We start from the raw sequence: 56588 nt of genomic DNA, 5'->3' as shown, positions 1-56588 counted from the left end.
CCGCGCGCAACTCCGCGACCGCGGGGTCGAGGACGCCCGGATCGCCGACGAGGGAATCTCCACGGTCCGGTCCGGCAACACCGCGACCGTCTGGCGACTGACCGGCGAGTACGCGCTCGACGGTGCGGTTCCGCTCCCCGACGGCTCGACCGCGAACGTGGACGGGCGCGTCGACACGGGGGCTCGGCTCGGCGTCTGGCACGACGGCACCGACGCCCTCGTCGCGGGCGGCGCGTACCCGACCGAGCCGCTCATCGAGGTCTTCGACGAAGCGCTGCCCGACGCGGTCGACGCCGAGACCGCCGTGACGGAACTCGCCGACGGCGAGACCGCGGCGGCGCTCGCGACCGACCCCGCGACCTTCGACGAGGACGTCTCGCAGCTGCTCATCTCGGTGGCGTGAGCGCGAACGGACTCGTCCGCCGCCCGGGTCGGGCCGCCCCCTCCGAACCGACCCGTTTAATCGGCGGCCGCGACTGTGTGCGGGTATGAGCGGCTTCCCCGAGTTCGAGGTGATCCCCGCCGTCGACGTCCAGGACGGCGAGGTCGTCCAGCTGGTCGGCGGCGAGCGCGGCACGGGCAAACGCTACGGCGATCCGGTCGCGGCCGCCGAGCGCTGGATCGAGGCCGGCGCCGCGACGCTCCACCTCGTCGACCTCGACGGCGCCTTCGAGGGCGAGCGCGTCAACGCCGACGCGATCGAGGCGGTCGTCCGGAGCGTCCCGGACGGGGTCGGCCTCCAACTCGGCGGGGGCATCCGAACCGCCGACGGCGCGCGAGACCTCCTCGATCTGGGCCTCGACCGCGTGATACTGGGGACCGCGGCGGTCGAGACGCCGGAGATCGTCGCCGAGATCGACGAGACGCACCCCGGTAGCGTCGTCGTCAGCCTCGACGCGAAAGACGGCGAAGTCGTCGTGAGCGGCTGGACGGAGGGGACCGGCCTCGACCCCGCCGAGGCGGCCGCCCGCTACGAGGAACTGGGCGCCGGCGCGATCCTGTTCACGAACGTCGACGTGGAGGGGCAGCTGGCGGGCGTCGACCGCGAGGCGGTCGCGAGCGTGGTCGACGCGGTCGACGTCCCCGTGATCGCCTCCGGCGGCGTGGCGACCGTCGACGACGTGGTCGCGCTGAAGGAGGCGGGCGCGGCCGCGGTCGTGGCGGGGACCGCGCTCTACGAGGGCGAGTTCACGCTCCGAGAGGCGCAGGTCGCGGCCGACGAGGCCTGAGCCGCGACCACCGGGAACCCGACCGGCCGCGCCGCGCGAGCCGACGCGACGGTCACTCCTCCGACTCCTCGTCGCCGTCCGGACGCTCCCGCTGGACGACGAGCACCGGGCCGAGGAACCGCTCCGCGACCTGTTCCGACGGCATTCCGAAGACGAACGTGGTGACCGAGGGGTCCGTCTCCCCCATGACGACCGCGTCGTGGGTCTCGCCGAGCTCCGCGATCGCGTCGATCGCCGTCTGTTCGGACGGGGTCTCGACCCGCACGTCGATCGCGTCCGGATCCATCCCGCGCTCGACGAGTTCGCTCCGCGCCCCGTTCAACAGCGTCTCTGCGTCGTCCTCGAGCTCGTCTTCGCCGAGGATGTGGTACAGCGTGACATCGATGTCGGTGCCGGCGAACAGCCCGGCGACGAGCCGCGTGTTCCGGCCGATGCCGACGGTCCCGCGCACGGCGACGAGGACGGAATCGAGGCTCTCGACGCTGTTCGGCACCAGCACCGCGAGCGAGTCGTACTCGTAGATGAGGCGGTCGATCGTGGTCTGTTTGTCGTGGGTGAAGACGAGCCGCGTCTCGACGGTCGCGCCCGCCTCTGTGAGCGTCTCGGCGAAGCCGCTGATCTTCGACATCGCCTTCTCGCCGAACTGCTCGCGGGCCTGTTCGGTCGCCGTCTGATCGGGAAGCACGTGGTAGCCGAGCAGCACGACGTGCGCGTTCGCGAGGAGCTCCGGGACGCCCGCCGGGAGCGAGTCGCCCTCCAGCACTTCCAGCGGAACGAGGACCGTCGGGCGTTCGGGGGACCGCTCCGAGTCGCCCCGCGCCGAGGTCCCGTCCTCGTCCGTGGGCCGTCCGCCGTCAGTCGTCGGCTGTTCGTCCGTCGTCGGTGTGCGTGTCGGTGTCATCTCAGAATTTCCCCTTGAGGGCGACGTCGGTCGCGTAGTAGCGGTACCACGCGTAGCTCACGATCATCACCACGACTCCGATCGCGATCGATGCCGGCTGCATGAACGCGATGAGCGCGAAGCTCGCGAGGCCGCCGACCCCGGCGACGGCGAACCCGGCCGGACAGCGGAACGTCGGGGTGTACCAGTCGGGCTGCTCGCGGCGGAGCCGGATCAACGCGACGCAGATCAGGCCGTACATCACGAGGTGGAGGAAGGAGGCGACCTCCGCGAGCAGCTCCACCTGCCCCGTCGCGGAGAGGACGACGATCGGACCGCCCGCGAGCCCCAGGGCGACGTGCGGCGTGCCGTACTTGAGGTTGATCCGGCTCGCCGCCTCGGGGATGAGGTCGTCGCGACTCACCGCGTACACCGCCCGCGACGCGCTGAGAATCGACGCGTTCGCGCTGGAGAAGGTCGCCAACAGCCCCGCGATGACGATGGCGAGCGCGCCGGGTAACCCGATGAACTCCCGGGCGACCTCGACCATCGCCGTCTCGCCGAACTCCCCGAGGCGGGCGCTCCCGAACGCGCTCGTCGCGACGAAGATGGTGACGACGTAGAAGACCCCGACCAGGAGGACGGAGCCGACCATCGCCAGCGGGAGGTTCCGCGACGGCTCCTTGATGTCGCCCGCGACCGTCGCGACCTGTGCGAAGCCGAGGTACGAGGTGAACACGAGCGCGGCGGTCTGGAGAACGGGGAGCGCCCCGCCCGGCGGGAAGAAGCGCTCCGGGACGCTCTCGGCCCCGAACACGCCGAGCGCGTCGAGGCTCCCGTAGCTCAAAAAGAGCGTGAGGATGACGAGGAGCACCATGACGATGCCGTTCTGAAGCGACGCCGTGTTCTCGGTCCCGAAGAGGCTGAGCACGGTGAGGCCGATTCCGAACGCGACGCCGAGCGGGACCGCCGGGTCGACCGGGAGAGCGAGCCCGGCCTCGAGGAACACCTGTCCGGCGTAGCTGCCGAGTCCGACGAGGTAGAACGCGGACGCGAACACGAGCCCGAGCCAGAGCCCGAGTCCGACGATCGCTCCGGGACCGGCGCCGAGCCCGCGCGAGATGAAGAAGTAGCCGCCGCCGCTGCGCGGCATCGCGGTGGCGAGCTCGGAGGTCGGCAGCGCGACCAACAGCGCGATCACCGCGCCGATGGCGAACGACAGCGAGGCCGCCGGGCCGGCGTTCTCCGCGGCGAGGCCCGGGAACACGAAGATCCCTGCGCCGATCATCGTCCCGATACCGATCGCGAGGCCCCCGGCGAGTCCGATCGTCCGTTCGAGCTCCCCTTCGCCTTGGTCGGTGTCGTGTTCGACCGTCGGGTCGGGTGCGTCGGAAGGCGATACCGCGGGATCGGTCGCTCCCGCCGAGGAGTCCCCCGGTGGTCCGCCGTCGGGTGCCATGCGAATGTGTCACGCCGGGCAGGTGAAATAGGCACCGCCCGCAATTCCCTTAACAGTCCCCGACGACCGGACCGTATGAGCGAGCACGACCGGACCGCGGCCGTCACCCGCGAGACGAGCGAGACGACGATCGAACTCACTCTCGCGGTCGACGGCGACGGCGACGGCGAGGTCTCGACGGGGATCGGCTTCTACGACCACATGCTCGAGTCGTTCGCGAAGCACGGCCTCTTCGACCTGACCGTGCGCTGTGACGGCGACCTCGACATCGACGACCACCACACGGTCGAGGACGTGGCGATCTGTCTCGGCGAGGCGTTCGACGAGGCGCTCGGCGACAAGCGCGGCATCCGGCGGTACGCCGACCGGCGCGTCCCCCTCGACGAGGCGGTCGCGAGCGTCGTCGTCGACGTGGCCGGCCGCCCCTACTACGAGTTCTCCGGCGAGTTCTCACAGGAGTCGGTCGGGGAGTTCACGAGCGTCATGGCCGACCACTTCGCGCTCTCTCTCGCGCACAACGCCGGCCTCACGCTCCACGCGGCGGTCGAACGCGGCGATAACGCGCACCACGAGGTCGAGGCGCTGTTCAAGGCGCTGGCGCGCGCGCTCGACGACGCCACCCGCCTCGACGAGCGCCGCAGCGACACGCCCAGCACGAAGGGCGAACTCTGAGGCTCCGGCCGCGGATCGCTTATGACCGTGGGAGCCGTTCGCACGGTCGCATGGACCTCCGCTGTGAGGGGTGTGCCGGCTGTTGCGTCGACTGGCGCCCGCTCGATCCCGCCGCCGCGGGCTCCGACCGCACCGGCCCCCGCCCCCCGCTCGACGACGCCTACGACCTCGTTCCGCTCACCCGCGACGAAGTGGCCGGCTTCGTCGAGGACGGCCTCGGCGACGCCCTCGTCCCGCGGCTGTTCGAACCGTCCGAGCGCGACGACAGCGTCCGGGTCGACGGCGTCGACCTCGCCGCCGCGACCGGGCGCCCCGTCTTCGTCGTCGGGCTCCGGAAACCCCCGAAACCGGTCGCGCCGATCGGGACGGACGACCCGCGCTGGCTCGACACGTGCGCCTTCCTCGACCCGACGACGCTCCAGTGCCGGATACACGACTCGGACCGATATCCCGACACCTGCGCGAGCTACCCCGGACACAACCTCGAACTCGGCGCCGAGACGGAGTGCGAGCGCGTCGAGGCCGCCGGCGGCGGCGACCGCCTCCTCGACGACGAACCGCCCGACGACCTCCCGGCGCCGGCGTTCGGCCCGCAGGCGCTCGGCGCGACCGTGTTCGCCTACCCCGACCCCGACGCCCTCGACGGGGTCGTCGCCCGGCTCCGCGACGGCGAGGCGACCGCCGACGACCGCGCCCGCTTCGCCGGCGCCGCCGTCGGCTCTCGCCCCGGGTCGCTGTCGGTCGACCGCGACCGGATGACCGAGGCCAGAGCCCGGGCCCGCGCCGCCGACTCGTGGGTCGGGGCAGCGATCCGCGAGTGGACCGAGCGCGCGACCGTCTCCGGCGACCCGGTCGACGCGACCGCCGAGCCCCTGGCCGAACTGGTCCGCGACGTGGAGGACGGCGCCGGCGCGCCCGGCACGCCGGGTTGGGACTGACGCGGCCGCGCAGTCAGTGGATCGGAGGGATCCGGGATTCCGCTCGCGTGCGCGCACACGCGCGTGGGACTTACCCGTGTGCGGACCCTACCGTACGGTATGAGTGAACGGCAACCGATCGACGACGAACCGGTCGAGTACGACCGCGAGGACGTCTCCGTCCTCGTCGTCGGCGCCGGTGCGGCGGGCGCACGCGCCGCGATCGAGCTCGCCCAACGGGGCGTCGACGACGTCTTAGTGCTCGGGAAGCGCGGCCACGGCGACGCGCACACGACCTGGGCCCGCGGCGGGATCAACGGCGCGCTCGGGACGCACGACCCCGAAGACTCGCCGGCGATCCACGCGGCCGACACCCTCAACGAGGGCCACTTCGTCAACGACCCGGCGAAGGTCGAGACCGTGACCGAACAGATGCCCGAGCGCCTCCGCGAGCTCGACGAGTGGGGAATGGAGTACTCGCGCACGGACGAGGGCGAAATCGACCAACGCTTCTTCGGCGCCCAGTCGTTCCGGCGGACGGCCTTCGCCGGCGACCACACCGGCGAGTCGATGCTGAACGCGCTCGTCGACCGGGCACAGGAACTGTCCGTCCCGTACCGCGAGAACGTGATGATCACGAAGCTCGTCTCGGACGGCGACGCGGTCTACGGCGCCGTCGGCTACGACATGGACGCGGGCGAGTTCGTCCTGTTCAACGCCGGCACCGTCGTCCTCGCCGCCGGCGGCCACGCGGCGATATACAACCGCCACACCTCTCGCGACGACGAGAACAACGGCGACGGCGCGGCCCTGGCGTACGACGCCGGGGCGTCGCTGATGGACATGGAGTTCATGCAGTTCCACCCCACCGGGATGGCCGTCGACGAGAGCGACTCCGAGTGGGCCCCTTGGAGCGGTCGCCTCGTGACCGAGGCCGTCCGCGGAGAGGGCGGTCGCCTGTTCAACGTTGACGGCGAGCGCTTCATGGAGCGCTACTCGCCGGATCAGATGGAACTGGACGCCCGCGACGTGGTCGCTCGGGCCATCGCGCAAGAGGTCGCCGAGGGGCGCGGCACCGAGAACGGCGGCGTCTACCTCGACATCTCACACCGAGACGCGGCGTTCATCGAAGAGCGCCTCCCGCGGATGTACGAGCGGTTCCACGACCTCGGCGTCGACATGGCCGAGGAGGCCGTCGAGGTGGCGCCGACCTCCCACTACGGGATGGGCGGCGTCGCCGTCGACGACCACGGCGAGACCGACGTGGACGGGCTCTTCGCCATCGGCGAGACGATGGCGGGCGTCCACGGCGCGAACCGGCTCGGCGGGAACTCGCTGGCCGAGACCGTCGCGTACGGCGTCGTCGCCGGCGAGCGGATCGCCGACCGCGCGGACGGCCCCGGAACGGTCCCGGACGACCTCCGCGAGTCGTTCGTCGAGCCGCACCTCCGCGACCTGCGCGCGATGGCGAACCGCGACGGCGAGCACGACGTGGACGCGGTGCTCGCCGACCTGCGCGAGCTGATGTGGGACCACGCCGGCATCCTCCGCGACGAGGCGTCGCTCCGGGAGGGGCTCGACCGCCTCGCCGACGTGCGCGACCGCGTCGCCGACTTACGCGTCGGCCCGGTCACGAGCGAGTCGTTCGAGTTCGCGGTCGACCTCGGGTTCATGACCGTCGCCGCCGAGGCGGTGCTCCGCGGCGCGCTCGAACGCGAGGAGTCCCGCGGCGCCCACTACCGCACCGACTTCCCCGACGTCGACGCCGACTGGCGGCGCAACGTCTACTTCGAGGCCGCCGACGTGGGCGGCATGCGGCTCTGGACCGAATCGGTCGACGAGCCGAGCGAGGCGGTCCAGGCCGCCCTCGACGAGGGCCACGAACTCGACTACCACCAGTTGGAGTGACGGCGGGCTCGCTCCCGGTCGCCCGCCCGTCTCCGTTTTTCCTTACCCGCCCCGCTTCCGGTACCAGACGCGCTCGCCGACCGGCGACTCGTCGTCCGCGATCGCGAGCCGACTCACGAACAGGTCCCTGACGGCGAACGTGATCAGTAGCTCGACGGGGCTCTCATCACCGTCGACCTCGCCCCCGGAGCCTCCCGACTCAGCCCCTTCAGCCGACTCCCCGACCGGTCGGACCGTCACGACGCAGTGGCCGTCGCGTTCGCCGATCGACTCGATCACGCCGACCGACCAGCGGTCGACGTGATGCGAGGGCTCCCTCGCGTGGACGCGGTCGTGGTTCACGATCGCCTCCCGTCGCCGCGGTCGTCGGTCACGACCCGTCACCCCCGACGCGTCGGACCGCCAGCGCTCCCTCGCAGACGCACTCGCCAACGCACTTCGGACACTCGGCCGCGGACCGTTCGATCGGGTCGCGGTGGACCGTCTCGTAGCCGTGCCCGTCGAACAGCTTCTCCGGGGAGTCGTCGCCGCCGTGGAACCACGAGTCCGCGACGAACAGGTCGACGCCGCGCTCCGCGCCGACCGCGTGGAGCCGGGCGAGCAGTCGGCTCCCGATACCCCGCCCGGTCGCCTCGGGGCGGACGTACCCCATTTCGAGGTGGCCGTAGCGGTCGGCGGGCGGCAGCAGGTCGGGGTCGTCGAAGAAGTACATCTCCTCGGCGACGGCGGCCGCGTCCGAGAGCTCGCGGAGCGCCATCACGCCGAGGATCGCCTCGTCCGCGTCGCCTTCGCCCGTTTCGGCGGCCCCGCCGCTCTCGACCGCGACCAGCACGTGATACGTCGGGTCGTCGAGCCCGAGGTCGACGCTGTAGGTGCTCCCCTCGCTGAAGTGCGAGGTGATGAGTTCCTCCAGCGTCCCGGCCTCGTCGGGCCGCGGGTCGCGGATCGCGATCTCGTCCATCGACCGGACCGAGGGCGCGTCGAAAGAAGAGCCGTGCGGTGTCGGCGTCGGTTCTCGGCGAGTGTCTCCCGGCCGGCGCTTACCGGGTCGCGCCCGGCCGCCAGACGCCCTCTCGCCGATCGAGCCACGCGACGACGACGACGTGCGGGAGCGTCATCGCGGCGATGGCGACGAGCGAGACGGCGAGCAGGTCGCCCGGCGCCGCGACGCCCGCGGGCACCGTCGCGCCGACCGCGCCGACCACGAGGAACCCGCCGAGCGTGAGCGGCGCCGCGTCGCGGCCGAAGCGAGCGAGCGCCCCCACGGCGTCGCCGGCCGACGCCGCGGACGCGGCCCGCGGGTCGACGAGGACCAGCCGCCCGACGTGGCGGAGCGCGTGCCACAGCGCGAAGTACACCCCGATCGCGAACACCGGCGCGGCCAGCAGGAACCACGCCCACAGGACCGCCAGTTCGCCCACGTCGCGGCGCCAGCCGCCGCGTCTCTCCTCCCCGGCGCGGACCCGCCGGTAGCCGAGCCCGACCGACCCCAGCGTCGCGGCCGCCATCCCGACGCCGACCGCGGCGCGGATCTCGGGCGTGAACAGCGGGTCGACCGCGGCCGCGGCGGCGGTCGCGTCGACGACGAACAGCCCGACGATCCACTCGGCCACCAGCCGGTACTCCTCGGGGTGGGCGAGCAGGGGGACGCCCATCGGGAGGCCGCCGCGGACGACGAGCGCCAGCCACCGCTCGGCCGACGTGGGCAGGTGATCGACGCCAGCGATCGCGAGCGTCGCCACGTCGCCCTGCCCCCAGTGGAGCCACGTGAGCGCGATGAACCCGACGAACGCGGCCACGGGCGAGACGAAGAACGCGGCGACGACCGCCCCGCCGAGGACCGCGTAGACGACCGAGACGACCGCGATCGACCGGCGCAGCGACACGTTCGGCGCCGCGCGCAGCGGGACGAGGTGGTCGACCGCGCCGTGTGCCATTCCCACGACGAGCGTGCCGAGCGCGAACGTCGCCACGCCGAGTTCGACCGGAAACAGGGGGGTCACGGCGCCGACCGGCAACAGCGCGGCCAGCGCCAGCGCCGGGTTCCGCGCGAACCAGCGATCCACTCGGGCCGCCGCGGACTCCGGGGCCGTTCCGCCCCGCCCTGACGCAGCGGAGCGCGACTCGGCCGTCTCCGTCGCCGTCGCCTCAGTCATCGACGACGTCGGGATCGGGGTCCGCGGGCGGTTCCGGGCCGGGGACGTCGCGCTCGGCGCCTCCCGACGAGGCCGGCTCGGCGACGCCGCGCCGACGGTCGTTCCAGTCGAGCACCCACTCGAAGAGGACGAGCCCGTTGACGGTCATCACGCCGGCCGAGGCGAAGAAGAGCATCTCCTCTATCGGGAGGCCCAACACGGCGATTCCGGTCGTGTACTCCGTCGAGAGCATCCACGTACCCATCTCGATCGCGATCCGGTCGGCGATCCAGAAGTACGCGGCCGGGATCAGCGTCGCGGCGAGCCACATCCGCGGCGTGCGGAGGAGGTAGCCGCCGCCGACCGACCACTGGAGCGCGAAGACGGGGCCGACCCACGCGATCAGGCCGCCGAGGTAGAGGTACGAGGGATCGAGGGTGACGAGCCAGAGCCCCGCGACGACCATCGCGGCGCCCGCGACGACGCCGGCGACCCGGGGGCCGCGGTCGAAGTCGCCCTCGCGGAACGTCGGGTCGAACCCGATCAGGTGGAGCGCGAACGCGGTGACCACGGTCTGAATGGTGAAGAAGAGGTACTCGCCGAGGGGGATCGACAGCGCCCGGACGAGGACCGCGCCGTCGGCGTACGACCACGCGCCCCGCCGGATCATGTAGCTGATCCACGGGGTCGTGTACACGTAGGCGATGGCGACGAGGATCGCGATCCCGACCGCCGCGCGCCGCCGACGAACGGCGTCGTACCGCGGTGCGAGGTACCAGAGCAGCGCTAACACGGGGAGGCTGAAGACGAGGTGGAACTGGAGATACGTCAGCGTCGGTAGCATCCGATCACCCCGGCGAGGACGCTCATGGTCCAACGTTGGCGTCGTCGTTGATTAACCCTTGAGCCAAACATGGTCAGGTATCGGTGGGAGAACGCCCCGGTCCGGTCACTCCGCGTCGGGCAAGACGCCGTGGGCCGCTAACACCTTCCCGAGCCGGTACATGGAGGCGACGACGGCGTCACAGACCGGACGCACGGCGTCTTTCGGCACGAACCCGACCGCGAGCCCCGCGACCTCCAGCATCGGCAGGTCGTTCGCGCCGTCGCCGACGGCCACCGTCTCGTCCATCGGGACACCGACTTCGGCCGCCAGCTCCGCCAGGGCGTCGTCTTTCGTCCCCTCGATCAGCGGCCCCTCGGCCTCGCCGGTGAGTGCGCCGTCCGCGGTCGGCAGCCGGTTCGCGACGATCGTGTCGACCTCGACCCCCTCGCGGGCGAGCGCGGCCTCCACGCCCCGCTCGAAGCCCCCGGTGAGCACGGCGACGTGGTGGCCCTCCTCGCGCAGGCGCTCGGTGAGGCGCGCGGCGCCGGGGCGGATCCGGACCGCGTCGAAGGCGTCGGCGGTGTCCGCCGCCGAGAGCCCCTCCAGCAGCGCCGCTCGGCGGTAGAGGCTCTCGGCGTAGCTGAGTTCGTCGTTCATCGCCCGCTCGGTGATCTCGGCGACCTCGTCGGCGACGCCCGCGCGCTCGGCGAGCAGCACCGTCATCTCCGAGTCGGAGAGCGTCCCGTCGAAGTCGAACGCGATGAGACTCATGGCTCTCGTTCGTCGCGGCGGGGCCTTGAAGCGCGCGGTCGGCGGCGGTTCCTGCGGCCATCTTCGGCGTTCGCGAACGCTTCCGGCCCGACTCCGGTCACTCGCCGTCCGCGTCGGCGAGGAACTCCACGTCGCCGGCGATGACCGCGCTCGCGATGACCCCGACGCCCACGACGGTCGCGACGCCGAGCGTCGTCAGGGTCACCGAGAGCGCGGATCCGCCGACCGCGACGCCGACGAACGCCCCGACGGCACCGCCGACGCCGCCGGCGATCACCGCCAGCGTCTGCGCGTCACGCATAGGTGTCGATTCAATAACACGGGTTATAAGCGTTCCCGCCGGGTTCTCTCGGGTGATAACGCCGTCACAGGGCGCGAACTCGGCGCGCTTTCGTTCTCACCGCGGGTACTGTCTGTCGATGTCTACGCGGTCGGTTCTCGACTGCTCTTCGCCGTCCGCCCCTTCGCCGTCCGCCTCCTCCCCGCCCGGGCTCACGCTTCCCGTCCGGTAGCCGGCCATGTCGAGGGTGACGTACTCGAAGCCGAGGTCGGTGAGGTGTTCGTGGACCGCGTCGGCGAAGGCGGAGTCAAGCGCGCGTTCGAGCTCGTCGGGCGCGATCTCGACGCGCGCGAGCCCGTCGTGGTCGCGGACGCGGAACCCTTCGAACCCCCACTCGCGGAGCAGGCGCTCGGCCTTCTCGACGCGGCTCAACCGCTCCTCGGTGACTTCCAGTCCGGTCGGAATCCGGGAGGAGAGACACGCCATCGACGGCTTGTCGGCCACCGAGAGGTCGTAGGCCTCGGCGATAGCGCGGACCTCGTCTTTCCCGATATCGGCGTCGAGCAGCGGCGAGAACACGTCGAGCTCCTCGACGGCGCGGAGGCCGGGCCGGTGTCCCTCGCCGGGGTCGTCGGCGTTCGTCCCGTCGCAGACGGTGTCGATGCCGAGGTCCTTGGCGGTCTCGTACATCCGCCCGAGCCGCATCGTCCGGCAGTGGTAACACCGGTCGCCGTCGTTGGCGACGAAGTTCGGGTCGTCCAGCTCGGAGAACGTCACCGTCTCGTGGCGGACGCCGATCTCCCCGGCGACGCGCTTCGCGTCGTCGAGCTCCGCGGCCGGGAGCGTCTCGCTGCGGGCGGTACACGCCACGGCGTCGTCGCCCAGTGCGTCGCGAGCGAGGGCCGCGACCACCGCGGAGTCGACCCCGCCGGAGAACGCGACGAGGACGCCGTCGCGCTCGCCGAGCGCGTCGCGGGCGGCCGCCGCCTTCGCCGCCGTCTCGGGTGCGAGCGAGCCGTCGCCGACGGCCCGCGCCTGCTGACTCATGGCCGGAGTTGTCGGCGGGCGCGAAAAAGCTCGTCGCACCCGGGTCGAGGGCCCGCCCCGATCCGATCGCACCCCGATCCGACCCCGCACGCTTTAGCCCGTCGCCGCGGTAGCCGCGGGTAGATGGAGCTGGAGGCGATACCCGGCGTCGGCGCCAAGACCGCCGCGGCGCTGCGCGAGCTCGACGACCCGGTCGCGACCGTCGAGTCCGGCGACGTGGCCGCGATCGCCCGCGCACCGGGCGTTAACGAGGCCCGCGCGGCCCGGATCGCCCGCGGCGCGATCCGCCGCCGCCACGACGACGACGGGCGCGTGCTGGCGACCGACCGCGCCCGCGAGCTGTACCGGGAGGCGATCGACCTGCTGCGCGAGCGCACCGTCACCGACTACGCCGCGAAGCGGCTGGAGACGTTCTACCCGAGCGCGTCCGCCTCGCGGATCGCGGAGGCGCAGTCGTTCGCGGCCGACGCGATGGAGCGCGACGCCGACCCCGCCGTCCGCGAGGCGCTCGCCGACTGCGCCCCGCTGGTCGACCCCCCGACCGTCCGCGTCCGCGACCGCTGTCTCGCGACCGCCGACGCGGAGACGCTCGCGCGCGCCGAGGCGGCGGTCCCCGAGCTCTCGGCCGAGACGGTCGAGGACGCCCGCGACGTCTCCGAGCTGGCCCGGTCGTACGCCTCCGTGATCGTCTTAGACGAGTCGTTCGCCGGGCTCGACGTCGAGGGCGACGTGGTCGTCCGGCCGAACGCGTTGGAGAACCCGGCGGAGACGGTGCCGGAGCGGCTCCTCGCCTTCTTCGCCGAGAACCGCGAGCGCCTGGAGGCGGCCGCGGCGGTGCACGAGGCGGCGGACCGCTCGCCCCCGGTCGACGTCGACCGCCTCCGCGACGCGCTCTCGCGGCTCGACGACGACGGCACGATCGCCGGCGACGACGAGTTAGACCGGCTGACGGCCGCGGTCGACGACCTCGACGCCGCGGTGTCCACGGCGGCCTCGGTCGCCGACGACCGCCTGCGCGATGCGATCCGCGAGCGCGACGTGACCATCGAGGGCACCGACTTCCTCTCTTTAGTCGAGCAGGGGGCCCGCGTCGACTCGCTCCTCGACCGCGAGCTCGCCGACGAGTACGACGACGCGATCGACGCCGCCCGCGACCACCTCGCCGACGCGCTCCGGCTCGAACCCGAGGAGGCGGAGCTGGCCGAGCGCGTCTTCGGCGGTGACCCCTCCTTCCCGGTCGATCACGACGAGACGGCGGTCTCGCGGCTCGACACGGAGCTGTCAGCGGCCCGCGACCGCCGCGCGGCGCAGCTGAAGGCCGACCTCGCGAGCGACCTCGGCGACCTCCGCGAACCGGTCGAAGAGCTGGTCCGCGACGCCTTAGAACTCGACGTGGAGCTCGCGATCGCACGGTTCGCCGACGACTTCGACTGCGTGCTGCCGACGGTGACCGACCCCGACACCGACGGTGACGCCGGCTTCCGGATCGAGGGCGGGCGGTCCCCGCTCCTCGACGTCGACTTCGCGGCCGTCGAGCCCGTGGACTACGCCGTCTCGGGCGCGACGCTGCTCTCCGGCGTCAACTCCGGCGGGAAGACCTCCACCCTCGATCTGGTCGCCCTCGTCGTCGTCCTCGCGCAGATGGGGCTTCCCGTTCCCGCCGAGTCGGCCACGGTCGAGCGCTTCGAGGAGATCCACTACTACGCCAAGTCGCAGGGCACCCTCGACGCGGGGGCGTTCGAGGCGACGCTCCGGGACTTCGGCGACCTCGTCGACGGCGCGGACGGCCGGCTCGTCTTAGTCGACGAGCTGGAGTCGATCACGGAGCCCGGCGCCTCCGCGAAGATCATCGCCGGCATCCTCGAGGCGCTCGACGACCAGCACGCGACCGCGGTCTTCGTCTCGCACCTCGCCCGCGAGATCCGCGACGCCGCGGCCTTCGACATCGCCGTCGACGGGATCGAGGCCGACGGGCTCGTCGACGGCGAACTCCGGGTGAACCGTTCGCCGAAGAAGGGCCACCTCGCGCGGTCGACGCCGGAGCTCATCGTCGAGAAGCTCGCCGACGACCGCGGCGGCGAGTTCTACGGCGACCTGTTGGAGAAGTTCTGAGCCGCGGTCCGCCCGCGGTCGCCGCGGCTCAGAGCCAGACGAGCCGCCACTCGCCGGCGTCGGTCGCGACGAGCCACTCCACGTCGAACTCGTCGCCGTCGTCGTCGGCGACCGTCACCGAGACGACCGCGTTCTCCGCGGCGATCGCCTCGACCGCCTCGTCGTCTACCGCCCCCCTGAAGAAGTCCGAGACGCCGCGGACGCGCTCGGCGTCCACGTCCCGCGCGGCGACCGCCGCCTCGACGACCGCTTGGCGCCGCGCCCCGTCGAAGAGCCCCGGTACGTCTTCCGCCACCTCGCGCAGCGGCGAGGCGGGATGCGAGAGCTCCCGGACGTCGTCGGCGAACGCCGCCGCGCTCTCGGCCTCGTCCGCCCGCCGGTAGTACTCCCTGACGACCGTCACCGGCCCCTCGGGCTCGCCGGGCCACACGACCCGCCACTCGCCGTCGTCGGTCGCGACGAGCCACCGGATTTCGAACTCGCCGCCGTCGCCGCCGACGACGGTCGCCGAGACGATCGCGTTCTCGGCCGCGATCGACTCGACCTCGTCGTCGGTCAGCGAGGCCGAGAGGAACCCGGATATCGATCGGATCCGCTCGGCCGAGACGTCCTCGACGACGACCGCAGCGCCCGACAGCTCCTGTCTGACAGTGCTGTCGAACGCCATCGGCACGTCCTCGGCGAGCCGCGAGAGCGGGGACGCGCCGTGCGCGAGACCCGCGACCTCGTCCGCGAACGCCTCGGCGTCCTCGCTCGCGCTCGCCCGCCGGTAGTACTCCTCGACGACCGCCGCGGGGCCGCCCGGGTCGCCGGCGGTGGAGAAGCGTCCGGCCGCGAGCGCGAGGACCGTTGCGCCGCCTACGGAGAGGAACGACCGTCGTTCCATGGGCGTGTGGCAGGGGATAGCAAACAAAAATTCTTTTCCCAATTTCGCCCCGAAACGGCCCAAAAACGCCGCTCAGCCGTCTATTTCCGCGGTGACCGTGATCTCCACGTCGAGCGGCGCCGGCAGTCGGGACACCTCCACGCAGGTCCTCGCCGGATACGGCTCGGAGAGGAACGACCGGTACGCCTCGTTGACCGCGTCGTAGTCGTCCATGTCGGTGAGGTAGACGGTCGCCGACACGATCGCGTCCGGCGTCGTGCCGGCCGCCTCCAGGATCGCGGCGACGTTCTCGAGCGTCTGCGTCGTCTGTTCGGCGGCCGACTCCGGCGCCTCGCCGGTGTCGGGGTCCACGCCCGTCTTCCCCGAGACGCGGACCGTGTCGCCCGAGATTATCCCCTGTGAGTACGGCCCGAGCGCCTCCGGCACGTCGTCGGTCGTGATCTCTCGCATGACCGGGGCGACGGCGCGCCGCGGCATCAAGCTGCGGGTCGCGAACGGGGCCGGACGGTCGAGGCCGTCCCCGTCCGCCGAAGCCCGCCGAGACCGCTTAGACCAACACCGCCCCGGCGAGCCCGAGGAAGACGAAGAAGCCGAGCACGTCGGTCGCCGTCGTGATGAAGATGGTCGCCGACGTCGCCGGGTCGTAGCCGAGTTTGTCGAGTAGCAGGGGCGTGAGCGCCCCGAAGAAGCCGGCGATGACGAGGTTCGCCACCATCGACACGCCGATCACGGCACCGAGCAGGACCCCGAACTCGCCGTACGAGAAGGCGGTCGCGATGACCGCGACCAAGGCCCCGGTGATGAGCCCGTTGGCGGCGCCGGCGATCGCCTCGTTCGCGACGACGCGCCTCCCGGTCGACAGCGACACCTGTCCGAGCGAGATGCCGCGAACGGTGACCGCCATCGACTGGGTGCCCGCGTTCCCGCCCATCCCGGCGACGACCGGCATGTACGCGGCGAGGATCGCGACCGCGGCGATCGTCGACTCGAACAGGCCGACCACGGCCGCGGCGAGGAACGCGGTGGCGAGGTTCAATATCAGCCACTTGTACCGCCGCCGGACCTTCTCGACCGGCCCGTCGAGCACGCTCTCCGCCTCGGTGACGCCCGTGAACTCGTACAGCGTCTCCCCGACGCTCCCCTCGAGGACCGAGAGGAGGTCGCTCGCGTAGATCACGCCGAGGACGTCGCCGTCGTCGTCGAGCACCGCGACGGTCCGCTCGCTGTTCTGGCGGAACACCGCCAACACCTCCTCGTCGTCCCGGTCGTAGCGGATCGACGGGGCCTCCTTGAGGTGGTCCGCTATCTGGTCGGTCTCCGGGCCCGCCACCGAGAGCGCGGCGCCGGGCAGCTCGCCCAGGAGCGCCTCGCCGTCGGTGACGAGAATCGTCGGGACCCGCCCCGTCCGGTCCTCGAAGCGGCGGACGCGCTCGGCCACCTCGTCGAACCGCCGGCTCCGGTCGACGGTGACGTAGTCGAGGTTCATCAGCCCGGCCGCGCTCTCGGGATCGAACGACAGCAGGAAGTCGATCTTCTCGCGCCGCTCGGCGTTGAGGGTCGCGAGCACCGCCTCGCGGGTCCCCTCGTCGGCGTACCCGAGCACGTCGGTCACCTCGTCCGGGTCGAGCCTGTCGGTGAACGCCTCCAGCGCCGACCGGCTCATGTCCGCGACGAGCGCCTCTCTGGCGGTCTCCGGGAGCGAGAAGAACACGTCTCGCCGCTCGTCTCGCGGCAGCTCCGCGAACGGTACCGCCGGCTCGGACGACATGGAGATGGTCTCTCCAGCCTCTCTCCCCTGAGTGGCCATACGCGCCACGGACGGGGCGTCGGATGATTTATCTTCTCCCGTCTCAGTCGTCGTCGGCCACGGCCGGTTTCCGCCGATCGTCGCGGGGACCTTCGAGGTCGACGTCGGGGAGCATGTCGCGGAGGTAGCGCCCGGTGTGCGAGTCGTCCACACGAGCTATCTCCTCGGGGGTGCCGCTGGCGACCAGCTCGCCGCCGCCGTCGCCGCCCTCGGGGCCGAGGTCGATCACGTGGTCGGCGTTCTTCACGAGGTCGAGCTCGTGTTCGATGACGACGACGGTGTTGCCGCCGTCGACGAGCCGGTGAAGCACGTCGATCAGCTTGCGCTCGTCGGCCTTGTGGAGCCCCGTCGTCGGCTCGTCGAGCAGGTACAGGGTGTCGCCGGTCGCGCGCTTCCCGAGCTCCTCGGCGAGCTTCACGCGCTGCGCCTCGCCGCCCGAGAGGGTCGTCGACGGCTGGCCGAGCTCCATGTAGCCGAGCCCGACGTCTCGCAGCAGCTTCAGTCGGCGGTTGAGCCCGCGGTGGCTCTCGAAGAACTCGTGGGCCTCCGCGACGCTCATGTCGAGCACGTCGGCGATCGTCTTCCCCTTGTACTCCACGTCGAGCGTCTCGTCGTTGTAGCGCGCGCCGCCGCACTCCTCGCAGGGGACGTACACGTCCGAGAGGAAGTTCATCTCGATCTTGACGGTCCCCTGCCCGCCGCACTCCTCGCAGCGACCGCCCTTCACGTTGAACGAGAAGCGGCCCTTCTCGTAGCCGCGGCGCTTCGACAGCTTCGTCTCCGCGAACAGCTCGCGGACGTGGTCGAACACGTCCGTGTACGTGGCGGGGTTCGAGCGCGGCGTCCGACCGATCGGCGACTGGTCGATGAGCCGGACCGTCTCGATTCCCTCTAGGCCCTCTATCGCGTCGTGCTCGCCGGGGTCGACCGAGGTGTTGTCGTTCATCTCCCGCGCGAGCCCCTTATACAGGATGTCGTTGACGAGCGTCGACTTCCCGGAGCCGGAGACGCCCGTCACCGTCGTCAGCGTTCCCAGCGGGATCGGCACGTCGAGGTCGTCGAGGTTGTGCTGTCGAGCGCCTCGCACCACGAGCTCGCCCTCCGGGTCGCGGCGCTCGTCGGGCACCGGGATCGACTCACGGCCGGCGAGGTAGTCGGCCGTCACCGACTCCTCGGCGTCGACCACCTCGTCGAAGGTGCCCTGCGCGACGATCTCGCCGCCGCGCTTGCCCGGCCCCGGCCCCATGTCGATGATCTCGTCGGCGCGCCGCATCGTCTCCTCGTCGTGTTCGACGACGAGGAGGGTGTTCCCCAGGTCGCGGAGCCCCTCCAAGGTGTTGAGCAGCCGGTCGTTGTCGCGCTGGTGGAGCCCGATCGACGGCTCGTCTAAGACGTACAACACGCCGACGAGCCCGGAGCCGACCTGCGTGGCGAGCCGGATGCGCTGGCTCTCGCCGCCGGAGAGCGTCGACGCCTCGCGGTCGAGCGTGAGGTACTCCAGCCCGACCTCCTCCATGAAGCCGAGCCGCGCGCGGATCTCCTTTAAGATCTCCTCGGCGATGGTCGTCTCGCGCTCGTTGAGCTCCGACTCCATCCCCTCGAAGTGGCGGCGCGCGTCGCCGATCGACAGCTCGTTGACCTCCGTGATCGACGTGCCGGCGACGAGGACGTGTCGCGACTGCTCTTTGAGCCGCGTCCCCTCGCACTCGGGGCAGGTCGTCACGGCCATGTACTCCTCGATGTGGTCGCGGGCGCGCTCGGAGTCGGTCTCCACGTGGCGTCGCTCCAGGTTCGGGATGACGCCCTCGAAGCGCTCGGTCTTCTCCCGGGTGCCGTTCTTCGTGGTCCACTCGAAGTGGACGAGGTCGTCGGTGCCGTAGAGGAACTGCCGCCGGATATCCTCGTCGAGCACCTCGAAGGGCGTGTCGAGGTCGACGCCGAAGTGGTCGGCGACGTTGTCGAGCTGGCGGGAGTAGTAGGTGCGGTCGTAGCTCCACGGCTCGAAGACGTGCTTGAGCGGCTTCGAGGGGTCCTCGACGACGAGCCCCTCGTCGACCTCCTTCGTCGACCCGATCCCCTCGCACTCGGGACAGGCGCCGTACGGGCTGTTGAAGGAGAACGACCGCGTCTCGAGCGCCGAGAACTGAACGTCGGAGTTGGGGTTGCCCAGCTCCTCGGAGAACTCGACGACGAGCCGGTCGTCGCCGTCGGCGTCGGCCGCGAGCGAGCCGGTCGAGCGCGCGTTCGAGGCGAACGGCACGTCCTCGGGCGGGTCTGGGACGATCAGCTTGAGGACGCCGTCGGCCTCCTCTAAGGCGGTCTCGACGGAGTCCGTGATCCGGGAGCGCGCCTCGGGCGACACCCGGACGCGGTCGACGATCACGTCGATCGTGTGGTCGTAGTTCTCGTCGAGGTCCGGGTCGTCGAGGGTCAGGTCGACGGAGTCGCCGTCCACCTCGACGCGGCTGTACCCGTCGCTCACGAGCCCCTCGAACAGCTCCTCGAAGGCGCCCTTCTGGTCGCGGACGATGGGGGCCGCGACCTTCGCGCGGGTGCCCTCCGGCAGGTCGAGGATCTGGTTCACCATGTCCTGTGCTGACTGCTCGCCGACCTCCTCGCCGGTGACGGGGTCGTACTGGGTCCCGATCCGGGCGTACAACAGCCGGAGGTAGTCGTGGAGCTCGGTGACGGTGCCGACCGTCGACCGGGGGTTGTTCGCGGCGTTCTTCTGGTCGATCGAGATCGCCGGCGAAAGCCCCTCGACGGACTCCACCTGCGGTTTGTCCATCTGCCCGAGGAAGTTGCGGGCGTACGCGGACAGCGACTCGATGTAGCGGCGCTGTCCCTCGGCGTAGACCGTGTCGAACGCGAGCGACGACTTCCCCGACCCGGAGAGCCCGGTGACGACGGTGAACTCCTCGCGCGGGATCCGGACGTCGAGGTCCGTGAGGTTGTGTTCCTCGGCGCCGCGGACCTCGATGTAGTCCTTGCTCATGGATCGAGGCTCACCGTAACGCGTACTTGGTTCGTCGGACGGAGCCGGTTCATCGATATCCAAATCACGCGCCGAAGGCACTTAACGAACACACTTCCGCTCACCACCGCTCGCCGGGTCAGGCCTCGATCGCGCCGAGGGCCCCACTCGATCCGGCGGCTCCGCTCGAGGACGCTCAGCCGTCACCGCCCTCCGTCGGCCGCTGCCTGCGGCCGCCCGTCCGTCCGGGTCGCCGCTCCGTCCGCCGTTTCGAACGCCGCCACCTCGCCGCTCAGATCGTTGGCCAGCTCTGAGAGCCCCCGGATCGTTTCCGTCGTCTCCGCGAGCGACGACGCCTGCTCTTCGGTCGCCGCGGACACGTTGCTCGACTCCGCCGCGGTCTGTTCGCTCACGCCGGCCACCTCGTCCACCACCGAGACGACCTCTTCCGTCGAGGCGGCTTGGTCGTCGGTCGCGTCGCTGATCTCCCGGATGCCGCTCTCGGCCTCCTGTACCGCGTCCGCGATCTCGTCGAACGTCTCGATCGCGCGCTCGATCGTCTCCGAACCGCGCTCGACGCGATCGCTCATCAGATCCATTCCGGCGACCGTCTCCGCGGTGCTCGACTGGGCGTTCTCGATGTGTTCCTCGACCGCCGCAGTGGCCTCCGACGCCTCCTCCGCGAGCGACTTGACCTCGGAGGCGACGACGCCGAACCCCTGCCCGGCCTCCCCCGCACGCGCCGCCTCGATCGAGGCGTTGAGCGCGAGAATGTTCGTCTTCTCGGCGATCCCGGAGATCATCTCCACGATCTCGCCGATCTCGTTCATGTCCGCTTCGAGCGCCGCGACCTGCGCGGCCGCCTCGTCCGCCCGTTCCTCGATCGAGTCGATCTCCCCGGTCGCCGCCGCGGCGTACTCGCGCCCGTCGTTCCCCCGTTCGACCGCGGTCTCCGCGGTCGCAGCCACCTGATCGGCCGACGACGCGATCTCCTCGACCGTGGCCGACATGTCGTTCATCTCGCTGGCGACCTCGTGGAGGTTCTCGCTCTGCGTGTCCGCGCCGTGGGAGATCTCTTCGACGGACCTAGCGACCTCTTCGCTCGCCGCTTTCACCTCTTCCGTGTTCTGTGCGACAACTTCGCTCGACGTGTCGACGCTCTCTACGATCGCTTTGACGCTGCCGACGCTGTCGCCGAGGCGGTCGATCCCGTCTTCCAAGTCGGCGAGTACCTCTCCGTACGCCCCCGGGTAGTCGGTGTCGACGTCCTGCGCGAGCTTTCCCCGCTTCAGCCCGTCGCTCGCGGTCGATATCTGCGCGAAGCTGTCAGATAGCTGCTCCGCCCCCACCGAGAGGTCATCGAGCACGGCGCCGTACTGTCCCGGCCGGTCCGTGTCGACATCGCCGGAGAGCACGCCCCGCTGGAGATCGCCGCTGACGTCTTTGATCTCACCGAAACTCGCCGCGAGCTCGTTAGCGCCGGTCTCGAGGTCCCGTATGGTCTCGCCGTACCGCCCCGGGTACTCGGCCTCGAACTCCCAGTCGAGCCGCCCCCGCTTGAGCCCCTCACTCGCGGTCCCGATCTGGGAGAACACCCCGCGGAGGTTGCCACGCATCTCGGTGTACGCGTCGACCATCCGACCGAGTTCGTCGCTCTCGACGTGCGGGTCCACCTCCCTCTCGAGGTCGCCGTCGCTGATCGCGGCGAGCCCCTCGGAGAGCTGCGCGATCGGCGGCGTGATTCGCCCGGCGACGAACAGCCCGATCGCGATCGCCGCGACGAACGCTCCGGCGGTCAATCCAACTACCTCCAGCTGCGCGGTCTGCGCCGTGGCGTCGGCGGCGGCGACGGACGCTTCCTTGTCCTCGATGGCCGCCCGTTCGAGCGCGGTGGCTGAGTCTTTGGCACCGGCGACGATCCCGTCCAGCTCGTCGCTCTTCTCCCGCGCGCGAACCATCTCACCGGCCTCCGCGGCCGCGAACAGCTCTCCAGCGACCGCGGCGTACTCCTCGTGTTGCGCCTGTAACTCCCGGAACTCCGCCTGCTCTTGCCCGCTCAGCTCCTGTCGTTGTAACGCCGCCGAATACTCGTCGAACCGCTCCCCGGCGGCCTCGAACGCCGCTCGTTCACCCTCCTCTCCGAGGAGGGCGGCGTGGACGGCGACTTGCTGTTCCTCGATGGCGACGAGCATGTTCAGCGAGGCATCGATCTTGTCGCCGTCCCCGGAGATGACGTGCGCCTCTTCGTCGACGTCGCCGACGGCTTGGTACCCGACGGCACCGGTGACGCCGACCAGCAGCGCCACGAGGACGAAGGCGATGATGAGCTTCGGTCGAAGGTCCAACCGGTCGATCGCGATCTTTTTAAGCATAGCTAAAGCTGGCTAACACCCCAGTAAGTAGTTATCTGCCAGAATATCGGGTGTGATAAACACACCCACACGCGTGTCACGAGCCGGACGGCTACTCCCCGATGAACTCCGTCGGCGGCGAGAGGTCCCGTCGGCCCCCGAAGGTGACGAGGAAGAGGACGCCGACGCCGACGCCGTACGCCGCCATCAGCGGGATCGTCGCGAGGAACATCGTGATCACGTCGGCGGGGGTGAACACGGCCGCGGCCAGCAGGATCCCGATCGTCACCTCGCGCCAGCGGTTGCGGAACACGCGGTACGGGACGCCGGCGTTGTTCAGCAGCACCATCGCGATCGGGATGTCCGCGAGGAACCCGATCCCGATCGTCGTGTAGATGACGAGCCAGAGGAAGTCGCTCACTTGGTAGGTGATGATCATGTCCGCCAGGCGCGCGTCGGTGACGAGCCAGCCGATGAGCCCGGGCGCGATGTACGCGTACCCCAACGCGAAGCCGCCGATCATCCCCGCGCCGAGCGCGCCCGCCCACAGGTACACCTGGTAGACGCGACCCTTGACGAAGCCGCGCTCGCGGAGCGCGGGCCACGCGTAGTAGAGGACCACCGGGAACGCGGCGAAGATCCCGAGCATCACCGAGAACTTCACCATGAAGATCAGCGCCTCGACCGGGTGGAGCGTGATGATGTTGATCCCGCCCTCGATCTCCGCCGGCACGCGCCGTTCGAGGTCGCCGCGGACCGTGCCGAGTCCGCCGAGGTACAGCCACGTGAACGCGGCCGCCATCACGACGCCGAAGACGGCGACGATCCGGAACGACCGGGTGCGCAGCGAGTCGAAGATGAACTTGAGGTCCTTGTAGTAGCCGCCGATGTCGTCTTCGGCGGCCTCCTCCTCTCCGTCGGTGAGCTCGGCGAGGAACGTCGAACTCGCCCGCGAGGTCCGGTTCTGGACGGAGCCGACGAGCCCGTCCTCGCCGGCCTCGTCCGCGCCCTCGGCGCCGCCGCCGTCGCCGTCGCCGCCGTTCCCGTCGTCGGCCTCGTCGAACCGGTCGAGGATCGCCTGCGCCTTCTCCGGGTCGTCCTCGTCCATCGCGGCCTGCGCGAGCGCGAGCGACTCCGCCTCCTCCATCTCGGCGAACGCGTCCTCGGGGGCCGCTCGCACGCCCGCGGCGTCGAGTTCGCTCACGTCGATGGCGGTCGGGTCGCCGTACTGGTAGCCGGCGCTCGCGGTGTCGAGGTCGGTGTACACCGCCCACAGCGTCGCGACGGCGGCGAAGGCGAACGCCCACAGGCCGGCGTAGATGGCCGCCGCGGTCGCGGGGTCGACGCCGAGGCCCGCGCCGGGTTCGAGGAACCGCCAGCTACTGTTTGCCAGCCGGAGGAGGTCGTTGAAGCCGGTCCGGCCGCCGTACTCGTAGAAGCCGTACACGAGCGCGCCGCCGAGGACGGTCGCGCCCCCGACGACGTTCCAGTGGTTCCGGATCGCCCCAAGCACGTCGATCCGGTCGGAGCTCCGCTTGGCCGTGACGACGAGCTTCGCGAGGTAGAGGCTGAAGCCGTACAGCGCGACCAGCGGAAACGCCCACAGTAGCTGGGTGAACGGGTCCGGCGGGGAGAACACGGCGCCGAAGACGAAGATGGCAACGACCGCGTAGCGCCAGTTGTCGCGGAACGTCTCGTACGGCACGATCTCGCTGTAGGAGAGCCCGGTGATGAGCAGCGGCATCTGGCCGGCGAGCCCGAACGACAGCGAGAGGAAGACGATGAACTCCGTCCACATCACGATCCCGTAGGTGGGCTGGATGCCGGCCTCCAGCCCGAACTCGGCGAGGAAGCCGAACATCAGCGGGAAGAAGGCGAAGACGCCGTAGGAGACGCCGGCGGTGAACAGCCCGACGCCGAGCAGTCCGATCCCGGCGAGCTTCCAGATCGCGACCGGCGACCGCGGCCACATGCCGCGCCGCCGCAGTTCGTCGCGGGTGACGTAGATCAGCGGCGGGATCGCGGTGATCGCGCCCACGATGAGTCCGATCTTCGCTTGGAGGAGGATCACTTCGAACGGGGTCGTCGCGATGACGTCCGCCTCCGCGGCGACCGCGGCGCTCATGTTCGACTCCGTGACCGCCCTGAGCCGGTCCCAAATAAAGACGCGGAGCGCCCAGAACGTCGCGAGGAAGCCGAGGAGGAAGACGACGAACACCTTCTGGAGGTCCTTCTGGATCGACCGCAGGAAGGCCTTCGCCGTCTCTTGGCCCTCCGCGATCGACCGTTGGGTGTCTTCGTCGAGGGCGCTCGCCATACGGAGGGGGAGGGCCGTCGCCGTTATCAACCTTTTCGACCGCGGCCAACCGCCTGACGCGGCCATCCGAAAAGGTTGATAACCGCCCGGTCGCGTACGACAACTGAATGGACGACTCGGACCGGTCGCACGACGATGACTCGGCCGCCGCCGACGGGTCGACCGACGAGGTCGCTCCCGACGGCGACGACGCCGAGGAGCAGTCGCCGGACGCGGACGCGACCGACCCCGAAACCCGGGACGAGGACGGGCCGGACGGCGACTCCGTCGAGTCCGAGGTGACCTCGGAGGTCACTCCCGAGGTCGGGGTCGACGAGGACGAGTCGGTGAGCGACGACCCCCTCGAGCCGGACGAGGTCGTCGAGGCGGAGGACGCGGCCCCGGCCGAGTCGGTCGGCGACGACGACGCGGACGAAGACGACGGTCCGAACGCCGACGAGTTCGCGGACGGCGACGAGTTCGCGGGCGCCGACGACGGCGCCGAGGTCGCCGCCCAGAACGAGGCCGCGACCGAGAGCCTCGGCGACGGCGGGGCGCCGGCGACGACGACGGATACGGCGGAGGCCGCGACCGTCGAGGACGACGCGCCCTTCGGCGACATCGAGGGGCCGGAAACGGACGAGGAGATGCCGCTTGCCGCCCACATCGAGGAGATGATGCGGCGGCTCGCGGTCGTCTTCCTCATCGGCGGACTGGCCACGCTCGTCGTCGTCACCGAGTCGACGGAGCTTATCAACTACTTCTGGAGCTACCACATCCCCGCGCCGCTGGAGAACCGGCCCCGGCTGTACGGGCCGCTCGAACTCCCGCTCACCCGGCTGAAGGTGGCCGGCCTCGCCGGCGTCGTGGTCGGACTCCCGGCGTTCGTCTACGAGACGTACCGGTTCATGCGGCCGGGACTCTACCAGACGGAACGCCGCTACTACCTCGCCGCGGTGCCGACGAGCCTCGTGTTAGGCGGGATCGGCATCGCGTTCGCGCACTTCCTCGTGTTGCCCGCGATCTTCTCGTATTTCACCACCTACACCGCCGACGCGGCGACGATCGCCTTTGGACTCGCGGAGACGTTCAACCTGATCGTCATCATGCTGTCGTTCATGGCGATCGTCTTCCAGATCCCGCTTTTCATCATGCTCGCCATCATGATGAACCTCGTCACCCGGCAGTGGCTGGAGGCGAAGCGGCTGATCTTCTGGGGGTCGTTCCTCGGGATCGCGTTCCTCTTTAGCCCCGACCCGACCGGGATGGCGCCGATCATCGTGACGCTGACGATGATCGCGCTCTTCGAGGGGACGCTCGCGATACTCCGGTGGACCGGGAACTAAGGCCCCTCCGCGGCCGGGGTTGTTAACTATTGACGTGGGTCATGTTGTGTGGTGACACATGTCGTCAAAATTTTATATTCTTGTGAACGGTCCCTCCCGGTATGATGATCAGTACTACGAAAGAATCGTATTCGTTTAGTCGGGAATCCAGCCATTTTCACGAGAATATACGCATCTACGACGAGAATATCTTCCGACCGTGATGTTCGAGTTCGTCTCTCTGGTCGGCGTCGCCCTCGCGGTACTCGCCGCCGCCCTTCTGGCCGTCCAAAACATTCTGATTCGGGTCGCCACCGACGGCGGTGACGTCGGTGATGCCGTCGTCGTCATGATGGGCGTCAACCTCCTGCTGGTCGTCCCGCTGGCCGTCGCTCGCCACCATCCGGAATACGGGCTCTCACGGGTCGCGGTCGGCGCGTTCGCCGCGGCGGGGATCGCCGGTCTCGTCCTCGGACGCCTCTGTGCGTTCGCCGGGATCGAGGCGATCGGCGCGAGCCGAACGACCCCGATCGTCTCGGCCTCGACGCTGGTCGCCGCCGTCCTGGCCGTGCTGCTGTTCAGCGAATCGCTCACGCTACCCCACGTCGCTGGGATCGCGTTCATCGTCGTCGGGATCGCGGTCATCTCGCGGGTGACCGCCGCCGACTCGCACTCGCCCGCCTCGCCGCGCAACGCGGGGTCATCGCTGCTGTTTCCGATCGCCGCCGCGGGGTTCACCGGCGTCGAACCGATACTCGTTCGGATCGGGCTCGACGCCGGGACGCCGATCCTCGTCGGACTCGCGGTGATGATGACCGCGGCGTTCGTCGGTTACGCCGGATACCGCCGCCTCCGCCGAACCCCGCTCCCGTCGATCGTCCGGAACCCGCACGCGCGGTGGTACGTCGGCGCCGGGGTGGCGAGCACGGTCGGACTCCTCGCGTACTTCGGCGCGCTCGCGTCCGCACCGGTGGTGATCGTGATCCCGATCACGCACACCGCGCCGCTGATCGTTATCGCCCTCTCGGCCCTGTTTCTCCCCCGCCGTCTCGAGCGGGTCACGTGGCCGCTGATCGCGGCCGCTTCGCTCGTGGTCCTGGGCGCGTCGCTCGTCACGCTCTCCGGATAGGTGTCCGCCTCGCGCTCCCAGCGTCTCGGACCGCGCTCCGACCGATCCCTCGGTCGCGACCGCGGTCCGGCCGACCGCCGTTTTCGCCTCACTCCCCGCCGAGCAGCTCGACGAGGAGCGCGTTCTGCGCGTGCATCCGGTTTTCCGCCTGGTCCCAGACGAGGGCGCGGTCGGACTCGAGCACGTCGTCGGTGATCTCCTCGCCGCGGTGCGCGGGCAGGCAGTGCATCACCCGCGCGTCGGTGCCGGCGAGCAGGTCGCCGTTCACCTGAAACCCGTCGAACGCGGTGAGCTTCTCGTCGCGTTCGTCCTCTTGGCCCATCGAAATCCACACGTCGGTGTAGACGACGTCGGCGCCGTCGACCACCGCTTCGGGGTCGGTCGTCGGCTCCACGTCCGCGCCGAACGCCGCGGCGCGCTCGAAGACGTCCGGGTCCATCCCGTACTCCGCCGGGGTGGCGACCCGCACGTCGACCCCGGCCATCGCCGCGCCGACGACGAACGACTGTCCGACGTTGTTGCCGTCGCCGACCCACGCGACCGTGGCGTCCTCGCCGACCGTCTCCCGAATCGTGAGGAGGTCGGCGAGCGTCTGGCAGGGGTGTGCCTCGTCGGTGAGCCCGTTGATCACGGGGCAGTCGGCGTGTTCGGCGAGCGTCTCGGCGTCCCCGTGGTCGAAGAGCCGCGCCATCACGCCGTCGACGTACCGACCCAGCACGCGCGCGGTGTCGCGCAGCGGCTCCCCGTGGCCGAGTTGGATGTCGTCGGGCCCGAGGAACATCGCGTGGCCGCCGAGCCGCGTCATTCCCGTCTCGAAGGAGACGCGCGTCCGCGTCGACGGCTTCTCGAAGATCATCCCGAGCGTGGCGTCCGCCAGTCGCGGGTCCGTCTCGCCCGCCTTCATCGCGGCGGCGCGGTCGAGCAGGGCGTCCAGTTCGGCGGGCGTCACGTCGTCGATGTCGAGGAAGTCGTCGGTAGCGAGTGGCATCGTTCGGTAGTGTCGTATGAGGGTGGTGTACTTCGAAGTCGGTTCGCGGCCGGCGACCGGGGTTACAGTCGCTCGCGACAGACCGCCGTCAACACGCTCACGGCGCGGTCGAGGTCCGGGAGCGGGAGCCGCTCGTCGGGCGCGTGGTCGAGGTCGGAGTTCCCGGGGCCGTAGGTGACCATCGGGCAGTCCCACGCGGCCGCGTAGAGGTTCATGTCGCTCGTGCCGGTCTTCCGCAGCAGGCGAACGTCGCCGTCGACCGACCGGATCGCGACGCGGAACGCCCGGGCCAGGCCGGTCCGCGGGCTCTCCATCACGGGGGGCATCGGGTCGCCCCAGTGGACCGAGCCGGTCGACAGCTCCGCCTCCGCCAACTCGTGTATCTCGTCGACCGGGCGCGAGGGCGGGATCCGGAGTTGAACGTCCATCGTCGCCTCCACGGCGAGGCCGTCGTCGCTCAGGCCGCCGTCGACCGAGATGGGCTTGGTCGTCACCTGATCGAACACGGCGGTCTCCGAGTCGTCGGGCGTGAACGTCTCCTCGACGCCGTGCCACCAGTCGATCGCGTGCTGGATCGCGTTCGGCTCCGGCCGCGAGGAGTGGCCCGACTCGCTCGTGTTCACGTAGGTTCCCTCCAGCAGGCCGCGGTAGCCGAGCGTGATACCCTGCCAGCCCGACGGCTCGCCGTTGACCACCGCCTCGGGGGCGTCGCGGTCGCCGATGAGGTGGCGCGCGCCGCCGGAGTCGACCTCCTCGCGGACGACCCCCGCGAACGAAACCCCCGTCTTCACCGCCGCGACCGCCATCGCGACCAGCGGTCCCGTCGCGTCGACCGACCCGCGACCCCACAACACCGGGTCGCCGGGCTCGCCGACGGGGACGTCCGAGGGCTCCGGCAGTTCCCCCTCGGGCGGCGCCGGCCGTACCTCGACCGGAATGTCGCCCGGCACGGTGTCGATATGCGAGGTGAGGAGGACGGCGTCGTTCGCCGGCGCGCGGACGTTCCCGACCTCGTCGATCCACGCCTCGCGCCCGTTCGCCTCGAAGAAGTCGACGAGCCGCTCGGCGGCTCGCTCCTCCTCGCGCGAGGGCGACGGGATCGATACCATGTCGTACAGCAGCCGGCGGGCCGCGGTGTCGCAGGCCGCGGGGTAGCCACCGCCGGCGACGACGTCGGCGCCGTCGCCGGACGCCGCCTCGGCCTCCCGCTCCGTGCCGGCCGCCATCAGCCGATCACCTCTTCGATCGCGTCCACGACGGCGTCGGCGTGCTCGCGTTCGACGGTCAGCGGCGGCAGCAGCCGCAGCACGGTCCGGCCCGCGGGCAGCGCGAGGATCCGATGGTCGATGGCGAGGTCCCGCAGTAGCCGGTTCGACCCCCGGCGCACCTCGATACCGACCATCAGCCCGTCGCCGCGGACGTCGCGGACGTCGTCGCCGAGGCGGTCGCGCAGTTCGCCGCGGAGGTACGAGCCGATCTCTTCGGCGTGTGCGGGCAGGTCCTCGCGCTCGATCACGTCGAGGGTGGCGCCCGCCGCGGCCGACACCACGGGGCCGCCGGAGAACGTCGACCCGTGATCGCCGGCGTCGGCGGCGATCCAGTCGCGACACAGCGTCGCGCCGATCGGGAGCCCGCTGCCGAGCCCCTTCGCGGTCGTCAGGATGTCCGGAACCACGTCGTGACGGTCGGCCGCCCACAGCGAGCCGGTGCGGCCGAGTCCGGTCTGGATCTCGTCGAGGATCATCGCCGCGCCGCTCGTCGCGGTCGCGACCCGGACGGCCTGGAGGTACTCGGTCGAGACGGGGTTGATCCCGCCCTCGCCCTGAAGCGGCTCCAGGATGACGGCGGCGGTCTCCTCGTCGACCGCCTCGCGCATCGCCGCCGCGTCGCCGTACTCGACGAACTCCACGCCGCCCGCGAGGGGGCCGAACCCCTCCTTGTACTTGTCTTTCCAGGTGGTCGCGAGCGTTCCCATGGTCCGCCCGTGGAACCCCTGCGTGGTGGCGACGATCTTCTGCCGGCCCGTCGCGTGCCGTGCGAACTTCAGCGCGGCCTCGTTCGCCTCCGTCCCGGAGTTACAGAGCCAGACGTTGTCGACGTCGACCGGGGCGACCTCGGCGAGCCGCTCGTACAGCGCCGTCCGCGCCGCGTGCGGGTACGACGCCTGGACGTACATGAGCTCCTCCAGCTGGCTCGTCGCCGCGTCGACGACCTCGGGGTGGCAGTGCCCCACCGGCGTACAGGCGTAACTGGCGCCGAAATCGAGGTACTCGGTGCCGTCGGTCGCGGTGAGGTAGACGCCGTCGCCGGACGCCATCTCGATCGGCTTCTCGGAGAAGACGAAGCCGCTCACGCGTCGATCCCCTCCGTTTCGTCCGCGTCGCCGGTCTCGTCACCGGCGGCGTCGTCAGCCAGCGCGGACCGTTCGATCGTCGTCCCCTCGCCGCCGAGCGCGGCGACGACCGGATCGCGGACGTTGGCGTCCGCGATCACGACGCGGTCGGAGCCGCCCGACAGCGCCTCCGTCGCGGCCATCACCTTCTTGCCCATGAACCCCTCGGCGGCGTCCTCTAAGGCCGCCAGCTCGTCGGGGGTCACGGCCGCGTCGACGCGCGTGTCGGGGTCGTCCGCGTCGGCGTACACGCCCGACACGTCGGTCAGGAGGACGAGATCGGCGCCGAGCGCGCCCGCGACCGCCGCGGCCGCCCGGTCGGCGTCCGCGTTCACGGGCGTCACCTCGCCGTCGCCCTCTTCGCCCGCCATCGGCGGGGAGACGACCGGCGTGTAGCCGTCCGCGAGCAGCCCGGAGAGGAGGTCGGCGTTCACCGACTCGATCCGTCCGGAGTGGTCGCCGCGCCGGATCTTCTTCTTGCCGTCCTCGACGACGCGGACGGCCGACTTGCGAGGCCCGGCGAGGAGCCCGCCGTCGACGCCGCTCAGCCCGACCGCGTCGACCCCGGCCGACCGGAACTGTGCCGTCAGTTCGGTGTTGAGTTTCCCAGCCATCGCCATCGTGAACGCCTCCATCGTCTCCGCGTCGGTGAACCGCCCCGTGACGCCCGAGGCCGACTCGACGTACTCCGGTTCGATCCCGAGCCGTTCGAGCGTCTCGTCGACGACCGTCGAGCCGCCGTGGACGACGACGACCTCGCGCCCATTGGCGGCGAGGTGGGCCACGTCGCCGACCGCGCCGGCCGGGTCGACGGCCTTCGCGCCGCCGACCTTGACGACGACCGGCGGCCCGTCGTCGTTCCCGGTTTCGCCGCCGCTCATGGCGATCCCACCGGGTGGAGCCCCTGGAACTCGAGGCCGGCGGTCTCGGGCAGCCCCAAGGCGACGTTCGCCGCGTGGACCGCCTGCCCCGCCGACCCCTTCGTCATGTTGTCTATCGCCGAGAAGACGACGACGCGCCGGTTCCCGGGGTCGAGTTCGAAGCCGACCTCGCCGTGGTTCGTCCCCGCGACCGCCTTCGGCTCGGGGTAGCGGTAGACGCCGCCGCCGCCCGAGACGAGACGCATGAACGGCTCGTCGGCGTACGCGTCGCGGTACGCGCCCCACAGGTCCCCCTTCGAGAGCGGCTCGCCGGGGAAGACGTGACAGGTCGCGCTCGCGCCGCGGACCATCTCGACCGCGTGGACGGTGAACGAGACGGACAGGTCGAGGTACGCCTCTATCTCCGCCTCGTGGCGGTGGCCGGTGGGCGCGTACGGGCGCACGACGCCCGAGCGCTCCGGGTGCGAGGAGGCCGCGCCGCCGCCGGCGCCGCCCTCCGAGGAGCCGACCTTCACGTCGACGACGACTTCCCCGGTATCCGGACCGAGCGCGCCCGCGTCGACCAGCGGCTTCAGGCCGAGGATCGTCGCGGTCGCGTTACAGCCGCCGCCGGCGATCAGGTCGGCGCCGGGGAGGTTCTCGCGGTTCAGCTCCGGGAGCGCGTACTCGGCGCGCTCCAAGTACTCCGGCGACTCGTGGCCGTCGTACCACTCGTCGTACAGCTCCGCTGCGGGGAGCCGGAAGTCGGCCGAGAGGTCGACGACCGTATCTGCGGCCTCGAAGAACTCGTCGATCCGCCCCATCGAGACGCCGTGGGGCGTCGCCGCGAACAGCACGTCGACCGACGCCAGGTCGTCGGGGTCGGAGAACCGCAGGTCGAGGTCGCGCAGGTTCGGGTGCGACCGCCCGACGGTCATGTTGTCCGCCGACCGCGAGGTCGCTTGGACGACCTCGAAGTCGGGGTGGCCGGCGAGGATCCGCAACAGCTCGCCGCCGGTGAACCCGGTGCCGCCGACGACGCTCGCGGTGTAGCTCTCGTCGGTCACGCGTCCACCTCCTCGCTCCCCGCTCCGGCGATGTCGCCGTCGGCCAGCTCGACCGCCTTCGACTCCAGCCAGTCGACTACTCTCGCCGGCACGTCGACCTCGGTGGCCGCGTCGAGCGCCTTGAACTCGACGGTGTGGTTCACCTCGTGAACGGTGTAGTCGTCGGCCGTGCCGTCGCCGTCCGCGTCGACGCCCACCTCCATCAGGTCGACGCCGAGCATGCCGCCGCCGACAGCGTCGGAGGCCTTCTCGACCAGTTCGGTCGCGCGCTCGTCGAGGTCGAACGACTTCGTCTCGCCGCCCTTCGCGGCGTTCGTGAGCCAGTGTTCCGACGAGCGGGTCATCGCGGCGACCGGCTCGCCGTCGACCGCCAGCACGCGGATGTCGCGGCCGGGCTTGTCGACGAACTCCTGGACGTAGAACACCTTGTGCTCGTAGTGGCCGAGCGTCTCCTTGTGCTCTAAGATCGCCTCGGCGGCGTTGCGCGAGTCGATCTTGGCCATCAGGCGCCCCCACGAGCCGGTGACCGGCTTGAGGACGCAGGGGTAGCCGAACGACTCGATCGCTTCGAGCGCCGCCTCCGTCGTGAACGCCACCTCCGTCGCGGGCGTCGGCACGTCGGCCTCGGCGAGCGCGAGCGAGTTCTTCGCCTTGTCGGCGCAGACGTCGCCCGTCTCGGGGCCGTTCACCACGGGAACCCCGTAGCTGTCGAGAAACCGGGTCGCGTACAGCGAGCGGCTCGTCGACAGGCAGCGGTCGACGACGATGTCGAGGTCGTCGACGGCCGCGGTCGTGGACTCGAGCCCGAACCGCTCCTTGCGGACGTCGATCTTCTCGATCTCGTGTCCGCGCTCGCGGAGCTCGCCAAGCAGCAGCTTCTCGTCTTTCCGGATTCGCGAGTAGAGGACGCCTACGCGCATGTGAACCACTCGATCGTCGCGGACGCGGCGCTCGTCGCCATCTACTCGCCCCAGTCCTCCTCGAGTTCGGGCGCCTCTTCCAAGACGACCGGATCGAGGGAGATCACTTCGAGTTCGGTCCCGGTGACCGGGCTGTCGATGATCTCGCCGACCTCGACGTCGGCCGGGAGTTCGATTTCCTCGCCCGTGATCGGGTCCTCCGCCACCAGCGTGTCGGTGTCGCTCGTCATCGTACCTGCTCCTCGGCGGCGAAAACGCATAAAGGTTCCGAACTTACCAAATAGTTTACACTAACTAAAGCACCGGCTATCGGAGCAAAAGCGGTCGAAACCGGTCGACGGACATCGTGTGTCAGAGGCCGGAAATGTGTTCGTCCCCTCGCGGGAACGGGAGCGCGGCCGACGGTCGCGGACCGACCGCCGACCGCGGCGGTCGTCGCATCCGATCTGGCTGCGGCGGGCGTTCACTCATACGTCGCCACCTCCGCGTCGAGCGCGTCGGCCGCCGACGCGAGCGACTCGCGACGCTCGCGGAGCGCCGTCGCGTCCGCGTCGATACCCGCGGTCGCCGCCGTCAGCTCCTCGGCGACCGCCTCCGGTGCGGGGCCGCCGGCGGAGTCGCGGCTCGCGACGCTCTCGGTCGGGTCGAGCACGCGTTCGACCGCCTCGCGGGACACGCGTTCGAAGAGGGACTCCCCCAGCACGCCTCGTGCGGCCTCGTCAACTTTTGCGGCGGCCGTCGCGGGATCGTCGCCGTCCTCGACCGCGGGCGCGGCGCTCGCGACGATCTCGTGGGCGGTGCGGAACGGGAGCCCCGCCATCGCGAGCAGGTCAGCGACGCCCGTCGCCGTCGAAAAGCCTTCTCCGGCGGCCGTCGCGAGCGCGTCCTCGTCCCAGTCGGCGGTCGCGACCGCGCCCGCGGCGATCTCCGTCGCCTCGCGCACGTCGTCCGCGATCTCGAAGACGCTCGCGTGTGCGCGCTGGAGGTCGCGGTTGTAGGCGCGCGGGAGCCCCTTCAGCAGGCTCAGGGTGCCGGTCGCCTCGCCGACCGCGTCGCCCGCGACGCCGCGGGTCAGCTCCAGCGTGTCGGGGTTCTTCTTCTGGGGCATGATCGAGGAAGTGGAGGCGTACGCGTCCGCCAGCTCGACGACCCCCTTGTTCGAGAAGACGATCAGGTCCTCCGCGAGCCCCGACAGCGTCGTCGCGAGCGTCGCGAGCGCGGTCGCCGACTCCGCGAGGAAGTCGCGCGCTGAGGCGGCGTCCATCGAGTTGCGGACCGTCCCGTCGAACCCGAGCAGCTCGGCGGTCCGGTCGCGGTCGACGTCGAAGGGCGTCCCCGCGAACGCCGCGCCGCCGAGCGGGGACCGGTTGACCCGGTCGTACGCGTCGAGCAGGCGCGCGGTGTCCCGGGAGAGCCCGCCCTCGTACGACAGTAGGTAGTGTCCGACCGTCGTCGGCTGGGCCGGCTGGAGGTGCGTGTACCCCGGCATCAGCGTCTCCGCGTGCGCCTCCGCGGTCTCGACGAGCGCCTCCCGAGCGGTGACGGTCGCCTCGACGGCCGCGAGCAGGTCCTCGCGCAGCCGGTACCGGATACAGGTCGCGACCTCGTCGTTCCGCGAGCGGGCGGTGTGCATCCGCCCGCCGTCGGGGCCGATCCGGTCGATGACGGCCGTCTCTATCGCCTCGTGGACGTCCTCCCCGTCGGAGAGCGCGCCGTGGCCCGCCGCCTCCACGCCGTCGAGCGCGCTCAGGATCTCGCTCGCGACCGCGCTATCGACGATCCCCTGCTCCGCCAGCATGACCACGTGCGCGCGGTCGACCGCGAGGTCCGCCTCGAAGATGGCCGCGTCGGCCGCGAGGCTCGACAGGAACTCGCGGGCGGGACCGCTGCTGAAGCGATCGCCGCGGACGGCCGTGCCGGGGTCGTCGTCTGTCATTTAGCTGTGGTCGGTCTCGTCCGTCGCTCCCGAGCCGTCCGTGGCCAACTCCGGCTTCGAGACGTTCGCCTTCACGTCGTTGGCGAGGCGCTCCTGAAGCCCGTGGTACTTCGCGACGCCCGTCGCGTCGGACTGGGCGATGCCGGCGACGTCCTCGGTGTTGAACGAGGCCATCTCCTCGGAGTAGACGGCGTACTCGGAGTCGCGGGCGACGACGCGGCAGTTGCCGCCGGAGACCTTCACGGTGGCCGTCCCCGTCACCACGTCCTGCGTCTCGTCGATGAACGCGTTCAGCGCGTCGACGACGGGGGCGAAGACGAGGCCCTGGTACGCCTTCTCGGACCACTCCTGTTCGATCCCCTTCTTGAACGAGCGCTCGTTCTTCGTGAGCACGAGGTCTTCGAGGGCCTGATGGGCCGTCAGCAGGACCGTCGCCGCCGGGTGCTCGTAGTTCTCGCGCACCTTCAGCCCGAGCATGCGGTCCTCCATCACGTCCGTGCGACCGATGCCGTAGCCGCCGGCGTACTCGTTGAGGTGTTGGATGAGCGGTACGGGGTCCATCGCCTCGCCGTCGACGGCGACGGGGATCCCCTCCTCGAAGGTCACCTCGATGGTGGTCTCGCCTTCCGGCTCGGCGGTCCACTCGTAGATGTCCTCCGGCGGCTCGTAGTCCGGGTTCTCCAGCTTGCCGCCCTCGACCGCGCGCGACCAGATGTTCTCGTCGATGGACCAGACGCCGCCGTCGCCGGCCTCGACGGGCAGGTCCTTCTCGGCGGCGTAGTCGATCTCCCACTCGCGGGTGAGCCCGAGTTCGCGGACGGGCGCGATCACTTCGAGGTCGGAGCCGCGCCAGACGGCCTCGAACCGGAGCTGGTCGTTGCCCTTGCCCGTACAGCCGTGGGCGATGGCGTCACAGCCCTGCTCCTCGGCGACGCCCAGGATGGCCTCGGCGATGACCGGGCGCGCTAAGGCGGTCCCGAGCGGGTAGCCCTGATAGCTGGCGTTCGACTTCACCGCGTCGAAACACAGGTCGGCGAACTCGTCTTTCGCGTCGACGACGTGGATGTCGAGTCCCAGCGCCTCGGCGGTCTCCTCGGCCTCGTCGAACTCCTCGGTCGGCTGCCCGACGTCGACGTTGACGCCGATGACCTCGTCGTAGCCGTACTCCTCTTTCAGCAGCGGCACGCAGACCGTGGTGTCGAGTCCCCCGCTGAACGCGAGTGCAACGCTTGTCATTACCAGAGTACACCCGGCCTATGCCCTTAAATTCAGCGGTTTCAAATTTGTAAGAAAATGGCGGGGCAGTCGCTCGCGACGATCGGAGTCGAGACTCTCGGAGACAAAACGGCGCGAACGCGACGAGGGATGGAAGTTATTGGCCCGAAGGGGCCCGTCGTCGCGCCGCGCCGGAAGCCGGTCGCGGCGGTCGGACGTCTCGTCGCGGTCGCAGGGCTCGTCGGCCTCGGAAAAGGACGGCGTCGAGACGAGCCACTGCGGTCATCACCTGTACGTACCCGATCTCCGATATAAAAACGTTCCGTAACTCCACGGTGAACGCGTGCGACTGCGATTGCGACTGGGAGCACGTGGCGCCGGTCGGCGATGCGGATACGCATAACTGTGATCGGGATGTCGCCGTCTACCGATTATAAGTAGATAACCGCGGATCGACGGACGGCCCGTCCAAAGCCCTAGCCGCTCGTTGATACATAGTCGAGTGCGGGCCGACGGACAACTCCTCTAAAGCCCCAGCCGCGAGGCGGGCGCACACTCGTTGCGCGCTTCAGTCGCTCGCGTTGCTCTCTTTCCAGTGCTTACGTCGTCTGCGCCCGCCTCGCGGCTGCCCCTTCGAGTCCCACCCCGCACAGCACCGCACCGCACAGCACCGCACCGCACAGCGCCTCACGCCTCCCCAGCCTCGCGGTTCGCGCTCTCCGAGCGCTCACCGCGTCCCTCGCGCGCGCCGCTCGCGGCCGCTGAAGGCGGCCGCTCTCAGGCACGCGCCACTTTGTAAGCGCAGCCGTCGCTGCGACGCTCGTGGTTAACTACCGAACCGACGACGGCAGTCTCGAACACCCGCTCTCGCTGTCGGTCAGAGCGCTTCTCGGTACGCCTCCAGCGTCTCTTCGACGTCCTCCTCCGTGTGCGCGTAGGAGGTGAACTGACACTCGTACTGGTTCGCGGTGAGGAACACGCCCCGGTCTTTCATCTCCTGCCAGAACACGCGCTCCCAGCGGTCGGTCGCGGCGGCGGCGACGTCGGCACCGGTCTTCGGGCAGGCGTCGTAGCGGGCGCAGTCCGGGTCCTGCCGGCAGCCGCCCGCACAGCAGGCGTCGACGTCGTCGGGCGCGTCGCGGGTGAATATCGTCTTGAACATCGAGTCGGTGCCGACGACGGTGTACTCGGGCGCGCGCTCCGCGCAGATCTCCGCGATCCCCTCGCGGAGCTTCCGGCCGAGCCGGTTGACGTGTTCGTACACGTCGTTTTCGGCCGCGTACTCCAGCCCGGCCTTCCCCGCGGCCATCGTCACCGGGTGCCCCGAGAAGGTGCCCGACTGGAACACCTCGCCCGCCGGGGTGAACCCCTCGATGATCTCGGCTTTCCCGCCGATGGCACCGACCGGGAACCCGCCGCCGATGATCTTGCCGAACGTCGTCACGTCGGGGGTGACCCCGAACTTCGACTGCGCGCAGCCGAGCCCGCCGACCCGGAAGCCGGTGATCACTTCGTCGAAGATCAGAAGCGACCCGTGGTCGTCACAGAGGTCCCGGAGCGTCTCGTGGTAGCCGTCGATCGGCATCACGATCCCCATGTTGGCCAAGATCGGCTCGACGAGGACGGCGGCGATGTCGTCGCCGTGCTCCGCGAACACCTCCTTGGCGGCCTGCGGGTCGTTGAACGGGATCGGGAGCGTGTGCCGAGCGAACTCCTCCGGAATTCCCTTCGTCGAGGGATGCGGGTCCTCCGGGCTCCCCTCCACGAGCGTCGACTCCTGCGCGCCGTGGTAGCCGCCCCGCATCACGACGATCTTGTCGCGGTCGGTGTGCCCCCGCGCGAGCCGCACGGCCGAGACCGTCGCCTCCGTGCCGGAGTTGACGAACCGGATCGACTCCACGCTCGGGACGTGTCGCGCCACGAACTCGGCGTGTTCGACCTCGATCTCCGTCGGCGCGCCGTACATCGGCCCCTCCGCGACGTGCGACTGGACCGCCGCCTCGACCGGGTCGGGCAGGTCGTGGCCGTACAGCAGCGGCCCGTACCCCATCACCCAGTCGACGTAGCGGTTGCCGTCAGCGTCGATCACGTGGCCGCCGTCGCCGCGCTCGATAAAGAACGGGTGCGGCATCGTCGCCCGGACCGAGGAGTTGACCCCGCCCGGCATGACCGACAGCGCGCGGTCGTACAGCCCGCGCGAACGCTCGTGGTTCATACCGATCGGTTGGGTCGGCGGGCTGAAAGTAGTTGCCGAACCGGCCGCGCCGCGGCCGGTCCGTGAGAAACAGCGGTGGTCGTCCGCGCTACGCGCCTACACCGCCCCCGCGCCGGTCTCGCCGGTGCGGACCTGGAGCGCGTCCTCGACCGGGATGATGAACACCTTCCCGTCGCCGGGTTCGCCGGTCTTCGAGGCGTCCGCGATCGCCTCCGCGACCTCGTCGGCCGGGATGTCGGCGACGACGACGTCGACTTTCACCTTCTGGTGGAGGTCGACGGTGAACTCCTCGCCGCGCCACTGGCCCTTCTTCGCGGGCTGGCTGCCGCGACCCGAGACGTTCGTCACGGTGAGCGAGGGCGCGTTGATCTCCGCGAGCGCCTGCTTGATGGCCCCGAGCTTGTCCGGGCGGACGACCGCGGTGACCATCTTGATCTGCGAGCCGGACTCCACGCCGCCGTCGGCGCGCGGGGAGTCGTCAGTGGTGTCGACGACATCCGGGCCGCCGTCGGTCGCGACGCGGTCGCCGCCGAACTCGGGGTAGGTCTCGACGCCGTGTTCGGAGATGTCGAGGCCCTCCTGCTCGTGTTCCGGGGTGACGCGCGCTTCACCGCTCAGCTTGAGCGCGTACCAGACCGCGGCGGTCGCGGTGAGCGTCCAGCCGCCGATGATGACGACGCCGACCAGCTGGGCGACGAAGTGTGCGCCGATGCCCGCGCTGAGCTCGCCCGGCGCGGCGACGAAGGGGAAGAGGAGCGTCCCCAGGACGCCCGCGCTGCCGTGGACCGGGAACACCGCGCAGACGTCGTCGATCTTGAGCGTATCGGAGACGAACTCGAAGACGATCGGGAGCTGTGCGCCGGCGAGGCCACCGACGATCAGCGCGCCCCACCACGCGGTGGTGTCCGGGATCGCGGTGATGCCGACCAGCCCCGCGAGGAGGCCGTTCGCGACGTAGAGGGTGTCGACCTTGCCGGTCTTCAGCCAGACGACGGTGGCGGCGCCGATCCCGCCGGCCGCCATCGCGATGGTCGTCCCCATCGCGACCAGGTTGAGCGTCAGCGTGTTGAACACGCCGCCGCTGACCACCGAGGCCGTCCCGACGTTGAAGCCGTACCAGCCGAAGGCGAGGACGAGCGTCCCCAGCACGGCGAAGGTCAGCGAGTGGCCGGGAATGACGTTCGTCGAGCCGTCCTTGGCGTAGCGGTCCATCCGTGGACCGAGGACTGCCGCGGCCGTGAGGCCCGCGATACCGCCCATGCCGTGGACGATCATGCCGCCGGCGAAGTCGTGGAACGCGGTCCCGGTCAACTGGGCGACGAGGCCGTCACCGGAGGCCGACCAGGTGAACGCGATGACCATCGGGTAGATGACCGCGGCGAGGAGGAACGTGTACGTGACGTACGCGCGGAGCTTCGCGCGACCGGCGACCGCGCCGGAGACGATCGTCGCGGCGGTCATCGCGAACACCGCGCCGTAGAGCCAGTTGACGTACGGACCGATCGCGCCGGCCTCGACCGCTAGTTCGCCGCCGGAGAACAGCGAGCCCGCCGCGGAGGCGATCCCCGGCGAGCCGTTCACGAGGCTCGTGAACGCCGTTCCGATCAGGAAGAACACCGTCACGCCGATACTCCACGTGAGGAGGTTCTTCGTCAGCTGGTTGGCGACGTTCTTCGAGCGGACCTGCCCGGCTTCGAGCATCGCGAAGCCGGCGTGCATGAAGAAGATGAGGAACGTCACGACTAGGATCCACGTCCCGTTCATCGCGGACGCGAACGTGCTCGGGTCGATCGTGGCGAGTACGTCGGCCGTCACGCTCCGACCACCTCTACTGAACGCTCGTCCGATTCAAACTGCGTTTCGCTCGTGTTCATGTGCTGAATCACGTTTCGACTCGGGGGAACGACTATACATAAACGTTAGAGTTGAGTTTCACAAGAAATCAGCTTGATAATACGGTGGCTGTTCGATATAATGACGTGACCATGGAATATAAGGACGTTTCCTCTGGGATTTCGCGGCAATTGCTGCGCTCGAACCCAACGACTGTTGTGTAAGATATCCGTCTGTTTCAGCGCGATCTGCGATCAAAACCCCTCTCACGACCGTGCGCGGCCGCTTCTGGCGAGTATTGCCACCCTGCTGTCTCGCGATATTACTGCGAACGGCCCGCTACCCGCGATTTCGGGAGTTTCGGGCCGCCTCGATAGAAATTGACGTTCGTCAACCCGTTTCCGGATCGACTGGCCGTTTCAGTTAGTCGACGGCGCGACGCCGCCGTCGAAGTCGACCGACACCGCAGAAAACCGCTTACTCCGGCTTCAGGCCTTCGTTCTGGACGCGCATCACGGCCTCGCCGTCGGCGAGGTTCGGCGCGTCGACGAGGCGGACGATCCGCTTGTCCCCCTTCGACTTCCGGAGGTACATCCGGAACGTGGACGCGTGTCCCAAGATGTTGCCGCCGATCGCCTGCGTCGGGTCGCCGAAGTACGAGTCCGGGTTCGACGCGACCTGATTGGTGACGAGGATGGCGGTGTTGAACAGGTCGCCGATCCGCATCAGGTCGTGAAGGTGCTTGTTGAGCTTCTGTTGGCGGTCGGCGAGCTCGCCCCGGCCGACGTACTCGGCGCGGAAGTGCGCGGTGAGCGAGTCGACGCAGACGATCCGGATCGGCCACTCGCTTTCCTCGTGTTCGCCGGCGAGCTCCTTCGCCTTCTCGGCGAGCAGGATCTGGTGGTTGGAGTTGAACGCCTTCGCGACGTGGATCTGGTCTAAGAACGCCTCGACGAGCTCCTCCATCGCCTCCTCGTCAGAGGGCGTGCCCTCGATCTCGCGGCGCTCCATCTCGTCCGCGAGGATCTCGTCGTCGAGGCCGCGGACCATGTCGTCGATCCGCTCGGGGCGGAACGTGTCCTCGGAGTCGACGAAGATACAGCCGCCGTCGAGGCCGCCGTGTTCCGGCGGTAGCTGGACGTTGACGGCCATCTGGTGGGTAACCTGCGACTTCCCGGAGCCGAACTCACCGTACACCTCGGTGATCGACTGCGTCTCGATACCGCCGCCGAGCAGCTCGTCGACCTCGTCGATCTGCCACGACAGCTTCCCGATCTCCTCGCGGCGTTCGAGCACGGTCGCGCCAGTCTCGAAGCCGCCGACGTCGGCGGCGTCGCGGGCGGCGTTGATGATGTCCGCGGCGGACGACTCGCCGATGTCGGCCGTGTTCGACATCTCGCCGGGGCTCGCGACCGCGATCGACTGGTAGCTCTCGAATCCGTTGTCAACGAGCTTGTCCGCGGTCGCCGGGCCGACGCCGGGGAGGTCCTCGAGTTCGTCTTCAGGCATGTACGGATCGCTTGTTCGCCATCCCGTATAAAGGCTGGTTTACACCCTAGTGAAAGTGAAAATCGGCCGGCGACAGCGCTCGGTCGTGGTTCGTCATCGTTCGTAAGCGTTCGCCGGGCCGGCGCGATTGATCGACGGGTGAAACTGATCGATGCGTTCGTGACCGAGCCTTTCGCACCCGATTTCTCGCCGCTGGCGACCGGCGGTCTCGTTCGCACGGACTCGTCGGTCGGGAAGTCAAAACCCCACGCGTCGGACGTAGTCGAGGTCGCGGATCTCCACGAGCAGGTCGCCCCGCAGGTCCGCGTCGGTGATCACGTACAGCTTCGGATCGTCGGTGAACTCCGGGTCCTCGCTCAGCACCTGCCGGATCGAGACGCCGTGGTCGGCCAGGATACCGGTCACCTCAGCGACGATGCCGGCCTCGTCGGCGGCCGCGACCTCGATCGTCAGCACCGTCAGGTCCAAGACGGGAGCCAGGTCCATCAGGCTCGGCACCGACGAGATGTTGGTGAAGATGCGTTTCAGTTCGGGGTCCTCGAGGATCGCGTCGGTCGTCGAGTCGACGACGCGCCGGTCGACGTCGAGTTCGCGCGCGATCCCGGTGTAGGGGATCTCGATCCCGCCGGAGACGACCCGTCCCTCCTCGTTGACGGAGAAGCCGCGCTCTAAGAACAGTCGGATGACGGCCTGTTGGCTCGGTGACCCCTCGAACTTCTCGAGGATCTCGTCGAACATGCTCTCATCGATGGTCGCCGGGGGGATTAAAAAGCGGGGTGCCGCGCCGGCGTCGGTTCGCCGCCGCGCCGTCAGTTCGCTACCGGGGGTCAGTTCGCCACCGCGGCGTACGCGCCGCCGAGAACGATGCCGTAGACGACGTGGCCGACGAGGCTCTCGACGCCGACGTTCGGGAGCGGCGGCGCGCCCGGGAACCCGACGGCACCCAGCCAGATCGGCATCGCGATCACCGCGAGCGCGACCCAGACGAGCAGGCCGTACCCTGCGCCGACGCCGAGGCTCGCTCCGATCGACTCGCTCAGTTCGGGCCGCAGGTCCACGATCCCGGCGAAGGCGACGCCGAGGACCGCCCCGTGACCCATGTGGATCGCCCAGCCGACGGCGCCGGCGGGACCGCCGACGCCGTACATCGCCGGAATCGCCATCTCGAGGACGCCCGGCGTCAGCGCCGACATCATCGCGCCGAAGACGAGCGCTCCCGCGAGTCCGCCGACGACGCCCGCCTTCCAGTCTCCGGTTTCGGTCGATACGTCCGTCGCTGTCGCGGTTTCGGTTGCCATGCGTACACTACCCACACCCAACAACCGGTAATAACTGCCGGCAAAGTGCGTAGCGGGCGCACACTCCCGGAACGTATATACATATTGAAACTAGCTGCGGCGGCCGACGCCGCCGCCCGCGTCGCTCGACCACTTCCGCCCCGCCACCCGACTCCTTTTGCCCGGTGGCGCCGAACCCCACCCCGTGTCAGAGTCGTCGCATCTCCGGTTCTTCCCCTACGAGGAGCCGTACCCGAACCAGCGCGAGGCGATGGACAGGGTCGCCAACGCGTTAGACCGGGGACAGGACGTGCTGTTCGAGGGCGCGCCCGGGACGGGGAAGACGCTCTCCGCGCTCGTGCCCGCCTTGGAGCACGCCCGCGAGCACGACCGGACCGTCGTCATCACGACGAACGTCCACCAGCAGATGCGGCAGTTCGTCGAGGACGCCCGCGCGATCACGAGAGAGGAGCCGATCCGAGCGGTCGTGTTCAAGGGGAAGTCGTCGATGTGTCACATCGACGTGGACTACCAGGAGTGTCAGACCCTCCGTGACACCACGCGCGAGATGGTCGAGACCGAAAACGAGGTCCGCGAACTGGAGGCGCGCCAGCGCGAGCTGCTCGCCGAGAGCCGCGACGGCGACGCGGGCGCGGCCGAGGCCCGCGAGGCGATCATGGACGAGCTGGACGAGTTGGAGGCGGAGGTCGACGAGTACGAGGCCGCCAACGTCTGCGCGCACTACCGCAACAACCTCACCCGCGACACGGAGGAGTTCTTCGGGTGGCTCTTCGAGGACGTCCGGACGCCCGAGGACGTGTACGCGTACGCCGACGAGCGCGAGCTGTGCGGCTACGAGCTGCTGAAAGAGGGGATGGAGGGGGTCGACCTGGTCGTCTGTAACTACCACCACCTGCTCGATCCGAACATCCGCGAGCAGTTCTTCCGCTGGATCGACCGCGACCCCTCCGAGATAATCACCGTGTTCGACGAGGCGCACAACATCGAGGACGCCGCCCGGGATCACGCCACCCGAACCCTCACCGAGAACACCCTCGACGCCGCGCTCGACGAGCTGGCCGACAGCGACGACTCACGCGCCGAGCCCGCCGAGAACGTCCTCCGCGCCTTCCGCGACGCCCTCGTCGAGACGTACGAGGACGGGCTCGGCTTCGGCGGCGCCGAGTCGGTGACGGAGAACTGGGAGGACGTGTCCATCGCCAACGACGACCGCCGCGACGACCTCACGCTGGCGTTCCTCCGCAACTACGAGGGACGCGGGATCGACACCGAGACCGAGCTCGCCGTCCAGCTCGGCCAGGCGATAGACGAGGAGTACGAGCGCCGCTACCGCGACGGGGAGGCGACGAGCCGCTCGGAGTCGCAGACGCTCGCCGCCGCCCGGTTCGTCTCGACGTGGGTCGAGGACGGCACCGAGTTCGGCCAGTACCCGGTGGTCTCGGTCCGGCGCGACGCCGGCACCGGCGAGGCCTACGGCCGCGCGGAGCTGTACACCTGCATCCCTCGAAACGTCACCAGCGAGCTGTTCGACGAGGTGGCCGCGTCGGTCCTGATGAGCGCGACGCTGCGCCCGTTCGACGTGACCGAGGACGTGCTCGGGCTGGAGGACGTCGCGTCGATGGCCTACGAGATGGGCTACCCCGAGGCGAACCGGCGCACGTTCGCCGCCGACGTGCCGCCGCTTTTCGCCTCCGAGCGCAACGACCCCGAGACGCAGGACGCGGTGGCGTCGCTGCTCCGCGACGCGATCCGATTCACGCCGGGCAACACGCTCGCCTTCTTCCCGTCGTACGCGGAAGCCGAGCGCTACCACGAACGGCTCGCGGGGACCGGTGGCGCGGGAGCGTCGCCGACCGGCGGCGACCCCGACCTCGGCCCGATCCACCTCGACGGTCCGGGGACCGACGAGGAGCGACTCCGCAGCGAGTTCGTCGACGCCGACGACGCCGCGCTGTTCACCTCGTTGTGGGGAACGCTCGCCGAGGGGGTGAGCTTCGACGGCGACGACGCCCGCACGGTGGTCGTGGTGGGCGTGCCGTACCCGCACCTCTCGGACCGCACCGAGGCGGTCCAGGACGCGTACGACCGCGCGTTCGCCGACCGCGACAGCGCCCGCGACCCGGGGTGGCTCTACGCGGTCGAGATCCCGACGATCCGCAAGACCCGGCAGGCGCTGGGTCGCGTAATCCGCGGTCCGGAGGACTTCGGCGTCCGGATCCTCGCCGACCGGCGCTACACGACCGCAGACATGGGGAAGTACTCGGTCCGCTCCGCCTTCCCGCCCGAGGAGCGGGCGGAACTGCTCGACATCGACCCCGCGAAGCTGAAGTTCGCGATGCTGAACTTCTATCAGGACCACGACGCGTACGACGGGCCGCCCCCGTCGCCGTGAGAGGGGGGCGAGGGCTTCGCTCGGTGGGTCTATCCCGGCATCGACGCGAGGAGGATCGAGGCCAAAAGCAGGACCCCGACGAGCAGCGTCGTGACCACGCCGTGGATCAACGTCATCGCGGCCACGACCCGCCGCGGCTGCTCGTAGCTCCACCAGAACATCGTCCCGTCGACGAGGAGCGCCGCGAGGAGGATGAGCGCGCCGGGGGCGTCGAACGCGTTCCCGACGACGCTGATCACCGCCGGGAGCGGGCCGACGTAGAGGGCACGGCGCGGGTCGGCGTCACCGAGGACGTTCCGGGCAGCGATGTGCGCGGTCAGAGAGAGGAACAGCGCCAACAGGACGGTCGTCCCGAGCACGGAGACCGGCGTCACCGTCTGTAAGAGCATAGCGACCCTACGAGGTGAAGGGTAAAAGTGGTCGCGGAACGCCGCCGTCGGTCGGGCGCTCGGGTCGCCGCGGCGGACCGGTCCGGGCTCGCTGCGGCCGAACAGTCCGAGCCAGATTCAGCCGAGCAGTCCGAGCCCGTTCAGCTCCTCGACGATCACGTCGACCGCGGCCTCGGCGTCGGCCGGGCTGGTGCCGCCGGTGACGACGACCTTCCCGCTGCCGAACAGGAGGGCGACGACCTCCGGCTCGTCGAGCCGGTAGACGAGCCCCGGGAACTGCTCCGGCTCGTACTCGATGTGTTCCAACCCGAGGCCGATCGCGATCGCGTTCAGGTTCAGGCTCTCGCTGAGGTCGGCCGAGGTGACGATGTTCTGGACCGTGACCTCCGGGTCCTCGATCGGGATCTGGAGCGCGCGAAGCTCCTCGAAGACGATGTCGAGGCTCTCGTGGACCGCCTCGATCGAGTTCGCGCCGGTACAGACGATCTTCCCCGACCGGAAGATCAGCGCGGCCGACTTCGGGTCCGTGGTGCGGTAGACGAGGCCGGGGAACTGCTCTGGGTCGTAGTCGGCGCCCTCGAGGTCCATCGCGACGCTCTGGAGATCGAGCTCCTGTCCGATCCCCGTGGAGGCAACGACGTTCTCTACGGTGATCGTCTCCTTCGGGTCGGCCGTCATTACATCATTTCTCGCCCGAACGCCGTAAAAAGGTGATTGCTCGGAACCGCCACGCTATTCACCTCGCCGCGCGGAGCCGTCGGCGTGTACTGGCTCGAACTCGCCGGCGAGACCGACGCCTTCGCCGCCCGCGAGGCCGCGACCGCGACGACCGGCGTCGACCTCCTGGCCCCCGGGATCGCGCGCACCGGCGCGGTCGACCGGCCGCACGCCCGCCGGCTCGCGTACACCCGCGCCGCCCACGAGGCGGTCGCCCGGACCGACGCCGACGTCGACGCCGCGGCCGCCGCGCTCCGGGCCGCGCCGCTCGACCGGTCCGGGAGCGTCGCGGTCCGCGCTCGGAACGTCCGGGCGACGGCCGACGTCTCCACCGGCGACGCCGAGCGCGAACTCGGCGGCGTCCTCGTCGACCGCGGGTTCGACGTCGACCTCGACGACCCCGACCACGTCCTCCGCGCGCTCTTCTCCGCCGGACCGCGCGCCGAACACGACGCGGTGGCCGGCGCCGACGGCGGCGACGCCGACTGCTGCGCGCTCGGCTGGGTCGCGGTCGAGGCCGCCCGCGACTTCGCGCCCAAGCCGACCGACCGCCCGTTCTTCCAGCCGGGGAGCATGGCCCCGGCGGACGCGCGCGCTTACGCTAACCTCGCCGGCGCCGCTCCGGGCCGGACCCTGCTCGATCCGATGTGCGGCACCGGCGGCCTGCCGCTCGAGGCCGGGCTCGTCGGCGCCGACGCCGTCGCCTGCGACGCGCAGGCGAAGATGGTCCGCGGCGCGCGAGAGAACTTCCGCGCGTACCTGGGCGACGCCGGCACCGGCGGGGCGCCCGACTGGCACGTCGCGCGCGGCGACGCGACCGCGCTCCCCCTCGCCGACGACGCCGTCGACGGGGTCGCGTTCGACGCTCCGTACGGTCGGCAGTCGAAGATCGCGCGCCACGAGCTCGCGGACTTGGTCGCCGGCGCGCTCGACGAGGCCGCCCGGGTCGCGCCGCGCGCCGTGTTGGTCGCCGACCGCGACTGGCGCGGTCCAGCCCGCGAGGCCGGTTGGATCGTCGACGCGGCGTTCGAGCGCCGGGTTCACCGGTCGCTGACGCGCCACGTGCTGGTGTTGCGCCGCGCCGATTCCGAGGCGGTTCGGCCGGACCGAGAGTGAACGACCGATCGGCGGAATCGCCCCGAGCGAGCGCTCACGGGACAAGTTTCAGTTTCGCCCCGGCGCCGGGCAACGGTTAAGTGCGCGGCCTCTCGTGGTACTCGCATGACCGGGGACGCCGGAGACATGCTCTCGTGGGACGAGTCCGTGTTCCGCGACGAGTCGGTGTTCGAGATCGACCACGTCCCCGAGACGTTCCGCCACCGCGAGAGCCAACTGGAGAGCCTCAAGTACGCGCTCCGCCCGGCCGTCCGCGGCTCCCGCCCGCTCAACACGGTCGTCCGCGGACCGCCGGGGACGGGCAAGACCACCGCGGTGCAGAAGCTGTTCGGCGAACTCGGCGCCCGGACCGAGGTGCGGACGGTCCGCGTCAACTGTCAGGTCGACTCGACGCGCTACGCGGTGTTCTCCCGACTGTTCGAGGGCATCTTCGAGTACGAACCGCCCTCCTCCGGGATCTCCTTCAAGAAGCTGTTCGGCCAGATAACCGACCGGCTCGTCGAGGAGGACGAGGTTCTCGTCGTCGCCTTAGACGACGTGAACTACCTCTTCTACGAGAACGAGGCGTCCGACACGCTCTACTCGCTGCTGCGCGCCCACGAGGCGCACTCCGGCGCGAAGATCGGCGTGATCGTCGTCTCCTCGGACCTCGGGCTCGACGTGATCGACGACCTCGACACCCGGGTCCAGTCCGTCTTCCGGCCCGAGGAGGTGTACTTTCCCGTCTACGACGCCACGGAGATATACGACATCCTCGCCGAGCGCGCCAAGCGCGGCTTCCACGACGGCGTCATCGGCGACGGCGAGTTGGAGCGCGTCGCCGACCTCACCGCCGACAGCGGCGACCTCCGCGTCGGGATCGATCTCCTCCGCCGCGCCGGGCTCAACGCCGAGATGCGCGCCTCGAAGACGGTCTCCGAGGAGGACGTCGAGTCCGCCTACGACAAGTCGAAGCACGTCCACCTCTCGCGGTCGCTGCGCGGGCTCTCCGACTCCGAGCGCGACCTCGTCCGCGTCCTCGCCGAGCACGACGGCGAGCGGGCCGGCGCGGTGTACGACGCCTTCAACGACGAGACCGGGCTCGGCTACACCCGCTACTCGGAGATCATCAACAAGCTCGACCAGCTCGGCGTCATCGACGCGGAGTACGCGGACGTCGACGGCCGCGGGCGCTCCCGCGAACTCTCCCTCGCCTACGACGCGGAGGCCGTGGTGGACCGACTGGAGTGAGCCGGCCTTTCGGCCCGTCTCGTTCCGCTCCGTCCCCGCCCCCTTGCCCATCTCCGCTCGCCTCCTCTATCGGTCCCCGACGCCTTTTCATCGGCTCCCCACGCATCGGATTCCATGAAGACGAGCGGCGGGAGCGACGAGGCGAAGCGACGCGCCGGCGAGTCGGCGGTCGAGGCCGTGACCGACGGCGAGGTGGTCGGTCTGGGGACCGGATCGACGGCGGCACACGCGATCCGTCGGCTCGGTGACCGGATCGACGCCGGCCTCGACGCCCGCGGCGTCCCCACCTCCTTCGCGAGCCGCGAACTCGCGGTCGAGAACGGGATCCCCTGTCTCGACCTCCCCGAGGCGATCGGTCCCGACGGCCCGGGGATCGACCTCGCGGTCGACGGTGCGGATCAGGTGGCGACGGGCGAAGGTCCCGCGGACGCCGTGGCGGGCGGCGCCCTGATCAAAGGCGGCGGCGCGGCCCACGCCCGCGAGAAGCTCGTCGACGCCGCGGCCGACCGCTTCCTCGTCGTCGCCGACCCCTCGAAGGAGTCGCCGCGGCTGGACCGGTCGGTCCCGGTCGAGGTGTTACCGGCCGGGCGGACCGCCGTCGCCGAGGCGCTCCGGGAGCTCGGCGGCGAACCGACGCTGCGACGCGCGGAGCGCAAGGACGGTCCAGTGGTGACCGACAACGGGAACCTCGTGGTCGACTGCGCGTTCGGCGCGATCGACGCGCCGGCGTCGCTGGCGGCGTCGCTGGCGTCGATCCCCGGCGTCGTCGAACACGGGCTTTTCGTGGGCCTCGCCGACGAGGTCCACGTCGGCACCGAGTCCGGCGTTCGCGTCGACGCCGTCTGATCCGGTACAGCGGTACGCTCCGGCAAAAAACCGCGAGACGGCGCCGCGGCTAGTCGGTCGAGTCGTCGAAATAAAACGGACGGAAACGAGTCCGTCTTAGAGGTCGCGAGGCTGGACCGTCTTCCGGTCGTTAGCCTCGGCGCGGCGCGCGGCGTCTTCGAGCAGCTCGTCCACTTCGTCGTCCAGCGCGTCGTAGAAGTCCGAAGCGACGTTCTTGTCGTCCAGGGCTTCCTTGACGGCCGCTTTGACAATGAGGTCTGCCATGCGATCGGGCCTACCCGGTGGTGGTTAATAAGAGTTCCTGAATTCGCCCGCGAGGGGCGCCGTGACGCCGGTTCGCGGGGGGTTGCGAACACAAGGGCTTATAAATCTTGTGAGATTCGGGCCCTCGCGCCGACCCGAACGCGACCCCGAACGCGACTGGATCGGGAGACACGTCGGACGCGTGGCGGTCGCGCCCGCGGTTCGCCGCCGTCGCGCGCGGCGCGCTCCCGGACGCCGAACCGACAGCTACGACCGGCTCCGCGGTCGACGGTCGCCCATGCGAGAGACGTTAGCGGCGCTCGAAGCGGGCGACATCGGCGTCGAGGAGGCGGAGTCGCGGCTCGCGGGCTACGCGACGACCGAGGCCGGGCGGTTCGACGCCGCCCGCGAGCGACGGCGCGGGATTCCGGAGGCGATCCTCGCGGAGGGGAAGACCCCGGCGGAGGTCGCCGCGCTGGCGACGACGGCGGTCGAGACAACGGGCCGGGCCTTGGTGACGCGCGCGGACGAGGCGACCGCGTCGGCGGTCGCCGACCTCGACGCGGACGCGACGGTCGACCGCGACGACCGGACGCGGACCGTCGTCGCGCACGCCGCCGACTTCGCTCCCCCGGCGCTCGACGCGTCGGTCGCGGTCGTGGCTGCCGGCACCGCCGACGCGCCGGTCGCGGGCGAGGCGGCGGTCGTCGCCGGCGAAATCGGGGCGACGGTCGATAGGATCGACGACGTGGGCGTCGCGAACCTCGACCGGATCCTCGACCAGGCCGACCGGATACGCGGGGCCGACGCCGTCGTCGTCGCGGCGGGCCGGGAGGGCGCCCTCCCGACGGTCGTCGCCGGACTCGTCGACGTGCCCGTGATCGCTCTCCCCGTCTCGACCGGCTACGGCGTCGGCGGAGAAGGGGTCGCGGCCCTCCACGGCGCGCTTCAGTCGTGTTCCGTGCTCACGACCGTCAACGTCGACGCCGGGTTCGTCGCCGGCGCGCAGGCCGGGCTGATCGCCCGCGCGGTCGACGCGGCCCGCGCCGACTGACCGGCTCGACACACTCCCGTCGACGACCCCGATCGACCCCGACTGCGCCCCGCCGTCCCCGTCGATCTCGCGATCCGGCCGAACGACCGAATACCGGTAGCCGACGGGGTCGAGAAAGGGTATTTGTTCGTCGAGTTCGTATGGTAGTTGCCGGCGTACGTCGGCATCACATGCCACGCTGTGACCACTGCGAGTCGCACGTCTCCGACCGCTTCGCTCGCGTGTTCGCGGACGAACACGGCGCCCTGAACGCGTGCCCGAAGTGCTCCGCGAACGCGGGCATCGCCGAGGTGTCTCGCGAACGGACGCGAACCGGAGACTGATCGGTGACACGCCGATCGAAATTCGACCGACGTCGATAGCGACTGCCCCGCCTCCAACCGGGAAATTCGTGCGGTGACGGCCCGGTCAGCGAGCGCGCCAGCGACCCGACTACCGGCCGAGTTCGCGGGGCCTTTCGGCACGGAGCGTATCCGTACGCACTTGACGCTCGCGCTCGCACGGCGTCTCGTGGCCGACCACCACGTGTACGTCATCGAGTGCGCCGACGGCACCCTCTACACCGGGTACACGACCGACGTCGAGCGACGCGTCGCGGAACACGACGCCGGGGAGGGCGCGAAGTACACTCGGGGTCGAACCCCGGTGACGCTGCGACACGTCGAGTCGTTCGGCTCGAAGTCGGCGGCGATGTCGCGGGAACACGCGATCAAGTCGCTGTCCCGCGCGCAGAAGGAGCAACTGATCGACGGCGACGACGACTAGGAGGGTTGGCGACGGCGACGACCGACTCGCCGAGTCACTCGACGAGTCGCTCGATCTCCGTGACGAGGATACCGGTCGCGCCCACCGAGCGCAGCTCCGAGATGGTCTCGAAGACGTCGCGCTCGTCGACGACCGCGTGGACCGCCACCATCCCGTTGCCGTCCTCGTCGGCCTCGACGTCCATCACGGTCGGGCCGCCGAGCCCGGGGATCACGTCTTTCACCTCGTCGAGCCGGTCCTTCGGCGCGTTCATCATCAGGTAGCGGCGGCCGTCCGCGGCGAGGACGGACTCGAAGGCGGTCATCACCTGCTCGACCTTCGGGTCGTCGACGACGTCGGGGCGGGCGAACAGCCGCACCGAGGAGTCGAGCACGCCGTCGATCACCGCCAGCCGGTTCACCTTCAGCGTCGTCCCCGTCGAGGTGATGTCGACGATGGCGTCGGCCATGTCGACGTGCGGGGTCAGCTCCGTCGCGCCGGTCACAGTGACCACGTCGGCGTCGACGCCCACGCGGTCGAGGTAGTCGCGGGTGACGTTCGGGAACTCGGTGGCGATGGTTCGTCCCTCCAAGTCCTCGACGGCGGACACGTCGCCGTCCTCGGGGGCCGCGAGGACGAGCCGACAGGAGCCGTAGCCCAAATCGAGCAGGTCCACGAGGTCGTCGTCGCCCGCCGCGGCCGCGTCGTCGACGACCCCGCCCGACTCGGCGGCCTGGTCGAGGCCGGTGACGCCGAGGTCCGCGGCGCCGTCGCGGACGTACTCGGGGATGTCGGCCGCCCGCGCGAACAGCACCGTCACGTCCTCGTCGACGGTGTCGGCGTACAGCTGTCGGTCGGCGGTCTCCTCGACGTGGAGTCCCGCGCGCTCCAAGAGAGAGAGCGTCGGCTCGTGCAGGCGGCCCTTGTTGGGGACGGCGATGCGCATACGGGGAGCGTCGCGGGGATAGGGGGAAACGTTTTCGTCCGGTGGCCGGGGGTCGGACGGCCGGTTCACCCGCCGGCGGACCCGCCCTCTGGCGCGTCGCACCTCGTCTGGACCACCCCGTACCCGACGGGGAGACAGCAGACGAACGCGACCGGCCACGTCGCCAACTGTGCGGCCGGATCGGGCGAGGACACGAGGCTCCCGACGACCAGGCCGCCGAGGCCGGCGACGACGACGACGGCGGCGGCCCGCTCCGGTCGGGTGGCGGGGCGTTCTCGGGCCCGTCCGCGACGAAACCACAGGAGATAATAGAGCAGCACGACTCCCGAAAGCGGCGCGAGCACGGCCCACAGCGCCGGGTGCGCGCTCCCGTGAGCACGCGCGTCGAAGGCGACCCAGACGACGGACGCGATCCAGACGAACGCGAGGAGGGCCGCGCCGACCGCGACGGCGGGCGTGAGGGCGGGGAACACGCCCGGGCGTTCCGCCGGGTCGACTATCAGCCTTCTCCCCGTGCGGCCCGTCTAGCCGACCGGTCCGGGCGGCGAGGCCGTCCCGCGTCGACGCCTCGCTCGCCGAGTCCGGTCCGCGTCGGTCGCGCGCGCCGCGCCGCTCAAGTGCCTCGCCGCCCAACGACGCGTATCGTGAGCGACGCCGACTCCCCCCTCTCGGAGGACCGCCCGACCGTCGACCGCCCCCTCCGCGTCGACGCCCCGTTCGAGCCCGCGGGCGACCAGCCCGAGGCCATCGAGGGGTTAGTCGAGGGGTACGAGTCGGGCGCGGAAAAGCAGACGCTGCTCGGGGTGACGGGCTCCGGGAAGACGAACACCGTCTCGTGGGTCGCCGAGGAGTTAGACCAGCCGACGCTCGTACTGGCCCACAACAAGACGCTCGCGGCCCAGCTGTACGAGGAGTTCCGCGAGCTGTTCCCGGACAACGCCGTCGAGTACTTCGTCTCCTACTACGACTACTACCAGCCGGAGGCGTACGTCGAGCAGACGGACACGTTCATCGACAAGGAGATGTCGATAAACGAGGAGATCGACCGGCTGCGCCACTCCGCGACGCGCTCGCTGTTGACCCGCGACGACGTGATCGTGGTCGCCTCCGTCTCGGCCATCTACGGGCTCGGGGATCCCCAGAACTACCGCGACATGGCGCTGCGCTTGGAGGTCGGCGAGCAGATCGGCCGCGAGGAGCTGCTGACCCGGCTCGTCGACCTGAACTACGAGCGCAACGACGTGGACTTCACGCAGGGCACCTTCCGCGTCCGCGGCGACACCGTCGAAATCTACCCGATGTACGGGCGCTACGCGGTGCGCGTGGAGCTGTGGGGCGACGAGATAGACCGGATGATCAAGGTCGACCCGATGCACGGCGAGGTCGTCTCGGAGGAGCCCGCGGTCATGCTCCACCCGGCGGAACACTACTCGATCCCCGACGACAAACTGGAGCAGGCGGTCGCGGAGATCGAGGACCTGATGGAGAAGCGCGTCAGCTACTTCGAGCGACAGGGCGACCTCGTGGCCGCCCAGCGCATCGAGGAGCGCACCACCTTCGACTTAGAGATGCTGCGCGAGGCGGGCTACTGTTCCGGGATCGAGAACTACTCGGTCCACATGGACGACCGCGAGTCGGGCGACGCCCCGTACACCCTGCTCGACTACTTCCCCGACGACTTCCTCACCGTCGTCGACGAGTCCCACCAGACGATCCCCCAGATCAAAGGCCAGTACGAGGGGGACAAATCCCGGAAGGACTCGCTGGTCGAGAACGGGTTCCGGCTGCCGACCGCCTACGACAACCGGCCGCTCACCTTCGAGGAGTTCGAGGAGAAGACGGACCGCACCCTCTACGTCTCCGCGACGCCGAGCGACTACGAGCGCGAGACCTCCGACCGGATCGTCGAACAGATCGTCCGCCCGACGCACCTCGTCGACCCGAAGGTCGAGGTGACGGGCGCGACGGGACAGGTCGACGACCTTCTCGACCGCGTCGACGAGCGGATCGAGCGCGACGAGCGTGTCCTCGTCACCACGCTCACGAAGCGGATGGCCGAGGACCTGACCGAGTACCTCGAGGAGGCCGGCGTCGACGTGGCGTACATGCACGACGAGACGGACACCCTCGAACGCCACGAGATCATCCGCGACCTCCGCTTAGGCAACATCGACGTGCTCGTCGGAATTAACCTGCTGCGCGAGGGGCTCGACATCCCCGAGGTGAGCCTCGTCGCCATTCTCGACGCCGACCAGGAGGGATTCCTCCGCTCGACCACGACGCTCGTCCAGACGATGGGGCGGGCCGCGCGCAACGTCAACGGCGAGGTCGTCCTCTACGCCGACGAGGTGACCGACTCGATGCGGGAAGCGATCGACGAGACCCAGCGCCGCCGCGAGATCCAGCTCGAATACAACGAGGAACACGGCTACGAGGCGACCACCATCGACAAGCCGGTCAGCGAGACGAACCTCCCGGGATCGAAGACCGACACCTCGAACGTGAGCGTCGGCGACGTGGAGAGCGAAGACGAGGCGAAAGCGCAGATCGAGGCGCTCGAAGACCGCATGGACGAGGCCGCGAACAACCTCGAGTTCGAGCTGGCCGCCGACATCCGCGACCGGATCGCGGAGCTCCGCCGCGCGTTCGAGCTCGACGCGGGCGACCAGGGCGTTCCGGCGCCCGCGATGGACGAGTAGCGGGCCGCGGACCGCGAGCCGCTCCGATTCTCAGTCCGCGTCACTGCGACGGCGGGGTTTTTACCTCAGTGTGTCACACTCGAGGTCGTGTACCGTCGCGCGGTGGTCGCCGGGGCGTTCGCCGTCGCCACCGCCGGGTGTATCGATCGCCTCCACGACGTGGCCGCCTCCACCCCACGCGACCTCGGCGTGCGGAGCCGGTTCGTCGACGGGAATCCGTTGGTCGACGCCCAGAGCGTCCTCAACCGCCCCGAAGAGCTGCTGACCCACGCGGCCTCCTACCGGTCCGCCGCGGCGGCTCGCGGCGCACTCAAAGCGGACGCGACCGAGAGCCGGCGGTTCGTCGAGCGCACCGAGTTCGCCGACGACGGCGGCGACGCGGTCCTCGTGGTCGCACAGCGGCTCACCGCGCCGGCGGTCACGCTCCGACTCGGCGGGATCAGCCGCACGGGCGACCACTCGCTCCGGATCGCCGTCGACCAGACCGGGGTCCGCGGCGAGGTCGAGACCGACGACCCGGTCGTCAAGACGCTGCTGTTGCGGCTCTCCGACGAGCGCGGGCCGCCGAAGCGGGTGACCGTCGCCCTCGGCGGTCAACGCGCCAGCGTCACGGTGTGACGGCCGGGACCGCCGAGACCGTCCGATCCCGACTCGGTCCCGCGATCGTTTTGTGGCCGGGCCGCGTCCGACCGTCCATGTCACTCCGCAGCCGTCTCGTCGGATCGGCCCTCCTCGTCGTCGGCGTCGCCGCGTTCGGGCTGGCCGGAACGGTCGCGCCCGGCTTCGTCCCCTCGTCGTCGTCGGCCGACGGAATCGCGTTCGTCGCCCCTTCGCCCGTCTCGCTTTACGCGGCCCCCGCGCTCCTCGCGGTCGGGTCGGTCCTGGTCATCGGCGGCGCGGCCGGCGCGGGCGCCACCGACCGCTCCGCACGCGCCGCGCTGGTCGCGCCCGCGCTCGGCGCCGTCGCCGCGCTCC

General features: G+C 70.2%; 51 protein-coding genes and 1 pseudogene (1 of these 52 running past the window's edge). 18 read left to right on the top strand and 34 right to left on the bottom strand.

All coding sequences use genetic code 11. The features are described from left to right. Together ABDZ89_RS09180 and hisA are read left to right on the top strand one after the other, a co-directional pair. Positions 1–403, top strand: the 3' portion of a protein-coding gene (locus ABDZ89_RS09180) for a DUF6517 family protein (protein WP_343778455.1). 416 nt of this gene lie to the left of the window's left edge; the window shows 403 of its 819 coding nt (coding positions 417–819); its start codon lies beyond the left edge, outside the window; its stop codon occupies positions 401–403. A gap of 85 nt (positions 404–488) precedes the next feature. Continuing rightward, on the top strand, positions 489–1229 hold the full coding sequence (gene hisA / locus ABDZ89_RS09175) for a 1-(5-phosphoribosyl)-5-[(5-phosphoribosylamino)methylideneamino]imidazole-4-carboxamide isomerase (protein WP_343778452.1): 741 nt from the start codon (positions 489–491) through the stop codon (positions 1227–1229). A gap of 52 nt (positions 1230–1281) precedes the next feature. On the opposite strand, the gene ABDZ89_RS09170 is transcribed toward hisA, so the two are convergent. Then, a complete protein-coding gene (locus ABDZ89_RS09170; protein ID WP_343778449.1) occupies positions 1282–2130 on the bottom strand; it encodes a universal stress protein in 849 nt (282 codons plus the stop codon). Between the two features lies 1 nt (position 2131). Beyond that, entirely contained in the window at positions 2132–3568 is a 1437-nt protein-coding gene (locus ABDZ89_RS09165; protein ID WP_343778447.1) for an APC family permease, read from the bottom strand. Positions 3569–3643: 75 nt separating this feature from the next. Between ABDZ89_RS09165 and hisB the strand changes: the two genes are divergently transcribed. The 3 genes from hisB (at position 3644) to ABDZ89_RS09150 (ending at position 7065) form a co-directional block, all read left to right on the top strand. Further along, positions 3644–4240: an imidazoleglycerol-phosphate dehydratase HisB gene (gene hisB, locus ABDZ89_RS09160; protein ID WP_343778446.1), complete on the top strand. Its 597-nt coding sequence runs from the start codon at positions 3644–3646 to the stop codon at positions 4238–4240. 50 nt (positions 4241–4290) lie between these two features. Continuing rightward, a complete protein-coding gene (locus ABDZ89_RS09155; protein ID WP_343778444.1) occupies positions 4291–5178 on the top strand; it encodes a YkgJ family cysteine cluster protein in 888 nt (295 codons plus the stop codon). 99 nt (positions 5179–5277) lie between these two features. Continuing rightward, a complete protein-coding gene (locus ABDZ89_RS09150; RefSeq protein ID WP_343778443.1) occupies positions 5278–7065 on the top strand; it encodes an L-aspartate oxidase in 1788 nt (595 codons plus the stop codon). 42 nt (positions 7066–7107) lie between these two features. Here the strand turns inward: ABDZ89_RS09150 and ABDZ89_RS09145 are convergent, their stop codons facing one another. The 7 genes from ABDZ89_RS09145 to larE form a co-directional block, all read right to left on the bottom strand. Next, positions 7108–7407: a DUF7861 family protein gene (locus ABDZ89_RS09145; protein ID WP_343778441.1), complete on the bottom strand. Its 300-nt coding sequence runs from the start codon at positions 7405–7407 to the stop codon at positions 7108–7110. Positions 7408–7435: 28 nt separating this feature from the next. Next, positions 7436–8026: a GNAT family N-acetyltransferase gene (locus ABDZ89_RS09140; RefSeq protein ID WP_343778440.1), complete on the bottom strand. Its 591-nt coding sequence runs from the start codon at positions 8024–8026 to the stop codon at positions 7436–7438. A 79-nt stretch (positions 8027–8105) separates the two neighbouring features. Continuing rightward, a complete protein-coding gene (locus ABDZ89_RS09135) occupies positions 8106–9221 on the bottom strand; it encodes a Brp/Blh family beta-carotene 15,15'-dioxygenase (RefSeq protein WP_343778439.1) in 1116 nt (371 codons plus the stop codon). Then, positions 9214–10044, bottom strand: coding sequence for a lycopene cyclase domain-containing protein (locus ABDZ89_RS09130; protein ID WP_343778437.1), 831 nt, complete (start codon positions 10042–10044; stop codon positions 9214–9216). The genes ABDZ89_RS09135 and ABDZ89_RS09130 overlap by 8 nt, the downstream gene beginning before the upstream one ends. 105 nt (positions 10045–10149) lie before the next feature. Beyond that, on the bottom strand, positions 10150–10797 hold the full coding sequence (serB, locus tag ABDZ89_RS09125; RefSeq protein WP_343778435.1) for a phosphoserine phosphatase SerB: 648 nt from the start codon (positions 10795–10797) through the stop codon (positions 10150–10152). A gap of 97 nt (positions 10798–10894) precedes the next feature. Beyond that, positions 10895–11098: a hypothetical protein gene (locus ABDZ89_RS09120; RefSeq protein ID WP_149799034.1), complete on the bottom strand. Its 204-nt coding sequence runs from the start codon at positions 11096–11098 to the stop codon at positions 10895–10897. Between the two features lie 96 nt (positions 11099–11194). Beyond that, positions 11195–12124, bottom strand: a complete 930-nt coding sequence (gene larE, locus ABDZ89_RS09115) for an ATP-dependent sacrificial sulfur transferase LarE (protein WP_343778433.1) — start codon at positions 12122–12124, stop codon at positions 11195–11197. A 123-nt stretch (positions 12125–12247) separates the two neighbouring features. Between larE and ABDZ89_RS09110 the strand changes: the two genes are divergently transcribed. Further along, the gene (locus ABDZ89_RS09110; protein WP_343778432.1) at positions 12248–14236 is read left to right on the top strand and encodes a MutS-related protein; all 1989 of its coding nucleotides are present in this window, start codon (positions 12248–12250) and stop codon (positions 14234–14236) included. 28 nt (positions 14237–14264) lie between these two features. Here the strand turns inward: ABDZ89_RS09110 and ABDZ89_RS09105 are convergent, their stop codons facing one another. The 6 genes from ABDZ89_RS09105 to tatC (ABDZ89_RS09080) all read right to left on the bottom strand — a co-directional run bounded on the left by ABDZ89_RS09105 (position 14265) and on the right by tatC (ABDZ89_RS09080) (position 24571). Then, on the bottom strand, positions 14265–15122 hold the full coding sequence (locus tag ABDZ89_RS09105; protein ID WP_343778431.1) for a hypothetical protein: 858 nt from the start codon (positions 15120–15122) through the stop codon (positions 14265–14267). Between the two features lie 72 nt (positions 15123–15194). Further along, complete coding sequence (locus ABDZ89_RS09100; protein WP_343778429.1) at positions 15195–15572, bottom strand: RidA family protein; 378 nt, start codon at positions 15570–15572, stop codon at positions 15195–15197. 97 nt (positions 15573–15669) lie between these two features. Then, entirely contained in the window at positions 15670–16929 is a 1260-nt protein-coding gene (locus tag ABDZ89_RS09095) for a magnesium transporter (RefSeq protein WP_343778428.1), read from the bottom strand. A gap of 43 nt (positions 16930–16972) precedes the next feature. Beyond that, positions 16973–19924: an excinuclease ABC subunit UvrA gene (uvrA, locus tag ABDZ89_RS09090; protein WP_343778426.1), complete on the bottom strand. Its 2952-nt coding sequence runs from the start codon at positions 19922–19924 to the stop codon at positions 16973–16975. Between the two features lie 182 nt (positions 19925–20106). Next, positions 20107–22275, bottom strand: coding sequence for a methyl-accepting chemotaxis protein (locus tag ABDZ89_RS09085; protein WP_343778424.1), 2169 nt, complete (start codon positions 22273–22275; stop codon positions 20107–20109). A gap of 91 nt (positions 22276–22366) precedes the next feature. Then, positions 22367–24571 carry a twin-arginine translocase subunit TatC gene (gene tatC, locus ABDZ89_RS09080; protein WP_343778422.1) on the bottom strand — a complete coding sequence of 735 codons (2205 nt, stop codon included), beginning with the start codon at positions 24569–24571 and terminating at the stop codon, positions 22367–22369. 107 nt (positions 24572–24678) lie between these two features. Between tatC (ABDZ89_RS09080) and tatC (ABDZ89_RS09075) the strand changes: the two genes are divergently transcribed. Beyond that, the gene (tatC, locus tag ABDZ89_RS09075; protein ID WP_343778421.1) at positions 24679–25896 is read left to right on the top strand and encodes a twin-arginine translocase subunit TatC; all 1218 of its coding nucleotides are present in this window, start codon (positions 24679–24681) and stop codon (positions 25894–25896) included. A 202-nt stretch (positions 25897–26098) separates the two neighbouring features. After that, the gene (locus ABDZ89_RS09070; protein WP_343778420.1) at positions 26099–27004 is read left to right on the top strand and encodes a DMT family transporter; all 906 of its coding nucleotides are present in this window, start codon (positions 26099–26101) and stop codon (positions 27002–27004) included. A gap of 88 nt (positions 27005–27092) precedes the next feature. Here the strand turns inward: ABDZ89_RS09070 and argF are convergent, their stop codons facing one another. The 14 genes from argF to ABDZ89_RS09000 form a co-directional block, all read right to left on the bottom strand. After that, positions 27093–27992, bottom strand: coding sequence for an ornithine carbamoyltransferase (argF, locus tag ABDZ89_RS09065; protein ID WP_343778419.1), 900 nt, complete (start codon positions 27990–27992; stop codon positions 27093–27095). 62 nt (positions 27993–28054) lie between these two features. Further along, a complete protein-coding gene (locus ABDZ89_RS09060) occupies positions 28055–29218 on the bottom strand; it encodes a [LysW]-lysine hydrolase (protein ID WP_343778418.1) in 1164 nt (387 codons plus the stop codon). Next, the gene (locus tag ABDZ89_RS09055) at positions 29218–30345 is read right to left on the bottom strand and encodes an aspartate aminotransferase family protein (RefSeq protein ID WP_343778416.1); all 1128 of its coding nucleotides are present in this window, start codon (positions 30343–30345) and stop codon (positions 29218–29220) included. Before ABDZ89_RS09055 ends, ABDZ89_RS09060 begins: the two co-directional genes overlap by 1 nt. Further along, positions 30342–31265 (bottom strand): acetylglutamate/acetylaminoadipate kinase, encoded by a 924-nt coding sequence (locus ABDZ89_RS09050; RefSeq protein WP_343778414.1) that lies wholly within the window; start codon positions 31263–31265, stop codon positions 30342–30344. The genes ABDZ89_RS09055 and ABDZ89_RS09050 overlap by 4 nt, the downstream gene beginning before the upstream one ends. Then, on the bottom strand, positions 31262–32311 hold the full coding sequence (gene argC / locus ABDZ89_RS09045; protein ID WP_343778412.1) for an N-acetyl-gamma-glutamyl-phosphate reductase: 1050 nt from the start codon (positions 32309–32311) through the stop codon (positions 31262–31264). Before argC ends, ABDZ89_RS09050 begins: the two co-directional genes overlap by 4 nt. Next, positions 32308–33231, bottom strand: a complete 924-nt coding sequence (gene lysX, locus ABDZ89_RS09040; RefSeq protein WP_343778410.1) for a lysine biosynthesis protein LysX — start codon at positions 33229–33231, stop codon at positions 32308–32310. Before lysX ends, argC begins: the two co-directional genes overlap by 4 nt. 41 nt (positions 33232–33272) lie before the next feature. Next, positions 33273–33461 carry a lysine biosynthesis protein LysW gene (gene lysW / locus ABDZ89_RS09035; protein WP_048077712.1) on the bottom strand — a complete coding sequence of 63 codons (189 nt, stop codon included), beginning with the start codon at positions 33459–33461 and terminating at the stop codon, positions 33273–33275. Positions 33462–33694: 233 nt separating this feature from the next. Beyond that, the gene (gene argH, locus ABDZ89_RS09030; RefSeq protein WP_343778407.1) at positions 33695–35167 is read right to left on the bottom strand and encodes an argininosuccinate lyase; all 1473 of its coding nucleotides are present in this window, start codon (positions 35165–35167) and stop codon (positions 33695–33697) included. Next, positions 35168–36403 carry an argininosuccinate synthase gene (locus ABDZ89_RS09025; protein WP_343778405.1) on the bottom strand — a complete coding sequence of 412 codons (1236 nt, stop codon included), beginning with the start codon at positions 36401–36403 and terminating at the stop codon, positions 35168–35170. Between the two features lie 856 nt (positions 36404–37259). Beyond that, positions 37260–38597 carry a glutamate-1-semialdehyde 2,1-aminomutase gene (hemL, locus tag ABDZ89_RS09020; RefSeq protein ID WP_343778404.1) on the bottom strand — a complete coding sequence of 446 codons (1338 nt, stop codon included), beginning with the start codon at positions 38595–38597 and terminating at the stop codon, positions 37260–37262. A gap of 96 nt (positions 38598–38693) precedes the next feature. Continuing rightward, positions 38694–40412, bottom strand: a complete 1719-nt coding sequence (locus ABDZ89_RS09015; RefSeq protein ID WP_343778402.1) for an ammonium transporter — start codon at positions 40410–40412, stop codon at positions 38694–38696. A gap of 495 nt (positions 40413–40907) precedes the next feature. Beyond that, positions 40908–41939, bottom strand: coding sequence for a DNA repair and recombination protein RadA (gene radA / locus ABDZ89_RS09010; protein ID WP_343778401.1), 1032 nt, complete (start codon positions 41937–41939; stop codon positions 40908–40910). Between the two features lie 237 nt (positions 41940–42176). Next, positions 42177–42677, bottom strand: coding sequence for a TrpY family transcription regulator (gene trpY / locus ABDZ89_RS09005; RefSeq protein WP_343778399.1), 501 nt, complete (start codon positions 42675–42677; stop codon positions 42177–42179). An 89-nt stretch (positions 42678–42766) separates the two neighbouring features. Next, positions 42767–43237, bottom strand: coding sequence for a histidine kinase (locus ABDZ89_RS09000; protein WP_343778397.1), 471 nt, complete (start codon positions 43235–43237; stop codon positions 42767–42769). A 184-nt stretch (positions 43238–43421) separates the two neighbouring features. On the opposite strand from ABDZ89_RS09000, the gene ABDZ89_RS08995 reads away from it, so the two are divergent. Next, positions 43422–45629 carry an ATP-dependent DNA helicase gene (locus tag ABDZ89_RS08995; RefSeq protein WP_343778395.1) on the top strand — a complete coding sequence of 736 codons (2208 nt, stop codon included), beginning with the start codon at positions 43422–43424 and terminating at the stop codon, positions 45627–45629. A 29-nt stretch (positions 45630–45658) separates the two neighbouring features. Here ABDZ89_RS08995 and ABDZ89_RS08990 read toward each other — a convergent pair whose 3' ends face one another. Both ABDZ89_RS08990 and ABDZ89_RS08985 read right to left on the bottom strand, forming a co-directional pair. After that, entirely contained in the window at positions 45659–46018 is a 360-nt protein-coding gene (locus tag ABDZ89_RS08990; protein ID WP_343778394.1) for a DUF7473 family protein, read from the bottom strand. Positions 46019–46135: 117 nt separating this feature from the next. Next, complete coding sequence (locus ABDZ89_RS08985; protein ID WP_343778393.1) at positions 46136–46696, bottom strand: TATA-box-binding protein; 561 nt, start codon at positions 46694–46696, stop codon at positions 46136–46138. An 84-nt stretch (positions 46697–46780) separates the two neighbouring features. Here ABDZ89_RS08985 and ABDZ89_RS08980 point away from each other — a divergent pair, with 84 nt between their 5' ends. From ABDZ89_RS08980 to rpiA, 3 genes are all read left to right on the top strand, one after another. Further along, a complete protein-coding gene (locus ABDZ89_RS08980; protein WP_343778392.1) occupies positions 46781–47851 on the top strand; it encodes a THUMP domain-containing protein in 1071 nt (356 codons plus the stop codon). A gap of 105 nt (positions 47852–47956) precedes the next feature. Then, entirely contained in the window at positions 47957–49081 is a 1125-nt protein-coding gene (locus ABDZ89_RS08975; protein ID WP_343778390.1) for an ORC1-type DNA replication protein, read from the top strand. Between the two features lie 114 nt (positions 49082–49195). Beyond that, positions 49196–49927, top strand: coding sequence for a ribose-5-phosphate isomerase RpiA (gene rpiA / locus ABDZ89_RS08970; protein WP_343778388.1), 732 nt, complete (start codon positions 49196–49198; stop codon positions 49925–49927). A 96-nt stretch (positions 49928–50023) separates the two neighbouring features. Here the strand turns inward: rpiA and ABDZ89_RS08965 are convergent, their stop codons facing one another. Further along, the gene (locus ABDZ89_RS08965; protein WP_004047560.1) at positions 50024–50191 is read right to left on the bottom strand and encodes a DUF1931 family protein; all 168 of its coding nucleotides are present in this window, start codon (positions 50189–50191) and stop codon (positions 50024–50026) included. A 277-nt stretch (positions 50192–50468) separates the two neighbouring features. On the opposite strand from ABDZ89_RS08965, the gene larB reads away from it, so the two are divergent. From larB to ABDZ89_RS08950, 3 genes are all read left to right on the top strand, one after another. Then, complete coding sequence (larB, locus tag ABDZ89_RS08960) at positions 50469–51224, top strand: nickel pincer cofactor biosynthesis protein LarB (protein WP_343778386.1); 756 nt, start codon at positions 50469–50471, stop codon at positions 51222–51224. Positions 51225–51394: 170 nt separating this feature from the next. Next, entirely contained in the window at positions 51395–51547 is a 153-nt protein-coding gene (locus tag ABDZ89_RS08955; protein ID WP_343778384.1) for a DUF7563 family protein, read from the top strand. Positions 51548–51734: 187 nt separating this feature from the next. Next, positions 51735–51989 carry a GIY-YIG nuclease family protein gene (locus ABDZ89_RS08950; RefSeq protein WP_343778382.1) on the top strand — a complete coding sequence of 85 codons (255 nt, stop codon included), beginning with the start codon at positions 51735–51737 and terminating at the stop codon, positions 51987–51989. A 34-nt stretch (positions 51990–52023) separates the two neighbouring features. On the opposite strand, the gene hisG is transcribed toward ABDZ89_RS08950, so the two are convergent. After that, positions 52024–52914, bottom strand: a complete 891-nt coding sequence (hisG, locus tag ABDZ89_RS08945; RefSeq protein ID WP_343778380.1) for an ATP phosphoribosyltransferase — start codon at positions 52912–52914, stop codon at positions 52024–52026. Between the two features lie 65 nt (positions 52915–52979). Continuing rightward, positions 52980–53387, bottom strand: coding sequence for a hypothetical protein (locus ABDZ89_RS08940; protein WP_343778378.1), 408 nt, complete (start codon positions 53385–53387; stop codon positions 52980–52982). Positions 53388–53558: 171 nt separating this feature from the next. Between ABDZ89_RS08940 and uvrB the strand changes: the two genes are divergently transcribed. The 3 genes and pseudogenes from uvrB to ABDZ89_RS08925 form a co-directional block, all read left to right on the top strand. After that, the gene (gene uvrB / locus ABDZ89_RS08935) at positions 53559–55613 is read left to right on the top strand and encodes an excinuclease ABC subunit UvrB (protein WP_343778376.1); all 2055 of its coding nucleotides are present in this window, start codon (positions 53559–53561) and stop codon (positions 55611–55613) included. Positions 55614–55700: 87 nt separating this feature from the next. Beyond that, the gene (locus ABDZ89_RS08930; protein ID WP_343778374.1) at positions 55701–56231 is read left to right on the top strand and encodes a hypothetical protein; all 531 of its coding nucleotides are present in this window, start codon (positions 55701–55703) and stop codon (positions 56229–56231) included. Between the two features lie 77 nt (positions 56232–56308). Continuing rightward, positions 56309–56588 (top strand): annotated as a pseudogene (locus ABDZ89_RS08925) (hypothetical protein); the annotation flags it as partial.

Origin of the sequence: Halorubrum ejinorense (assembly GCF_039522565.1) — an archaeon.
In the GTDB taxonomy this organism is placed as follows: Archaea; Halobacteriota; Halobacteria; order Halobacteriales; family Haloferacaceae; genus Halorubrum; species Halorubrum ejinorense.
The sequence above is the reverse complement of the archived record's forward strand: the minus strand, read 5'-3'. Positions and strand labels throughout refer to the sequence as shown.

Bases quoted from the DNA above. Each gene is read 5' to 3' on its own strand.
- hisA (WP_343778452.1), top strand. From the start codon at position 489: ATGAGCGGCTTCCCCGAGTTCGAGGTGATCCCCGCCGTCGACGTCCAG.
- ABDZ89_RS09170 (WP_343778449.1), bottom strand. From the start codon at position 2,130: ATGACACCGACACGCACACCGACGACGGACGAACAGCCGACGACTGAC.
- ABDZ89_RS09165 (WP_343778447.1), bottom strand. From the start codon at position 3,568: ATGGCACCCGACGGCGGACCACCGGGGGACTCCTCGGCGGGAGCGACC.
- hisB (WP_343778446.1), top strand. From the start codon at position 3,644: ATGAGCGAGCACGACCGGACCGCGGCCGTCACCCGCGAGACGAGCGAG.
- ABDZ89_RS09155 (WP_343778444.1), top strand. From the start codon at position 4,291: ATGGACCTCCGCTGTGAGGGGTGTGCCGGCTGTTGCGTCGACTGGCGC.
- ABDZ89_RS09150 (WP_343778443.1), top strand. From the start codon at position 5,278: ATGAGTGAACGGCAACCGATCGACGACGAACCGGTCGAGTACGACCGC.
- ABDZ89_RS09140 (WP_343778440.1), bottom strand. From the start codon at position 8,026: ATGGACGAGATCGCGATCCGCGACCCGCGGCCCGACGAGGCCGGGACG.
- ABDZ89_RS09135 (WP_343778439.1), bottom strand. From the start codon at position 9,221: ATGACTGAGGCGACGGCGACGGAGACGGCCGAGTCGCGCTCCGCTGCG.
- ABDZ89_RS09130 (WP_343778437.1), bottom strand. From the start codon at position 10,044: ATGCTACCGACGCTGACGTATCTCCAGTTCCACCTCGTCTTCAGCCTC.
- serB (WP_343778435.1), bottom strand. From the start codon at position 10,797: ATGAGTCTCATCGCGTTCGACTTCGACGGGACGCTCTCCGACTCGGAG.
- ABDZ89_RS09120 (WP_149799034.1), bottom strand. From the start codon at position 11,098: ATGCGTGACGCGCAGACGCTGGCGGTGATCGCCGGCGGCGTCGGCGGT.
- larE (WP_343778433.1), bottom strand. From the start codon at position 12,124: ATGAGTCAGCAGGCGCGGGCCGTCGGCGACGGCTCGCTCGCACCCGAG.
- ABDZ89_RS09110 (WP_343778432.1), top strand. From the start codon at position 12,248: ATGGAGCTGGAGGCGATACCCGGCGTCGGCGCCAAGACCGCCGCGGCG.
- ABDZ89_RS09105 (WP_343778431.1), bottom strand. From the start codon at position 15,122: ATGGAACGACGGTCGTTCCTCTCCGTAGGCGGCGCAACGGTCCTCGCG.
- ABDZ89_RS09100 (WP_343778429.1), bottom strand. From the start codon at position 15,572: ATGCGAGAGATCACGACCGACGACGTGCCGGAGGCGCTCGGGCCGTAC.
- ABDZ89_RS09095 (WP_343778428.1), bottom strand. From the start codon at position 16,929: ATGGCCACTCAGGGGAGAGAGGCTGGAGAGACCATCTCCATGTCGTCC.
- uvrA (WP_343778426.1), bottom strand. From the start codon at position 19,924: ATGAGCAAGGACTACATCGAGGTCCGCGGCGCCGAGGAACACAACCTC.
- ABDZ89_RS09085 (WP_343778424.1), bottom strand. From the start codon at position 22,275: ATGCTTAAAAAGATCGCGATCGACCGGTTGGACCTTCGACCGAAGCTC.
- tatC (WP_343778422.1), bottom strand. From the start codon at position 24,571: ATGGCGAGCGCCCTCGACGAAGACACCCAACGGTCGATCGCGGAGGGC.
- tatC (WP_343778421.1), top strand. From the start codon at position 24,679: ATGGACGACTCGGACCGGTCGCACGACGATGACTCGGCCGCCGCCGAC.
- ABDZ89_RS09070 (WP_343778420.1), top strand. From the start codon at position 26,099: ATGTTCGAGTTCGTCTCTCTGGTCGGCGTCGCCCTCGCGGTACTCGCC.
- argF (WP_343778419.1), bottom strand. From the start codon at position 27,992: ATGCCACTCGCTACCGACGACTTCCTCGACATCGACGACGTGACGCCC.
- ABDZ89_RS09060 (WP_343778418.1), bottom strand. From the start codon at position 29,218: ATGGCGGCCGGCACGGAGCGGGAGGCCGAGGCGGCGTCCGGCGACGGC.
- ABDZ89_RS09050 (WP_343778414.1), bottom strand. From the start codon at position 31,265: ATGAGCGGCGGCGAAACCGGGAACGACGACGGGCCGCCGGTCGTCGTC.
- lysX (WP_343778410.1), bottom strand. From the start codon at position 33,231: ATGCGCGTAGGCGTCCTCTACTCGCGAATCCGGAAAGACGAGAAGCTG.
- lysW (WP_048077712.1), bottom strand. From the start codon at position 33,461: ATGACGAGCGACACCGACACGCTGGTGGCGGAGGACCCGATCACGGGC.
- argH (WP_343778407.1), bottom strand. From the start codon at position 35,167: ATGACAGACGACGACCCCGGCACGGCCGTCCGCGGCGATCGCTTCAGC.
- ABDZ89_RS09025 (WP_343778405.1), bottom strand. From the start codon at position 36,403: ATGACAAGCGTTGCACTCGCGTTCAGCGGGGGACTCGACACCACGGTC.
- hemL (WP_343778404.1), bottom strand. From the start codon at position 38,597: ATGAACCACGAGCGTTCGCGCGGGCTGTACGACCGCGCGCTGTCGGTC.
- radA (WP_343778401.1), bottom strand. From the start codon at position 41,939: ATGCCTGAAGACGAACTCGAGGACCTCCCCGGCGTCGGCCCGGCGACC.
- trpY (WP_343778399.1), bottom strand. From the start codon at position 42,677: ATGTTCGACGAGATCCTCGAGAAGTTCGAGGGGTCACCGAGCCAACAG.
- ABDZ89_RS09000 (WP_343778397.1), bottom strand. From the start codon at position 43,237: ATGGCAACCGAAACCGCGACAGCGACGGACGTATCGACCGAAACCGGA.
- ABDZ89_RS08990 (WP_343778394.1), bottom strand. From the start codon at position 46,018: ATGCTCTTACAGACGGTGACGCCGGTCTCCGTGCTCGGGACGACCGTC.
- ABDZ89_RS08985 (WP_343778393.1), bottom strand. From the start codon at position 46,696: ATGACGGCCGACCCGAAGGAGACGATCACCGTAGAGAACGTCGTTGCC.
- ABDZ89_RS08975 (WP_343778390.1), top strand. From the start codon at position 47,957: ATGACCGGGGACGCCGGAGACATGCTCTCGTGGGACGAGTCCGTGTTC.
- rpiA (WP_343778388.1), top strand. From the start codon at position 49,196: ATGAAGACGAGCGGCGGGAGCGACGAGGCGAAGCGACGCGCCGGCGAG.
- ABDZ89_RS08965 (WP_004047560.1), bottom strand. From the start codon at position 50,191: ATGGCAGACCTCATTGTCAAAGCGGCCGTCAAGGAAGCCCTGGACGAC.
- larB (WP_343778386.1), top strand. From the start codon at position 50,469: ATGCGAGAGACGTTAGCGGCGCTCGAAGCGGGCGACATCGGCGTCGAG.
- ABDZ89_RS08955 (WP_343778384.1), top strand. From the start codon at position 51,395: ATGCCACGCTGTGACCACTGCGAGTCGCACGTCTCCGACCGCTTCGCT.
- hisG (WP_343778380.1), bottom strand. From the start codon at position 52,914: ATGCGCATCGCCGTCCCCAACAAGGGCCGCCTGCACGAGCCGACGCTC.